We start from the raw sequence: 57,671 nt of genomic DNA on the forward strand, positions 1-57,671 counted from the left end.
AAGGATGGCCACAGCACCTGCAGCATCATCGAGGGGCATCCCACTATCAGCTTGAATGGCAAGCCGGTAGCGTTTCATGGCTGCCATACGGCATGTGGGGCGGCGCTGATTTCTGCCGTGAGTGGCAAGCACGGCTTGGGGTGAGGGCGTGAGCTTGCCCATGTGGTATCTGTATTCGATGATCCCGTAGCCTTGGCTGCGGGATTTTTCGTTCTGGCTTTGTGTGACTTTCTGTTCTCTACCCATCCGTCGTAGAGAGCTGACTGAGGAGACTGTCATGGTTACCAGGCTGGAGTCCTTGTCTATATAAGGGCTGCATGTCTTGTTGGTGCCGCTGTCTCTTGATCACCATGATGCTCTGTCGGAGGCCACCAGTCATGAGCAATTGCATCGTCTTTTGTATACCAGTATCCCAAACGATACGGGGATGGCAGCGGAGCTATTACGTAGGCTGGCATTTGAGACGATGCAGACGTTCTCGATTTAAATGTGACGACGGGCAGGATGGTCGCATGGCGACCCGCATGCATATCAGTCAAAGTGTATCATCGTCTAAAGATCGAATTAACTTGAGACTCCAAGCCGATACAGTACTCGTTAAGGAAGATCAGGTTTGATTCGCTCAGCACGATATTCTTATTTGGTTATAGATATACATCTGAATGTGTGTTCTGCTAGAGGTAGACTCTTTGTGTTGCCGTCTGCAGCTACAAATTCCCCATTTGCTTTAGAGCTCCTACGATTAAAAGTGAACATAGCTGTAGGGCCTTCACCAAAACCTCCACCTCGCTCGACTTTTTCACTACCACTATTAGGGCCTTGGGGGTTAAGCTGAGGTGAGTTTTTATAGTAACCTTCACTGTACCAGTCATTTGTCCATTCGAATCCGTTGAGCCCCATTTGATAAATTCCTAAAGGGTTCGGTGGGATCGCTTTTATTTTGCTGGGAGATAATGAAGAATTAGCTGGAGTGCTATTTTTAATTTCTTCATGTGTAGATATATTAACACCCCTCTCAAAAGAGCCATCATTTGTTGCAAAAATATAAAATTGACCCCTTGAGCGCGCAGCAAACTCCCACTGTGCTTCCGTAGGTAATTTATAGGTGCTGTCAGTATTAGCAGAAAGCCAAGAGCAATAGTCATTGGCTTGGTGCCACGTGATTCCCGCTGGAACATTAGGAGCTCTATATTTTTTCTCAATGCCACTGTTGTTTATAGTTTGTTTTCCAGTGGCTAACGTATAGGTATCAAAATCATCATAAGATACTTGAGTCGCAGAAATAGAATAACTATCAAGAGTCACTGTATGTAATGACTTGTTGTCTTTGTGAACGGAGTAAGGCAAGCCATTGGTCCCCTCATCAATAGGCCCAAAATCGCCCATTTGGAAAGTACCACCTTTGACAAAAATCATATTGTCTTCAGTTTTTTTGATAAGAGTCGCGATTTTTTCCTGATCGGAGGTAGTAAGTTTCTGACTGTTGGAGTCGGATTCTTTACACCCTGAGAGCATTAAAAGAAATATTACTGAAATAACAAGGGAAGATGAAATGCTCACTTTATCTACCCAGATGGTTTTGGTATTATAACACATTGTCATTTTTCTGCTTATAAGTAAATGTGGAGCTGTAAATTGTAGCTATATTGGATAGCAAACACATCGTTGATACCAGCATCTCAGATCTTTGAAAAATAAGAATTTGATCGCAATTTAGTTGTGCAACAGCGTACCTGATCGGTTTGCTATTGCTCTCTGTATCTGCCGTCATAGCTAAATCAGTACGCTTAGTCTATTTCATCACTTACGACGCAACGAAAAGAAAACTCCGTGTGAAGAAATTTGTCGCCTATTTTAGGATGGGCATGATAACGTTTTACCGTCAATGTACCTCCCCAGCCTTGGCCATTCGATATACCTCTTACTACTTTTTCATCACCCTTGTCTGGGCCTCTTGGATTCTTTTGAATGGTGCTATCATAATAATCTTCCTGATACCAATCTAGTACCCATTCATAACCATTGTCTCCCATTTGGTACAGCCCTAGGGGGTTAGGTGGGTACATATCAACAGGGTAGGGTGCAAGACCACTCGAATCGCCAGCCTCAGTTGCGCCTCTTACTTCTTCATTTGTAGGGATGCTCTTACCTTTTTCTAAAGTGCCTGTACTAGTACCATAAGGGATAAATTGCCCACCGGATCGTGCTGCATACTCCCACTGTGCTTCTGTTGGTAATGTAAAGGGCAATGAAGTTTTCTCAGCTAGCCAACCGCAATACTTTTTGGCTTGTTGCCAATTTACACCAGCAGGCACATTATCCTGACGGAATCGCATTTCATATTTGTTAGAGTTATTGATCTTCTCTTTACCCGTAGCCTGTGTATAAATATCGTATTCTGAATATGTTACTTTGGTGGGTGACATGTAGAAGGTATCTAGTGTGACCTGGTGCAACGGCTTATTATCCTGTTCTGCACTATAAGGTAACCCTTTGTTGCGACCTTTCAGGTTGGGGTCTATAGGGCCGAAATCCCCCATTTGGAAGCTACCCCCTTCAACGCGAACAAGAGCATCTTTTGTCTGTTGAATCAATGCATCGACACCTTTCTGATTGCTTATATCAGCATTAATATTATTGCAAGCGCTAACACCTATGGCAGAGAGTGTCGTCAGAACAACTGTATATTTCATGAATGTCCCTATAAAACTGTCGCATCCGTATTCTGCGGCTGGCCGCTTGGCGATGCAGCTTCGTTACAAATATGTCTTCAAAACAACCCTGAGTTTGACACATACAGTATCATCTTGGGTAATCCCACCATCAGCTTGAATGGCAAGCCGGTGGCGTTTCACGGCTGCCATACGGCATGTGGGGCGGCGCTGATCTCTGCGGCAAGTGGCAAGCACGGCCTGGGATGAGAGTGTGAGCTCGTCTAGGAGATATCTGTATTCGATGATCCCGTAGCCTTGGCTGCGGGATTTTTCGTTCTGGATCTGCGTTAGCGCCGCAGTCTCATGTTTCAAGCGCCGCATTGCTGTGGAGGGGGCTGCATTCACGTTCAAGGTTTCATTGAAAGTCTTTCTCCGCGCCGCGGGTTTTTCAGCTAGGCAGCGAAAGATAGTGTCAGTCACTTCCCGAGACAGAGCTGCTGCCACGTGACGCAGCAGATCTTGCCGTTGGGCCGATGACAACCACTGACTAAAAGGGGCATCTCCATGCTCACCTTGATCGTGAAATTTGACGTCAAGCCCGAACAACTCGATACCTTCAAGCAGGCCTTGGCTGACAACAAGCTGGGCTCAGCGGCTGAACCGGGGATGCTGGAAATGCGTTTCTTCGCGGCCAAGGATTCTCCCACCACCATCTTCGCCTACGAGCGCTGGGCAAGCACCGAAGCGCATCAGGCACATGTGAACCAGCCCTACGCGCAAGCCTTGCTGAAACTGGCTGACACGGCGTTGGCATCGCCATTCGAGGTGATGCCCTTGAACGATACTGACCCGGCGCCATTGCAGGAGGCGAACCCCAGGCACGTGCAGCCGGAAGATGAGGTATTCAGTATCTTCTTCATCTTCAAGATCAAGGAAGAATATCGCGCTCGGTTACTGCAGCAATTCACCACGCATGTGGCGAAGACGCGCAGTGAGGAGCCGGGCAATCTCGTGTTTGATCTGTATACCATCGACGGGCAGGACGACACGCTGGTGATATACGAGCATTGGCGCACGGAATCAGACCTGTGGGACATTCACTTCCAGCAGCCCTATGCCATCGAGACAGGCAAGCTGTTGGAGCAGGCCATGGTCGGGGACATGAAGCAGTACCTGAATATCGTCAGCGAGTTCTGAGTTATCCCGCCGGTCATTCGTTTCCTGCTTGCCCATTCGATGCGCAGCCCTTAGAGGCTGCGCATTGTGCGTTCACCTCCCTTTGAATATCAGCGTGTCATCCCACCGCCATCCACGCCTGTGAGCTCAACCAGGCGGCTGTCATGAAATCCTGCAGCGCCACCGGCACATAAGCTGGCAGGTCAGTGCGAGTCACGCAGATGTGATAGTTTCTGGAGCGTCCAGCCGTTTGGCGGCGCAGAGCCCCGGGCATTTTCTTCGCCGGCGGGGCAAGCGGCGCCGTGTTATTACCCGGTAGTGGCAACCCTCTTCATCTTTTGTCAGGACTCCCCGTCATGAGTGATGCGTATTACCTCCACCTTACCGATCGCCTGCGCGAACAGCTGAAGGACCCTGATGCCTTTGAAGAAGGGCGATTGCCTTCTGAACGAGTGCTGGCCGAGCGCTTCGATACCACGCGCGTGACGTTGCGTCAGGCGTTGGGGCAGCTGGAGGGGGAAGGGCGCATTCATCGCAGCAATCGGCGTGGGTGGTTCGTGTCGCCGCCGCGGCTGGATTACGACCCCACGCGTGACTCGGGCTTCAATGACTATGTGACGGCGCAGGGGCGGCGCCCACGGACGGAAGTGCTGCTGACCGATGTTCAGGCCCACCCACCGGCTGCGCAAGCGCTTGGCCTGGCGGCCCAGACACCGCTCTATCATATTCGCCGCCGGCGTTTCGTGGATGAGCGCGCCGTGCTCAGCGAGTCGATGTGGGTGGTGCCAGAGCGCGCGCCGGGACTGCTCGAGGAGGGCCAGTTCGGGGTGTCACTGTGGGCGGAGCTGCGCGGGCGCTACGGCTTGACGCTGGCCCATCGTGAGCTGCGCTTCTACTCCGAGTCGCTGGGGGAGCAGGCCGCCCGGGAGCTGGGGGTCGCCATGGGCAGCCCCGGTCTGACCGTACGTCGCGCTACCTTCGATGAGCAGCATCGTCCCATCGGCTATGACGAAGAGCGCTGGCTGCACAATGCGCTGTGCATCACCGTCACGCTCAAGAACAAGCCCTGAAACCGCGCTGCAGGGACACTATATGAGGTAACGCTGTTTCACTGGGCCTTCAACTGACTGTCACGAGGGTGTCATTCGGCCCGCTCATACTCTTGGTATATACCAGATGGCGAGAGCCATTCATTCCAAGCGTTGGAGAGTCCCGATGTCCTTCTTGACCCGTTCCTTCCTCACCCGTTCCTTGCTGGCCAGTGCCGTTGGTCTGGTTGTTTCCCTCAATGCCCAGGCGGCCACCGAGCTCACCGTCTATACCGCGGTGGAGTCCGATGATCTGCAGAAATATGCCGAACGCTTCCAGCAGGCGCACCCGGATATCGACATCAAATGGGTGCGCGACTCCACGGGCGTGATCACCGCACGATTGCTTGCCGAGAAGGACAACCCGCAGGCGGATGTGGTGTGGGGCCTGGCCGCGACCAGCCTGCTGGTGCTCGAGAAGGAGGGCATGCTGTCGCGTTATGCCCCCAAGGGAGTCGAGGCGCTGGATACCAAGTTCGTCGACCCCGCCTACCGTGATGGCCAGGACCCGTCCTGGGTCGGGATGGACGCCTGGGTCGCCTCGCTCTGCTACAACACCGTCGAAGGTGAGCGACTGGGAGTGCCCAAGCCGACGTCCTGGGAAGACCTCACGCGTCCCGAGTTCAAGGGCCACGTGTTCATGCCCAACCCGAGTTCTTCCGGTACCGGCTATCTGGATGTCGCCAGCTGGTTGCAGCTGTGGGGTGACGACGGCGGCTGGGATTACATGGACCGCCTGCACGACAACATTGCCCGCTACACCCACTCAGGCTCAGCGCCCTGCAACCTGGCCGGTTCCGGCGAGGCCGTGGTTGGTGTGTCCTTCGCCTTCCGAGGCGCGCGCCTCAAGGCACAGGGCGCACCGGTGGATCTGGTCTTCCCCGAGGAAGGGCTGGGCTGGGACATGGAAGCCGCGGCGATCATGAAGGGCACCGACAAGCGTGAAGCGGCGCAGACACTGATGGATTGGGCAGTGTCCAAGCCGGCCAATGAACTCTACAACGAAGGCTATGCGGTCGTGGCCTATCCGGGGGTGGCCAAGCCGATCGAGCATTATCCGGCCAATATCACCGAGATGATGATCGAGGCTGACTTTGCCAAGGCGGCCAACCAGCGGGATGCAGTGCTCGCCGAATGGCAGCGCCGTTACGACGGCAAGTCCGACAGTCAGTAAGTCACGCCCAGCCACCTTCGTCATTGCCCCGGCGCCTTGCGCCGGGGTCGGGAGTTTCTCGCATGTCTCTTGTGACCGCACCCCCGCGTCATCACGCCTCGCGTCAAGCGCCGCCATCGACTGCCGGCGCCTCGCCTCGCGCGGTATCCGCCCCTGCAGCCCGGGCGCCTGCGCGTGACGCAGCGCCTCAGGCACTCACCACGCGTTCTGCGTCGTCAGACAGCATTCACCTCAAGATCAGCGGCCTCACCAAGCGCTATGGCCAGTTCACGGCCCTGAGCGAGATCGACCTCGCGATCCGCGAAGGCGAATTCGTGTGCTTCCTCGGCCCCTCCGGCTGTGGCAAGACCACCTTGCTGCGCGCCATCGCCGGGCTTGCGCCGCAGAGCGAAGGCACCATCCACCAGCGCGGCCAGGACATCTCACGGCTGCCGCCGCAGGCGCGCGACTTCGGCATCGTCTTCCAGTCCTATGCGCTGTTCCCCAATCTCACCGTGTTCGACAACGTGGCCTATGGGCTGCGCAATCGGCGCGATGCGCGTGACGCGATGCGCCGCCGCGTGACGGAGCTGCTCACCCTGGTGGACCTGGCCGGCAGTGAAGGCAAGTATCCGGCGGCCCTGTCCGGGGGCCAGCAGCAACGCGTGGCACTGGCGCGGGCGCTTGCGACCGAGCCGGGGCTGCTGTTGCTCGATGAGCCGCTTTCAGCACTGGATGCGCGCGTACGCCTGCATCTGCGCAGTCAGATCAAGGCACTGCAGGCACGGCTGGGCGTCACCACCATCATGGTGACCCACGACCAGGAAGAGGCCCTGGCCATGGCGGACCGCATCGTGGTGATGAACCATGGTGTGATCGAGCAGATCGGCACCCCCGCCGAGATCTATCGTCAGCCGGCGAGCGCCTTCGTGGCCGAATTCATCGGCAGCATGAACTTCCTGCAATGCTGTCCCGAGAACGCCAGTACTCTGCGTCTGGGTCAGCAGCGTCTGGAATGCGCGGCGCATGATCTTGAGGGGCTGGATCAGGCGCGTCTGGCCATTCGCCCGGAAGCCGTCTCGCTGTGCGCAGTGGGTGAGGGGCTGCCGGCGCAGGTGGAGCACGTCGAGTTTCTCGGCGCCTTCCTGCGTATCACTCTGACGCTTGAGGGCTGTGGGCAGACACTGTCGGCGGATGTGGCGCTCAAGGACAGCGAGTCACTGGGCGTGCGGGTCGGCGCCCGGGTGGGTGTGCGTCTGCCGTCCGAGGCGATCCGCCTGTATCCGCTGGTGGAGGCGCAGGCATGATGGCGCGCGCATTGCCCTTGTCGGGTCGGCTGTCAGGCGAGTCCGGCTTGCGTCTGTTGATGTTGCTGCTGGCCCTGGCATTGCTGGTCATCGGCCTGCTGTTGCCGCTGGCCACCATGCTGATCAAGAGCGTGCAGGACCGCAGCGGCGACTTCGTCGGCCTGGCCAACTTCGCGCGCTATGTGCAGACGCCGGCGCTGGTCGGCTCGATCATCAATTCCGTCAGCATCGCGTTGATCAGTACCCTGACGGTGGTGAGTCTGGCGTTCCTGTGCGCGTACGGCATCACCCGCACCTGCATGCCGGGCAAGCGCGTCTTCCGCATGCTGTCCATCCTGCCGCTACTGGCACCGTCACTGCTGCCAGCCATCAGTCTGGTGTATCTGTTCGGCAATCAGGGCTGGTTCAAGGATGTGCTGCTGGGGGAGAGCATCTACGGCCCCATCGGCATCGTGATGGGCATGACCTTCTGGATCTTCCCGCATGCGCTGATGATCATGATGACAGCGCTCAGCAACAGCGATGCCCGTCTCTATGAAGCCGCGGATGCGCTGGGAACGCCCAAATGGCGCAGCTTTCTGACCATCACCTTGCCGGGGGCGCGCTACGGCATCATCTCCTGTGCCTTCGTGGCCTTCACGCTGGCGATCACCGATTTCGGCGTGCCGAAGATCATCGGCGGGCAGTTCAGTGTGCTGGCCACCGATGTCTATCGTCAGGTGGTGGGGCAGCAGAACTTCCAGATGGGCGCGGTGGTCAGCGTCATCCTGCTGTTGCCGGCCTTGCTGTCCTTCGCGGTGGACCGCTGGATCCAGCGCCGTCAGGTCGCGCAGCTCTCGGCGCGCGCCGTGCCCTGGCAGCCGACGCCAAGCCCGCTGCGCGACTGGGTCTTCGCGCTGCTCTGCTACGGCGTGGCCGCCGCGATTCTGGCCGTGATCGGCACCGCCATCTATGCCTCGCTCGTGCAGTTCTGGCCCTACAACCTGAGCCTGACCCTGGATCACTACGCCTTCAAGGCGCTGGCGGGCGGTGGCTGGGACGCGTGGCTCAACTCGCTGACGCTGGCCTTCTGGGTCACCTTGATCGGCACGCTGGTCATCTTCTTCAACGCCTGGCTGACCGAGAAGAGTCAGGGCTATCGCCCGCTGCGCCAAGGGCTGCACTTCATGGCGATGATGCCGATGGCCGTGCCGGGTATGGTGCTGGGTCTGTCCTACATCTTCTACTTCAACCAGGCCGACAACCCGCTGAACTGGATCTACGGCACCTTCGCGATTCTGGTGCTCAACACCCTGGTGCATTTCTATACCGTCTGCCACCTGACCTCGGTGACCGCGCTCAAGCAGCTCGATGGAGAATTCGAGGCGGTCGGTGCCTCACTCAAGGTGCCGTTCTGGAAGACCTTCTGCCGCATCACCTTGCCGGTGTCCCTGCCGTCAGTGCTGGATATCTCGGCCTATCTGTTTATGAACGCGATGACGACCGTCTCGGCGGTGGTATTTCTCTACAACAGCGATACCCGACTGGCCTCCATCGCGGTGATGCATCTCGACGAAGCCGGCCACTTCGCCAGCGCGGCCGCCATGGCAGTGCTGATCTTCTTCACCTGTCTGGGCGTCAAGCTGCTGCATGCGGTGGTCAGTCATCTGCTGTTGACCCGTGCTCAACGCTGGCGACAGGCGACCTGATTACGCTGTTGGCCGTCTTTTTTTTGTGCAAATTAACTGGTATATACCAATGAGTATTCAACATCCGTACCTGCTGACTCCCGGTCCCTTGACCACCAGTGAGAGCGTCAAGGCCGCCATGATGAAGGACTGGGGCTCCTGGGATCAGGACTTCAACACCAAGACCGCCGAGATCTGCCAGCAGTTGCTCCGTTGTGCCAATGCCAGTGAGCACCATGAGTGCGTGCCGATGCAGGGCAGCGGTACCTTCGCGGTCGAGGCGGCGCTGGGCAGTCTGATCGAGCCGACGAGTACGACGCTGGTGCTGGTCAATGGCGCCTATGGCAAGCGGCTGGTCAGTCTGCTGACTCGCATGGGACGCGACTGCGACGTGCTGGCGTGGGGCGATGCCGAGGCGCCGTGTGCCAAGGCCGTGGCCGACAGACTCGCGGCAAGGCCCGAGATCGGTCATGTCGCCATGATTCACTGCGAGACAAGCTCCGGGATGCTCAATCCGGTGGCGGACATCGCCGCGGTGGTGGCAGCACACGGTCGTGAGCTGATCCTCGATTCGATGAGTGGCTTCGGGGCGCTGGAGATCGATGCGCAACGTACTCCGTTTCTGGCGCTGATCTCCTCGGCCAACAAATGCTTCGAGGGGGTGCCGGGGTTCGGCTTCGTGATCGCCCGGCGCGATGCGCTGCAGGCGGCACAGGGGCGTAGCCACTCATTGTCGCTGGACCTGCACGATCAATGGCAGTACCTCAAGCGCACTGGGCAATGGCGTTATACCCCGCCGACTCACGTGGTGGCGGCGTTTCACCAGGCGCTGAAGGAACACGCCGAGGAGGGCGGCGTCGCGGGTCGCCACGCCCGGTATCACGCCAACATGCAGCGACTGGTGGCAGGCATGCGTCAGCGCGGCTTCACGACCCTGCTCGACGATGCCTGGCTGTCGCCGATCATCACCACCTTCCTGAGCCCGGCACACCCGGACTTCGACTTTTCACGTTTCTACGCCGAGCTCAAGGCACGTGGCTTCATCATCTACCCGGGCAAGCTCACCGACGTGGAGAGCTTCCGCATCGGCAGCATCGGGCAGCTGGATGTCCGCGTGATGGATCAACTTCTGGCCGCCGTGGATGACGCGCTGGCCACCCTGGGTGTCGACGATGCCCGCCCGTGCGCTGACGCTGTCGCACTCAACTGACTGGAGAACTGTCATGCAATATCACACCCCGGATCGTCTGCAGGCTGCCATCTTCGATTGGGCCGGCACCCTGGTGGATTTCGGCTCCTTCGCGCCGACCCAGATCTTCGTCGAGGCCTTCGCGGAAATCGGCGTGGCCATCAGTCTGGAAGAGGCGCGCGGCCCGATGGGCATGGGCAAATGGGAACACATCCGCACCCTGTGTGATGACCCTGCGATCGCGGCCCGTTTCGAGGCGGCCTGTGGCCACGCCCCCAGTGATGCCGATGTCACGGCGCTTTATGAGCGCTTCATGCCGCTGCAGATCGACAAGATCGGGGCGCACTCCGCACTGATTACCGGCGCGCTCGAGGTCATCAACGGGTTGCGCGACAAGGGCATCAAGATCGGCTCCTGCTCCGGCTACCCCCGCGAGGTGCTCGAGCAGGTCGTCGCACGGGGCAAGGGCAATGGGCTGGTGGTGGACCATGTCGTGGCCACCGATGAGGTGCCCAAGGGGCGGCCCTCTCCGGCGCAGTCTCTGGCCAATGTCATCGCGCTGGGCATCACTGACGTGGCGGCCTGCGTGAAGGTGGATGACACGGCGCCGGGGCTGCTGGAAGGTCGCAGTGCCGGCATGTGGACGGTCGCGTTGACCTGCTCCGGCAACGCCATGGGGCTGGATCACGCGGCGTTCATGGCCCTGTCAGAGGCAGAGCTCAATGAAAGGCGCAGCAGAATCGAAGCCCAGTTCGCGCCGTCCGGGCCGCACTTCATGATCGACACCATCGCGCAGCTGCCCGAGGTGATCCGCGAGATCGAGGCGCGTCTGGCGCGCGGTGAGCGCCCCTGACAGCCTGGTGACGGGGTGGCGACGCCAGGCCTGATGCTGCACTGCCTGTCACCTCGCTCGCCCACCTTGATCTACCATTTCACCCCACCACTTCACTCCACCCCTTCAGGCGCCAGCCTCGGGTCCTTGCACAAGGCCTTGAGGCTGGCGTCTTCTCGCAAAAGGTAAGGACATATGCTCATTGGCGATTGCCGCCTGGTTGCCCTGAAAGCTCGTAATTTCCGCATGCCCGTCCGCATGCCTGTCCCCATGCACGGGCAAGCTCACTCTCAAGCCCAATTTCATGTTCAGGCCCAATCTCATGTTCAAGCTCAAGCTCAAGTTCAAGCCCACACGATTGTCGTGAGTGCCTCTTGAGCCCACTGGCGCTGGGACTCATCCTGATCTCGGTCTGTCTGCATGCCGGCTGGAATCTGCTCGGCAAGGGGCGGGCGCCGTCGCTGGCCTTCTTCATGCTGGCCATGGCCAGTGGTGCGCTGATCTTTGCGCCGCTGCTGGGGCTGGGGCCGTCGTTTGCCGTGCTGCCCGCTGAATTCTGGGGCTGGCTGGTGGCCTCCGGACTCTGTCAGGTGCTCTACATGGGCGGACTTGCCTGGGCCTATGCGCGCGGCGAGGTCAGTGTGCTGTATCCCATCGCGCGGGCCTTGCCGGTGGTGCTGGTGCCGCTGGTGTCGCTGAGCCTGCTGGGCAGTCAGGCACTTACGGCGTTGGATCTGGTCGGCATGGGGCTGATCGTGCTCGGCGCGTTGGTGCTGCCCTTGAGCAGTCCGCAGGGCCTGCGCCCCTCGACCTACCTGACGCCCGCGTTGGGGTTCGCGCTGCTGGCAGCAGTCGGTACCACCGGCTATTCGCTGATCGACAAGCAGGCGCTGGATATCATGGTGAGTGTCGGTTACTCGCCCACCTCGGCGGGGGCTGTCTTTCTGGTGTTGCAGGCCATCATGACTGTCGCCTGGGGCGCGCTGCTGGTGATATTGCTGCCGGCAGAGCGTCGCCGTCTGCCCGCGCTATGGCGGGGGGAGCGGAGCAGCATGGTGCTGACCGGCGTGATGGTGATGGCGACCTACGGGCTGGTGCTGGTTGCCATGACGCTGACGGCGGAGGTCAGCCTCGTCGTGGCGATGCGTCAACTGTCGATCCCGCTGGGCGTGATGCTCGGGGTGCTCTGGTTGCGCGAGCGAGCGGCCATCGCCAAGTGGATCGGCATCGTCATCATGCTGGCGGGACTGTGGACCGTTGCGCTGGTATGAGGAGAGGCGTGGCGTGAGGCACAAAAAAAGCGAGACAGGCGGCTGCCTGTCTCGCTTTTGTCTTTCTGCGGGCGCTGGCGGGGCATCACGTTGTCGTGAACCCCTTCACCGCCATGCTTACTTGGCGTCTGCCACCAGCATTTCCAGCGTGGCGCGCGCGCCGTTGTCGTGCAGGCTCTTCAGCGCTGCCAGGTAGGCGTCGCGGAAGCGCGGCTGATCGACCAGATCACCGAACAGTTCACGGTTGTCCAGGAAGGCAGTCGGCTCTTCGCGCTGACGGCTGGCACGCTCCATCAGCTCGTCCTTCAGCGGATCGACCACGTCGATGGTCTCGCCTTGCTCATCCACGCCTTCTGCATAACGTGCCCAGCTGGCCACGACGGCTGCGGTACGACGCAGTTCGCCGTCGGTCTTGAGCTGTGCGTGTGCCACCGGGATCAGGAACTTCGGAATGCGGTCGGAGGTCTCGGCGCACAGACGCGCGAGGGTGTCCTTGACTTCCGGGTTGGCGAAACGCTCGATCAGCGTGCGGCAATGGGCGTCGAGATCGATACCCGGCAGCTGGGCCAGCGTCGGGCGAGCTTCCTCGTTCATGTAGCCGAGCAGGAAGTCGACGATCAGCGGGTCGTTGCAGGCTTCATGCGCGTAGCGATAGCCGGCCAGGTAGCCGAAGTAGCACAGTGCCTGGTGACCGGCGTTGAGCAGACGCAGCTTCATCAGCTCATAGGGCTCGACATCTTCCACCGGCTGCACGCCGGCATCTTCAAAGGCCGGGCGGCCATTGGCGAAGTGGTCTTCCAGCACCCACTGGGTGAAGGGCTCGCAGACCACCGGCCAGGCGTCTTCCACGCCGAAACGTGAGGACAGCTCTTCGATGTCAGCCGGCGTGGTCACCGGCGTGATGCGGTCGACCATGGAGTTGGGGAAGGGCACTTCGGCTTCGATCCATGCCGCCAGTTCTGCATCACGTGCACGCGCGTAGGCAGTGAACATCTTGTGAGCGACGTTGCCGTTGCCTTCGATGTTGTCACAGGACATCACGGTGAACGGGGCGACGCCACGCTCGCGACGACGTGCCAGGGCTTCGGTGATCAGGCCGAAGCTGGTCTTGGCTTCCCCCGGGTTGGCCAGGTCGTGCTGGACGTCGGCGTTCTCGAGGTTGAATTCGCCGGTGACCGGGTGGAAGTTGTAGCCACCTTCGGTGACGGTCAGCGAGACGATGCGGATCGCCGGGTCGGCCATCAGCTCGATGACGGCATCCGGGGAGTCCGGGGCAAAGCGGTAATCGATGATGGAACCCACCACGCGCGGCTCATAGTTGCCGTCCGGGTGCTTGAGTACCACGGTGTAGAGGTGGTCCTGCGAGGCCAGGGCTTCCTGCATGCGGCGGTCGCCCGGCATCACGCCGACGCCGACGATGCCCCAGTCCAGCGCCTTGCCCTGATTCATCAGCTCGTCGAGGTACATGGCCTGGTGCGCACGATGGAAACCGCCCACGCCGAAGTGGACGATACCGGCGCTGACCGCAGTGCGGTCATAGTTCGGAGTGGCTACCTTGGCGTCCAGCTGAGTCAGACTGGCATTGGAGAGACGGGTCATGGGGAGGTCTCCTGCCGCGTGTCGCGGTCGAGTCGAGATGGGTAAAGAAAGGGTAGGTCGTAACGGCCAGCGGCGAAGGTTACCCGTGTGATTCAGGCTTCCTTCGCCGCTGGCGTGGCAGAGGGCGAGCCCCTGCCGACTCAGCTAGCGGTGGCCGCTTGCTTGGGGGACTGCTTGTTGAACAGCGCCTTGCTGCGCTGCAGCTCCCAGTACGCGAAGATGAAGTAGATGATCGTCGACCAGATGGTCACGTCATAGAACAACTCACGATTCGCTTCGTAGCTGGCCAGGTCCGGGCTGCCGAACAGCACGCGCAGCGCGAGGACCATCGGCACCGCCAGGCCCAGCACCATCCAGACGGCCTTGATGACCTTGGTCAGACCCGAAGTGTCCTTGACCGGTGCGTGGTTGGTGGTCTCGGCCTGCTTGGCGTGCAGGGCTTCGACACGCTCCTGGAATTCCCGCTCGGCCGCTTCGGCTTTCGGGTAGGAGGCGGCAGCACCGGCAGATCTGGCCATCAGGGTGTAGAGGATGATGGAGACGAACCAGGTCGGCAGGAACAGGTAGTAGAACGGGATCACGTCGACCATCTCGAGGCCAAAGCCGAAGATCAGTGACAGCGCCCAGGTCGCCAGTGCCGGCGTGTTGTGCTTCACGCCCTTGTAGCGCGCCCAGTAACGGCTGAAGCCGAGTTTCGGGAACAGGTGATGCTCAGCGAAGATGATCCCGCCGACCGGCACCAGCACCAGACCCGCATAGGTCAGCAGCGGCAGCATGCTGCGATAGACGAAGGGGAAGCAGCTGAGCACGGCAACGCAGATACCCACGGCCAGCGTCGCCTTGTTGCGCGACAGGTTCGGCATCGCCGACTGGGCGGCAAGGCCCGCGCGGTACAGGTTGGCGTTGGCCGTGGTCCAGCCTGCGACGACCACGATCACGAAGCCAGCGGCGCCAAGGGCGTGCAACGCCACTTCGCCCGGTTCCAGTACATCGATGCTGATACCGGCGACGGCAGCGGTGGCCGCGCCCATCAGGCCGGCGGAGATCCAGGCGACATAGTGGCCGAACATCATGCCGGTGCTGGTCGCAAGGCCGGAGCGCATGCGCTTGGCATAGCGCAGCAGCGCCATGTCGATCAGACCGAAGTGGGAGAAGGTATTGGCCGCCCAGGAGAAGCCGATGACTTCCCAGATGCCGATGCCCGCTTCGCCCTGGGAGTTGATCCCGGTGAAGACGGTACTGCCGGCGACATCAATGAAACTCGAGAAACTGTTCAGGCTGGTTTCACCGGTGACGGACTCCGCCAGTTCCGGCAGCAGTACCATGCCGCCGACGGTGAACATCAGCATCAGCCACGGGGCACAGATGCTGGCGAATTCGGTCAGGGCATTGAAGCCATAGACCGCGACCAGTACCACGATGGCCGCCACGGCCAGTGCCAGCAGGATGAACTCGAAGCTGGTGGGGTAGGCCTGGGTCTGGGCCGGAATGTCGAACAGCAGCCTGACCGCCGTGGCGGAAACGGTGATCATGGCCGCCGATATGGCGGTGAATATGACCACGTTGGCCCAGTTGTAGAGCCGTGACATCGAATCACCGGCAATACGGTGAAGATAGGTGAAGAGGCTCAGACGGGTCTCGATCGCGATTGGCGTCGTGATCAACCAGAAGCTGAGCACTGCGAGGCCATTACCGATCAGCAGGCCCAGCAGGATATCCCAGATACCGGCACCGAGCGCCACGAAGGTGGCACCGATGACGAACTCGGTCGCGGCAACGTGCTCGGCGGCATAGAGACCGGCAAAGTGCGGCCACCGGTGCAGTTTATGACGTGGTACCGGCAGTAGCTCATCGTCCATCTGGGCGATCTGCCGATCCAAATCTGGCGCAGTACTGGCCATGATTGGCTCCTGTTTTTTTACGGCTTGTCTTGCTGCTCCTACCCGAGATGTCACGCAGTCGCCTTGGCGATCCTGTCGGCGATGACGAGGGTAGATCGTCTATTATCGATCAAATGACTCATGTGTGGTGCAAATGATCGGTGAATGGTCATCAAAACGCAAAGCCCGCGTGCTTGAACTTTGGGCTATGTCCTTTAGTGGTTATGGCTATTGAGGTCATGAATGTGCTGAAGGCCGCATGAAAGCTGGGCTTGCGTAGAGGTGTCTCGATTCAATGACACGATTCAGCAAAATGGATTTTTCCGTTCTCACACCCCGTTCGGCGCCTGAAGCATTGTGTCCTGGCTAAAACGGCCAACGATCCAGGGCCAGATATCTCACATCTCTGAGGGTGAGCTTGCACCGATATGGTGCGAGTGGCGTACCAGGCATCGTCGCCTTTTTGCCATGCCTCAGCAGTCTCCTGATCGAGGCTCGAGAGTCGAAAGGGGAAAAGGGATAACGGGAAGGGAAGCGGAAAGGGCAGCAAAAGTCGAGTCGCTGCGAGAGAGCACTATAGAGAGCGCTATAGAGGTGGCGACATATGAAGGTGGGTGTTGGTCAGTGGCGACATCGGTTTCGGCATAATGCGACGGAAAGTGCATGAAATAACGACAAAGAACGAGAAAAATGAGACATCTTGCGGCGTTCCTCAGTTCTCGCTAAGGTTGCGCAACACTGTTTCCTAACCAGGAAGCCCTCAACACGACTCCCGGCGCCTGATTGGCGACGGGGCAAGGCGAGGAGGCCAGCCATGCGAACGCGCACACTGACCATTCTGATGATGATATTCACGCTGCTGGGAGCCCCGCTGGCTCAGGCAGGACCGCACGATAGAGGCCACGGGCATCATGACCGTGGGCATGGCCACCACGACCGCGGCCATCACGGTAAACAGCACAAGAAGCACCACAAGCACCACAAGCAGCAGCGCCACCATGAACGCCGCCGTCATGAGGCGCGACGCCATCACCAGTGGCGCCGTGGCGACCACCTGCCGCGTCATTACTACTCCGATAGCCGCTACTGGGTGAAGGACTGGCACCATCGTCACCTCTCCAAGCCGCCGCGCGGGCATCGTTGGCTGAACATCGATGGGCGCTATGTGCTGGCCGCGGTGGCGGGTGGCGCGATCACGGCCATCATTCTCAATCGCTGATTCCAGCCGCGTGTTCATACGTCAGTAAGTCAGCAAGACCAAAGACAAGGGCCTCCAGTGAGGCCCTTTCTCGTGCTTGTCGTTCACGTTTTGACATGGCGAGGCTGCCAACGCACGTCAGGCCCGGGCAGCATTCTCAGGCGTAGGCGCTGCATACCCAGGTCATGGTTGCCGGGGTGTCACCGTTGTAGGTGATGGCGTGTCCGAGGGTACTGTCGAAGGCCAGGCTGTCACCGACCTTGAGCTGGATGGGGTCGTAGAGTTCGGTCCAGACCGTCACCTCGCCGCTGGTCACGATGATCTGTTCCTGGCCGGAATGTTTTTGCAGGCCGCCGAACTCCTCGAGACTGCGATTGAGCACGGTGGTTTCCAATACCATGTATTCCTTGGATGCCACGTTGTTGCAAAGCGGTCGATAGCGGTAGTTGGGCGTCTCGATGACTTCTCCCTCCTGCGCTCGCGTCAAGGCGAGCCAACCCCGAAATGACGTGTCCTCCGTGTGATAGAACAGCTCGCTGACATCCACGTTCAGGCCCTTGGCGAGATTCACGATCGCCTCGAAGGTCGGTGAGATGCGTCCATTCTCGATTCTCGACACGCTGGCCGCCGAGATTCCCGACGCGCTGGCCACGGCCGCGATGGTCAGCCCTTTCTCCTTGCGTAGTGCCTTGAGATTGTCACCAATGGCGCCTGCCTTGCGTTCTCGGTGCTTCAGGGCGATCGGCGTTTCCTGGTGGGGTGTCATGTCAGCGTGCTCCATCGTGTTCGTCTGCTGGGGTGGCGTCTGTTGCTGCCTATGCCGGTGTAGCGCAAGGGCACGAGCTTTCAGGTCATGCTGCGGCAGGGAGAGGCATGAACGCCATGATGGGGTCCATTTAGGGCTTCCATGAGCAAAATGTCGAGCCTGATATCCATATTTGACCCAATATTGCGTATATGCAATTGTGGGGGCGAATGCGCAATCGACAGTGGCCGCCCACTGGGCGTGTGCTAGGCCTCAGCCTGTATCAGGCATTCGCCTGCAGGTACGCATGGCATTGCACTCTAATTAAAATAATCTTGGGAAAACAATAATGTACAACTTCAAGAAACAGCTCCTCGGTATGGGTATCGCTGCCAGTCTGTTGGCGACTGCCACGACTCAGGCGGCGGACATCGAGTGGAAGATGGCGACTCCGTGGGGCGGTGGGCCCTGGCTTGAACGGGATGCCAAGACCTTCGCGGACTATGCAAACGAATTGACCAATGGTGACGTGAGCATCCAGGTGTTCCCCGGCGGCACCTTGGGTGGTGCGCTGCGTGTCACCAATACCGTGAAGTCCGGTGTTGCACAGATCAGCCATAACTACATCAACTACGACTACGGAACTGACCCGACGGCAGCACTGCTGGCCGGGCACTCCAGCGGCCTGACGCCGGAAGAATTCATGCTGTGGATGTACGAGGGCGGCGGTGTCGAGCTCTATGAAGCCTTCCGTCGCGAGGTGTTCGGCGTCGTGGCCTTCCCGTGCTCGACCCTGGGCACCGAGATATTCCTGCACTCGAGCAAGAAGGTGCAGACTCTTGAAGACTTCCAGGGACTGCGCCTGAGGACATCGGGTGCCTGGGCTGAAATCGCCTCACGCCTTGGGGCCTCTACCGTGGTGATGGCCGGCAGTGACATCTATACGGCGTTGGATCGCGGTGTGATTGATGCGGCGGAGTGGGGGAGTCCTGAGCTCAACAAGCCGACGGGTTTCCAGAATGTGGCGCAGTACGTCATCTTGCCCGGCATCCATCAGTCGGGCGGCATTCTTGAGTGTGAAGTGAATGTCGATGCCTGGGACGGCCTGAGCGAAGCCCAGAAGAGCCAGTTGCGTCTCGCGGGCAAGCTGAGCGTGTTCGAGTCCTGGCTGGATAGCTCCTTTGCCGATCTCAAGGCCTTCAAGGAGTTGGAGGAAGGCCCCAACGAAATCGTGCAGCTGGATCAATCCTTCATCGATGCCATCTACGAAGAGACCCGTGCCTGGGAAGATGAGAAGGCGGGCGAGAATGAGTGGTTCGCACGTGTGCTTGAGTCACAACGTACCTTCAAACAGAGCATGACGACCTGGCAGGATTACCGTTTGCCGATCGGGGAAATGGGGCGCTGAGTCCTCTTGAATGATGTCCCTGGCCCGGGCGATACCTGTATCGCCCGGGCTCTTTCCTTGTCGTCATCCTGGTGAGTTGCCATGAAAATCGTCGCTGTCATTGAGCGCCAGACCCGCTGGGCCGGGTATCTGGGGGCAGTCTTGATACTGCCGCTGGTGCTTGCGTTGGTCTATGAAGTCTTCAGTCGTTATGTGCTGGGAAAGCCCACCTTATGGGCGTTTGAAGTCAGCTACATGGTGATGGGCGCCATCTTCATGCTTGGCATGGCAAATGCCCTGCGTGTCGGCCAGCACGTCAGTGTGGATGTGTTGAGCCAGAATTTTGCACCGCGTCTCAGAGCTGGAGTTCATCTGGCCTGTTATGCGGTGTTGCTGCCGGTATTGATGTGGCTTGTCTGGGAGCTGTCGCTCTATGCGCTCGAGGCGTTCTCCAGCAATGAGCGCTCCGGGCGTTCTGCCTGGAATCCGGTGATCTGGCCGGTCTTTGGCGTGTGGTGGCTGGGCTTTGTCTATCTGACGCTGCAGGTGATCGCGGAGATGTTGAAGCTCTGGAGCACACTGCTGGGCCATGATCATGGCGCGGAGGTGTCCTCATGAGCGACTTCATTGCCCTCATCATGTTCCCTGCGCTCATCGCTCTGATCGTGCTCGGTTTCCCGATCGCGTTCTCGATGATCGTCGTCGCTACCGTCTTTGGTGTTGCCCAGTTCGGGGATGCCGCGGCCTATCAACTGCTGACCAAGATCGAGGATACGGCGTCCAACTCCATTCTGGCTGCCGTGCCCTTGTTCATCTTCATGGGCGCGATGCTCGAGAATTCCGGCATTGCCGAGCGACTGTTCGGTGCCATCCATCTGTGGACACGCCGGATGCCCGGCGGACTGGGCGTCGGCGCGGTCATCATGGGCACCATCTTCGCCGCCGCCAGTGGTGTCGTCGGGGCCACCGAAGCGGTGATCGGCATGCTGGCCGTGCCGGTCATGCTCAAGCATCACTACGACAAGTCGCTGATCTCCGGCACCATCTGTGCCAGTGGCTCATTGGGCACGGCGATTCCGCCTTCCATTACCGTGGTCATTCTCGGGCCTGTGGCCGGCGTTTCTGTCGGATCACTGTTCAGTGGTCTGCTGATCCCGGGCCTGTTGATGGCGCTGTTGTTCCTCCTCTATATCGTCGTGGTCTGTGCGCTGAAGCCAGCCCTTGCGCCGCGACTCAAGGAAGATGAGCAGCATCCGGGGTGGGGCAAGCTGCTCACCATTACCCTGAGTGCGCTGCTGCCGACCATGAGTCTGATTCTGGTGGTGCTGGGCACGATTCTGATGGGCATCGCCACGCCGACGGAAGCGGCGGCCTGTGGGGCGCTCGGCTCCGTATTGCTGGCCTTGGGGTATCGCAATCTCACGCTGTCCATCCTGTGGAACGCGGCGATACGCACACTCAACATCACCGCGATGATTCTGCTGATCGTGCTGGGCGGCAACATGTTCGCGGGCGTCTTCTTCGCCTCCGGCGGGATGGCCACCGTACAGTCACTGCTGCTGGATACCGGCTTGAGCCCGTGGCTGATTCTCGGTGCCATCCTGCTGATCGCCTTCCTGGCCGGTTTCGTGCTCGACATGATCTCGGTGGTCCTGATCGTCATCCCCGTGGCGATGCCGGTCATCGGCCTGCTCGGGTTCGATGAGATCTGGTTCTGCGTGGCCTTCCTGATCGTGATGCAGACGAGTTATCTGACACCGCCGTTGGCGCCCTCCATCTTCTATCTGCGTGCCATCACGCCTCCTGAAGTGACGCTGAAGCACATGTACAAGGGGGTGATGCCCTTCATCTTCCTGCAGCTGGTGGTGTTGGCGCTGATCCTGGCCTTCCCGGGACTGGCGCTGTGGTTGCCTGATGCCATCAGCGGACCGTCATGGAAATGATGGACACCTTATTGGAAAGGAATGAGTTCGTATGAGTGATGCAACACAGGAAGAGACAGGAATGGACGTCAATCTCGATCGGGCAGCGCTCAAGACGCTATGTCACGAGGTGCTGAGCCACCATGGGTTCAGTGAGCCACATGTCGATGCCATGAGTGACGCGCTGGTAGCGGCGGAAATGGACGGCTGTCGTTCCCATGGGCTCTATCGCCTGATGGGGTTCGTCGCGACACTGAACAATGGCGGTGTGGTGCCGGACGCCGTGCCGGTCGTCGAGGATACGGCACCCTCCATCGTCAAGGTGGATGCCAAGGGGGGCTTCTCGTCGCTGGCCTTCCAGCAGGGCGTGCCTGAGCTGCTCGACAAGGCGTGTGCCAATGGCATTGCCATTCTGGCCATCAATCATTGCGTGCATGGCACGGCATTGTGGGTAGAGATCGAGCGGCTGACGCGTGAAGGACTGGTCGCTATCGCCTGCAATCCGACTCAGTCGTACATGGCGCCGTATGGTGGCAGTCAGCCTCTGCTGGGGACCAATCCCCTCGCCTTTGGCTGGCCGCGTGAGGACGGAAACCCGTACGTATTCGACTTCGCCACCAGTGCCATCGCGCGCGGCGATATCGAGCTGCATCGTCGCCAGGGGGACAAGATTCCGCTCGGCTGGGGTGTCGATCGAGAGGGCGAGCCGTCACAGGACCCGACGGAAGTGCTGGACCATGGCGCGATGCTGCCCTTCGGTGATCACAAGGGCTCTGCGCTGGCGATCATGATCGAGTTGATCGCAGGGCCGCTGATCGGCGACATGCTGAGTATCGAATCCAGCGAACACGATCAGGGCAAGGGGAGCCTGCCGTATCATGGGGAGTTGATCATCGCGATAGATCCCGCGCGCCTCACGGGCGGCAGCACCCAGCAGCACATGCTGCGCTCTGAAAGGCTGTTCGAACTCGTGAAGCAGCAGGGCGCAAGGCTATCCTCCGAGCGTCGCTTCAAGGCTCGCCAGAAGCATCAAGAAGAGGGCGTCACGCTTTCGAGAGCCTTGTATGACGATATCCTCAAGCTGGCCTCATGAATCTCCGTGTAGACCGAGCAGCAGAGTGATCGCTGAGAGCACACCGCGGAAAGTCACAATTGCATGAAGAAGAACGGCCGCCTCTTGGGCGGCCGTTCTTGTATGAAGGTCTCTATCGTCGGGCTTGTCATCGGCGTTGTCTTCGGTGCTGCCAACCTCACGCCTGCCGATACTGAGCGCCCATCCAGTTCTGCCTGATTATGCGCACCACTGGTTGAGCCTGCTTTTCAGCAAATGAGCAGATGCTGATAGCGTAAGACGTATTGAGGGTGGCTGACGTCACCTGAAGGGCACGCAGGGGAGAGGCACATGACGCTTGAGATGACATCGCGGTTTCGTGGTTGCCTGTTGGGCGGTGCGGTGGGTGACGCCCTGGGGGCGGCGGTGGAGTTCCTGTCGCACGAGGAGATCCAGGCGCGTTTCGGCAGTGATGGAATAGCCGACTATGCACCGGCCTATGGTGGGCTGGGGCGGATTACCGATGATACGCAGATGACGCTGTTTACTGCCGAGGGCCTGCTGCGCAGTCATGTGCGTGGCTGCTTGAGAGGCATCACGACGCAAAGTGGTCTGGTCAGCAGCGCCTACGAGCGCTGGCTTTACACCCAGGGCGAACGCTCGCGGCAGGAGACCGAGCAGGAATGGTTGGACAGTGGCTGGCTGATCAAGCAACGCGAGCTCCATTCGCGGCGCGCCCCGGGCATGACATGCCTGTCAGCGCTCAAGCAGATGCGTGCCTACGGTGACAAGGCGCAGAACGACAGCAAGGGCTGTGGTGGGGTGATGCGTGTGGTACCTGTCGGCTTGTTCGCGCATGCGATGGGAGCCTCCCATGAGATGTGCTTCGAACTCGGAGAAGAGGTCTGTGCGCTGACCCATGGGCACGTCACCGGCCAGCTGACCGGCGGCGTGCTGGCGGTGATGATCCAGTGTCTGGTGGCGGGGGATTCGATGGCACAGGCACTCGCGCATGCCCTGCGTATTCTCGAGCGCAAGCCGGGCTGTGATGACACCCTGCAGGCCCTGGAGCAAGCCGGCGCCCTGGCCGAGTCCGAGACGCCGGCACCGGCCGCAGTAGTATTGCTGGGGCTGGGGTGGATCGCGGAAGAAGCCTTGGCAATCGCTGTCTACTGCGCGCTCACTGCCCGGGATTTCCGCTCTGCGATTCAGCTCGCGGTCAATCACGACGGAGATTCGGATTCCACCGGGGCCATCACGGGCAATCTGCTCGGGGCGCAATGGGGCGAGGAGGCGATACCGAGTGACTGGCTGGCGCCCCTTGAACTGCGTGATGTGATCGGCGAGATCGCCAAAGACCTGCACGACTGCCCCCGCTGGGAGCTCTACACCGATGGTGGGGGCAAGGATGAAAAGTGGGCCTGGGAGAAATACCCGGGCTATTGAGGCGCGGTGCAGCAGCATGAAAAAACGCGGAGCCATCTTCCAATGGCTCCGCGTTTTCGTGTCTGGACAACAATTTTCATCGCCCGTCGCGATGCAAGGGGAGCGTAGAGGAGCAGGGAGCGCTTGAAACAGGTGACTTGAGAGGGCATCCACGGGCTTCGTAAGCGGTTGATAATACTATGCTTATTACCAAAGTCGTAGATGAGTGTCTGTCCAGCTGGTCAGGTGAGTGACACATTGGTTCGTGATTGGAATCAATGCTGTTCCAGTGGAGGGATATCTCGCGTGGCGGGTTTCGTCCACAATGCGCTCATTCCACATTGCACGAAACGGCAGTCTGGATTCGGTCAATGGCTGGCGCCTGTCAAGACGCCTTCCACTTTTTTGAAGATGGCATGCATCCAACCCGTTGGCGCAAGCGTAAGACTCTACAAGCACAACGGTGAGGGTTTCAGCAGGGTAGAAAGACATACTGCTGACGAATGCCTTCCTCATGATCGCGACCAAAGTTGAAGCGTCTGGCAGCGGTACCGGAGCAGACCTGAGTGACTGATCGACATTCGATCACTGGCGACATGCACTTTCATGGTTGTACAGAAGTGATGCAAAAAGCTTGCAAGGGTTTTGCGTGGTGAGGGACTTCACCACTTACGGGTACCGAGGCAATGACAAGGCATCGCAATCTGGTTCTTTGATGGAAACAGTGAGCTGCCAGCGACACGGCTAGTGTGATAGCGAAATAATCATTAGTCTGTTAACAAGTTAGACGGGTGCAGCCGAGACTGCACACGACATCACAAGGGCAACATCGCCCAGGACAAGCAAAGGAAAATCATCATGAAAACTCTGAACCTCAAGACTCTGATCGCCGCCGCCGCGCTCGCTACCGTGAGCACTGCCTCCTTCGCAGCGGATGACAGCCCGGCCGCACAGCGTGTTCAGCAGTCCGTCAGCCAGGACGTCGTCGTCGGCACTGCCCAGCAGGCACCGACTGCCCAGGCCACCTTCGCCGATACCGGCATGAGCGTTGCCGCAGGTCGTGTCGAGACTGCCCTCAATCAGTCCGCCATCGAAGGCAAGGGTGTTGCCACCGTCAGCCGCGAGCAGGCCTTCGACAATGACGCCGGCAAGAGTGTCGCTGCTACCCGCGTTCAGCACGCCCTGAGCGACAGCAACGTCTGAGCCATTCAGTCGTCTTGCCCGGGCACTCACGCCCACTGACCACTTTGTTCATCGAGGAGAATCATCATGAAAACCATCAAGACTCTGATCGCCGCCGCCGCTCTCGCTGCCGTCAGCACCGCCACCTTCGCCGCGGATGACAGCCCGGCCGCCCAGCGTGTCCAGCAGTCCATCAGCCAGGACGTCGTCGTCGGCACCGCTCAGTCAGCCGCTACCCAGCAAGCCAGCTTCGCGGAAACCGGCATGAGCGTCGCGGCAGGTCGCATTCAGCAGTCCATCAGTGCCGATCGCATCCATGGTCAGTCGCACACTGTGGCCACTGCCAGCCAGGCATTCGATAACGATGCCGGCAAGAGTGTCGCAGCGACTCGCGTCCAGCATGCCCTGAACGACAGCAACGTCTGAACCATCGTCAAGCCTGACCTGGATTGCCGGGTCTGATCATCGCTTTGCTTTTTATCGAGGAGATACACCATGAACACTCTCAAGACTCTGATCGCCGCTGCCGCACTTGCCACCGTCAGCACTGCGTCCTTCGCCGCCGACGATAGCCCGGCCGCCAAGCGCGTCCAGCACAACGTCAGTGACAGCGTCATCCATGGCTCTGCCCAGCAAGCTCCGACCGCCCAGGCGACCTTCGCGGAAACCGGCATGAGCACCGCTGCTGGCCGTTTCCAGATGGCATCCGGAGACGACGAGATCCGTGGCCATGATCGCTCCATCCATCTGCAGGAATTCGATGTCGCCAATGATTCCGGCGATAGCGTTGCCGGCACCCGTGTTCGTCACGCCGTGAGCGACGTCAACGTCTGAGACGCCCGACGTCTGCGTCAGGCGCTTGCAGGCCAGGTGTCTGCACTGACATGACCTTTTTCGACAGGAGAACCCCCATGCAATCCCTCAAGTCTCTATTTGCCATTGCCGCATTGTCCGTTGCCGCCACTGGCGTGGCCTCTGCCAATGACAGCGAAGCCGATGCCCGTATCCGTGCCACCCTCAGTGATAGTGTGATCATGGGGCAGGCACAGCCGGTGACTCAGCAAGCCGCGCTGCATCACGATGACGCCGTGGAAACCGGCATGAGTGTTGCTGCCAGCCGCGTCCAGAAGTCCATCAGCAACGCCGGCATTCAGGGCACCACCCGTGCACTGGCGAGCGATTCGGCTGATTACGTCAACGATGCTGGCAAGAGTGTCTCTGCCACACGCGTCGAGCATGCCTTGAACGAAAGCGCATGATCTCTCGTCGGCGGATGAACATCCTCCGACTCTGCAAGACAGCCAAGGATGCCGATATGCCATCGACTTGCCCCTGTCAGTTGCTGAATGGACCCACTGACCATCGTGTCGCGTCATGATGGTCAGTGTCCCAGAGAAGAATACGTGAGAGAGAAGAACGCTTGAGCAAGTGTTTTGGCTGAGTGGAAGCCAGTGTGGAAGTGCGCACTCGTCGTCAACTGCAGAGCCCTTGCTCAAACGCTTTCCTGTCCTGAATGTCCTGTCCCGACATTCCCTGCCCGCCATTGGTGGGCTTTTTTTCGTTGCATGAAGGTAATCAGCAGCGGAGATCGGCAGCAGGGAGAGGCAGCCGGGACAGGCAGGTGGGACAGAAAGCCGGGTCATGCCGCGACCAGCTTGGCCTCCATCAGGGTTTGCACATATGGCGGCAGGTCCCCTGTGGCGAGGCTTGCGACATCTCCCAGATGCTCGGTGCGGCCATTGCGCAGCACCAGTACGCGGTCCGCGAAATGACTGACCAGCCCCAGGTCATGGGTGACGAAGACCAGGCTCAGGCCGCGCTCACGCTTGAGGCGTTGCAGCAGGCGAATGATGGCCGCCTGTACCGAGACATCCAGCGCCGAGGTGATCTCGTCACACAGCAGGATGTCGGGCTCGGCGGCCAGCGCGCGGGCGATGGCGACGCGCTGCTGCTCGCCCCCTGACAGCTGACTGGGCAGACGGTCGAGATAAAGCGCGGGCAGGCGCACCTCTTCCAGCAGCGACTGGGCACGCTGGCGGGCGCCATCGCCCTTGAGATCGAACCAGCGAGACAGCACCGGCGCGAGGGATTCGAACACGGTCAGACGAGGATTCAGCGCCGTGCTGGCATGCTGGAAGATGTACTGGATCTTCTGACGCTGCACCGGACGCCGCTCGGCGACCAATCCCGCCAAGGACTCCTGACGCAGACTGAGCTGTCCGGAGACGGGGGAGAGCAGGCCGGCCAGCGCCTTGAGGATCGAGGTCTTGCCGCTGCCGGATTCGCCGATCAAGGCCAGCGTCTCGCCTTGCTGGAGCGAGAATGCCACATCGCTGACAGTGAGCGCCGGCGTTTCACCGCGCAGGCGCGCCAGCCAGCCGGGCATGCGATAGCACAGGTTCAGCGACTCCACGGCCAGCAGCGGCGCGATGTCCAGTGACGTGGCTGACTGCGAGTCGTTCTTTACGCGATCGGCCCGCTCATCGGTTGCTGCGTTACTTTCCGCACTTTTCGCACTTTCTCCGCTCTCGGCATGCGCTCTGCCCACTGATTCATGACCCTCCAGCGCATGATGGCAGGCGTAGCGCCCTTGCCAGCTCGGCACGCTGTCACGGCACGTCTCACTGGCGCGCGGACAGCGCGGTGCGAAGGCACAGCCCTTGATGGTGCTTCCCACCAGGGGCGGCGTGCCTTCCAGCGCGGCGTCAGGTCGATAGCACTGACTGCCCGGAGTCGCGGCCAGCAGCGCGTGTCCATAGGGGTGGCGCGGGCCGTTGAGGAAGTCGCGAGTCGCGGCGACCTCCACCAGCTGACCGGCGTACATCACCGCGACGCGGTCACACAGGTGAGATACCGCGCCCAGATCATGACTGACGAAGACGATGCTCATGCCCAGCTCAGCGCGCAGCGAGGCCAACAGCGCCAGAATCTCATTCTGGGTGCTGGCATCCAGGCCGGTGGTCGGCTCATCCATCACCAGCACTCGTGGGCGTTGCGCCAGGGCCAGCGCCAGACTGGCGCGTTGCTGCTGTCCGCCGGAGAGCTGGTGCGGATAGCGCTGCATCAGTACTTCGGGGTGAGGGAGGTGGACGCGTCGCAGCCATGCCACGGCCTGCTGTTCGCGTGCCGCCTTGCCTTTCACGCCCTGTGACAGCAGCGTCTCGCACAGCAGGCTGCCGAGCGTGAGATGGGGTGTCATGGCCTTTTCGGCATGCTGGGACACCAGCCCGAGCCTGAGTTCGCCCAGCCAGCGCCCCGGTTGATGATGAAAGCTCAGCTGGCGGTGCTCGTCGTGAAGAGGGTCATGACTTGTAGAGGCAGTGGCAGAGGTGGAGGCAGTGGCAGAAGTGGAGCCAGAGGCGGGCGCAGGTAAGGCGACACTCACCTCGCCAGTGCGCACCAGGCTGCCCCGACGCAACAGACCCAGCATGGCCGTGGCCAAGGTGCTCTTGCCGCTGCCGGACTCGCCCACCAGACCCAGAATCTCGCCCTGGCCCAGGCTCAGGTCGATACCGCGCAGCACGGGTCGCCAGGTCTGCTGGCGATCATGAAAGCCGATGTTGAGATCGCGAACGCGGATCACGGCGTTGTCCGTCATGGCGTCACCTTTGGAGTTCGGAATCATTCGGGGCGCCCCGCACGGTCGATGCCCAGTGTCTTGGCCAGGGTGTCGGCGACCAGATTGATTGCGATGATCAGGCTGGATAGCGCCACGATCGGCGGCAGCACGGCCCAGGGCGCAAACGACATGAAGCCGCGGCCATCGGCGACCATCAGCCCCCAGTCCGGGGTCGGCGGGGAGACGCCGAAGCCGAGAAACGACAGCGAGCTGAAGGCCAGCAATGCCCAGGACCAGCGCATCGCCAACTCGACGAGGATAGTGTCGAGCACGTTGGGTTTGATCTCGCGCCACAGCAGGCGCATCAGACTGTCGCCGCGCAGTCGTGCGGCCTGTATATAGTCAAGGCACAGCACTTCGCGGCACGCCGTGACCATCACGCGCACCACCGCCACGCCATAGAAGATGCCCAGAGTCAGGATGAAGACCAGTGGGCCGGGGCCCATCACGCCGATGACCAGCAACAGAAACAGTAGCCAGGGAATCGACAGCAGGGCGTCCACCAGGCGCATGGCGATGTTCTCGACCCGCCCGCCGATGATGGCCAACAGCATGCCGCAGGCACTGCCCCATACCACGGCCAGCACGGCGGCCGGCAGCGAGGTGTAGATGGCCTCGCGGCCCCCGGCCAGGGTGCGGCTGAGGACATCGCGGCCGAGCTGGTCGGTGCCCAGCCAATGTTCGGCACTGGGGGGCAGCAGCGAGGCGAGACTGTCACCCGCGGAGATGTCATGGGGCGCCAGCCAGCGGCCAGCGACGGCCAGCAGAAGATGCAGGCCGATCAGCACCAGGCCCAGGCGGCCCTGGCGGTTGGCCCACAGCAGCGCCAGGGTGTGTTGACCCGGCAGGCTGGCCAGGGCCAGTCGCGGGCCGCGTGCGGTCGTCGAGGAAGAAGCGTTCATGAGTGACTCAGGCTGTCTTGAGTTTGGGGTTGAGCACGATGACCAGCATGTCGGCGACCAGATTACACAGCACATAGGTGACGGAGAGCACCAGCGCGCAGGCCTGCACCACCGGCATGTCGCGGTCATTGATGGCCGAGATCATCAGGCGCCCCAGCCCCGGATAGTTGAAGACCTGTTCGACGATCACCACGCCGCCCAGCAGCCAGGCGATGGTCATGGCGGCCAGACTGATGGTCGGCAGCAGGGCGGCCGGCGCCAGATGACGGATCACCAGTCGCCAGCGCGGCAGCTGGCGGATACGCGCCATGTTCATGAAGTCGCTGTCCATCACGCTGATGGTGTTGGAGCGGGTCATGCGCATCATGTGTGCCATGGCCACCAGCGCCAGCGTGATGGCGGGCAGCCAGACACCGGGCAGCAGGTTCCACAGGCTCTCGTTGGCACCGGCCACGGTGATGGCAGGGAACCACGGCAGCCAGATGGCGAAGGCCAGGGTCAGCAGGGTGGCGCTGATGAATTCCGGCACCGTCATGGCGATCAGCACCAGGCTGGAGAGGCTGGAGTCGATCCAGCTGTCGCGCTTGAGCGCCGCGATCAGCCCCAGCAGGATGGCCAGCGGAATGGCCATCACGGTCGCGATGCCGCCCAGCATCAAGGTGTTGGCCAGACGCGGCATCAAGGTATCGCTAACCGGTGCGCGACTGGTCAGCGAGGTGCCGAAATCACCACTCAGCAACTGCCCCCACCAACTGACGAAGCGTGTCGTCACCGGTGTGTCCAAGCCAAGCTCGGCGCGACACTGGGCGAGATTGATCGGTGTCATGCTGCGTCCCAGATAGTTGACGCAGAAGTCGCCGGGCAGCATCTCGATCACCCAGAACACCACGCAGGCCACGAAGACCAGCGTGAAGCCGCCATACAGGCAGCGCTGCAACAGCATTGCCCACATCTCAGTTCACCTCTTGAAGGTCGCGTGCCCGCTGTGGCGTCGAAGCCTCACCGAGGGGCGGCAGGCCCAGCACCTGACGCAGGCGCGGGTGGAGGGCCAGTGACTCGAGCTCAAGGCGCTCGCCCGCAGTGATTGACGGGCCATGCAGAATGGCGAAGCGCTGATCCGACGTGGCGCCGGGGCCGAAACCGTGCGTGGAGACATAACCGGGCGCCGCCACCAGCTCTGCGTGATGGGCATGCTTGCAGGCGGGTTCGAAGCTCATGCCCGGCGGCGCCTGATAGAGCTGGATATGCTTCACATCCGGGGGCAGGAAGTCGGCCGCCGCGAGCGGCGTGACGCCGAACTCGGCCAGGCGCGCGGCCTGCTCGCGTTGGCGTTCGTCATCATCACAGGCCACCAGCAACAGGCCACCATCACATTGCAGCGCGACATCCGGTAGAAGGCGGTCTGCCACCAGCGCCCGCTGGACCGGGGCATGGCCATGATCACTGAAGACACACAGGTGATAGGCCTCGCGCTTGTTGATGGCCTCAAGGCCGGCCAGCAGGCTGCCAAGCTGGGCATCGACCATCATCAGGGCCCCATCGACCAGGGCGTCATCATTGCCATGCACATGCAGGCAGTAATCGGGGGTGTTGAGTTCGAGCAGCACCAGCTCTGGCGTTTCGCGCTCGATCAGCGACAGTGCCTCGTTGAGCAGTTGCTGGTCATTGCTCATCGCGCGCATCAGGGCGTCATTGCGGGCATCCCAGTGATTCAGACGCGGCGCGGTCATGCCCTTGGCGCGCAGGTCGCCTTCCTTCCACCAGGGCGACAGATACCAGTCGCAGCTCTCGGGGCGGGCCAGCCCAAAGCCGAGGCTGGCCACCCGCAGTCCTGCCGCGCGCGCGGCCTCGAGCAGGGTCTCGCCACGCAGGTCCTCGACCCTTGCTGGACGAAAATGCCCTGCAGTGGCGCTGGCGCCTGAGGCGTGACTGTCGCGATCCGTCTCAGCGCCGGGGCAATGGATACCATTGGAATAGATGCCGTGCACCTGGGCCGGTTGCCCGGTCAGGACACCCGCTCGCGCGGGCATCGAATTGGCATTGGTATCGGCACCCAGGCGCTCGATCAGCAGGCCGTCTCTGGCCAGGGCATCGAGATGCGGCAGGCGCGCTCGCGTCTCGGCGAAGCGCTGACTGCTGATGCCGTCCATCAGAATCAGGATCAGGCCAGGGCGGGACATCAGCTCTCTCCCTGCTTGTCGACCTGGTGCCAGCGAATCGCGAAGTGTTCGACTGCCGGGATATGCACCTCACGCTTCATGACGCGGTTGTTGTTGAGGTGGAAGGGGATCAGCGTCGCGCCGGTCTCGGTCAGCAGCGCCTGGGCCTGGTGATAGAGCTCGGTGCGAGCTTCGTCATCCAGGGTGGCGCGCGCCTTGGCGAGCAGGGCATCGAATTCGGGGTTCTTGTAGGCCGACTCGTTCCAGTTGGCTTCGCTCTGGAAGATCTCGTTGAGCACCTGATCTGTCGGGCGCTGGCCCCAGGCCGCGGTGAAGGCCGGCTTCTTCATCCAGGCGGTGTTCCAGTAATCCGCCGCGGGCACGTTATGCACGTTGACGGTGATGCCGGCCTCGGCTGCCTGACGCTGGTAGAGCTCCGTCATCGGGCGGAAGTAGTTGTCGACGCCGCTGGTGTAGACGTCGATCTCCAGCCCATCGGCATACCCCGCGTCGCTCAGCAGGCTGCGAGCGGTGTCGAGGTCCTGCGGGCATTGCTGCGCCAGCTTGTACTGATCGCCATTCCAGACCGGGTTGTCACAGGTAATGGTGGCACCGCCCTTGCCGAACAGCAGGTTGACCATCTCTTCACGGTCGGCCACCAGACGCAGCGCACGGCGCACGCGCACATCCTGGAAGACCTCGTCGTCGGCGCGGAACACCATGCCACGCCAGTCGCCGGTGGCGATGGAGTCGTAGTGGTAGGCCGGGTTGCTGGAGAACAGGCGCAGCTGCTGGGCGTTGACGCCATTCCAGCCCGACCAGTCAATCTGGCCGGCCAGCAATGCCTGGGTGCGGGCGTTGTCATCGGGAATGCCGATCAGGTCCATGCCATCCAGCTTCGGTGCGCCTTCCCAGTAGTCAGCGAAGGCTTCGAAGGTGGTGGTGCCCTGCGGATCGAATTCGACCAGCTTGAAGGGGCCGGTGCCGATGCCCTGCAGTGAGGTGTCGTCATCAAAGCCGACCGGCACGATCTTGGCGCGGTAATCCATCAGCAGAATCGGCAGGTCAGCATGGGACTGGCTGAGACGGAACACGATCTGGCCGGCCTCATTGACGCTGACATCCTCGATGACTGACAGCGCGGCACGTGCCGGGGCATCGCGCTCGGGGTCGAGCAGACGCGTGAAGCTGTAGATGACGTCATCCGCACTCAGCGCCTTGCCATTGTGGAAGCTGACCCCGTCACGCAGCGTGAAGGTCCACTCATCGGCAGCGGGGTTGGCCTGCCACTCGGAGGCCAGGTCCGACACCGGCTCGCCCTTGCTGCCCTGACGGACCAGGCGGCTGTAGATCAGCTGGTTGGCCGAGTAGAAGCGCGTCGGGGAGATGGGGTCCAGTGACTCCTTGCCACTGAACTCGACCCAATGCGGAGTGCGCAGTGTCTCGGCATGGGCCAGCTGGGGGACGGCCAGTTGGGCGAAGGCGGCAAGGCCGATGGCGGCGATCAAGGGCTTCTTCATGTCAGGCTCCAGGCAAGGGCAGCGGTCAGGGACGGTAGTCAGGGACAGTGGTCAGGGGCGGTCGTCAGGTACGGTCATCAGTGACAGCAAGCAGGTTCCGCAAAACCGGGTCAGGCCGACAGGCAGGCCGTTGGTTGGCTCGTGGCGCAGCCCGCCGGGACGGTCGAACTGCGTCAACGCTGTCGTCTTGAGGCGTCATCTTTGGCGCAGATGATGACGTTTCCGTGACAGATGCCAGCCGTTGGCCGCAACAAAAACTGCGACTGTGCCTTAGAAATTCTGAGGCTCGCGTCTTCCTGCCCGTGCTAGCGGGGCTGGGAGGGCATCTCGCTGGTGACAGGATTGGCCTGAGAGGTGTGCATGGTGCTGCGCAACCAGGCACAGAAATCGTTGACCGCCGGGGCATGGCGGCGTTCTGGAGACACCAGCAGGTACTGGCTGCTGGTACTGGGCATGCGCAAGGTGTGCGCCAGTTGCAGGCGTCCGTTCTTGATCAGGTCCATCACGAAGGACTGGCGGACGAGCAGGAAGCCATGCCCCTCGAGTGCCGCGGCAATCGCCAGACTGGCATTGCCGAACTTGAGGCCGGCCGGCGGGATGTGGCCGCGAAACTTCTGCAGCCGGAACCAGTCCAGCCAGCTTTCGCGGTAGCCGATGCACTCGATTCGGGGCGCGCGGGCCAGCTCGTCGAGTGGGCTCGCGGGCGAGGCATTGGGGGCGAGGGAGTGGTGCAGGAAGGTGGGGCTGGCCACGACGACCCACTGCTCATCGGCCAGTTTCTCGTACTCGCGCCCACACCAGCCGCCGTAGCCATTGATGATCTCGATATCGACGTCGGGCTGCTCGTCCGGGAGTACCTGGTTGTGCGGCAGCACCGTGACCTGGATGTTCGGATGCAGGCGCTGGAAGTCCTTGAGTCTGGGGATCAGCCAGTATTCGACGAAGCTGTGATTGGAGCGCAGTGTCAGGCTCTGCTGCTCATCGTGCTGGAAGAGGGTGGCGGTACCGCGCTTGAGGGTCTCGAACACGCCACTGACCAGCGGCAGATAGGCATGCGCCTCATCGGTCAGCTCGATGCGATTGCCGCGGCGCACGAACAGGCTGACCGCGAGGAAGTCTTCCAGCTGCTTGACGCGCTGACTGACGGCACCCTGGGTAATGCACAGTTCGGCGGCGGCGCGGGTCAGGCTGCCGAGGCGTGCGGTGGCCTCGAAGGCGGTCAGGGCATTGAAGGGGGGAAGGCGCTGAGCGAGGCGCTGGGAAGGGTGATAGGCAGGACGCGACATGCAGAACTCCAGCTTGACTGAGCCAGTCGCCGCATCGGCGGCTGGTGCTGAAGCCATGACTGCAGATCCTGCCGCGGCACGCGGCCGGGCGCTCATTCTTGCAGCCGTGCATGACGATGACGTGACAGTCTGCGCGCATAAAAACTAAGACTCGCCGCCAGAAAGTCTCGCTATGGTCACGGGTCTGCGTTCACTAGCATGGCGGGCATCCACTGGCGGATCGCTCGTTTGACATGAGCGTTTGCCACACCCGTTCGTCATGCCGTGCCTTGCGGCTTGTGATCGCACTCGACAGACAGGAAGACTCTGCATGCCTCGCCTCGCGTTTGACGCCGAACAGCTTCACCTGACTCTGGATGATGGACAGACCCTTGCCCAGCATGTGCTGTGGCTGCAAGACCATGACCCCGCCCGTCGCCATGCCAATGGCCAGCGTCTGGACAGTGTGCTCGACCTCGACTGGGACGCCGCCATCAGCGAAGCGGCGCTTGAGGAGGGCGACGTCCTGCGAGTGACACTGAGCAATGCACGCGAGATTCGCTACGGCGTCGATGAGCTGGCCGCCTTGAGCACCGGCTTCCCCGATGAGCGCAGCAGCGCGCACAAGACACTGTGGCAGGGCAGCGAGTTCTCGGTCGCCCGGGTCGAGTGGGCCGATGTCATCGCCGGGGGAGAGGCACGTCGCAAGGCGCTGGCCTCGGTCCGTGACACCGGGGTGGTGTGCCTGCGCGGCGTGCCTATCGAGCCGGGCAAGGTGCTCGAGGTGATCGAGCAGTTCGGGTATGTGCGCGAAACCAATTACGGCAAGCTGTTCGATGTCCGCACCGAGGTCTCGCCGAGCAATCTCGCCTTCAGCAATCTCGGACTCGGGGCGCATACCGACAATCCCTATCGTGATCCGGCGCCAAGCATCCAGCTGCTGCATTGCCTGAGCAACGAGGTGGAAGGCGGCCAGACCCTGCTGGTGGATGGCTTCGCCGCCGCCGAGCGCCTGCGCGAACTGGCGCCCGAGAGTTTCGCGCTGCTGACGCGCACGCGGGTGCCGTTCCGCTTCCATGACGCGGACCATGCCGATCTCAGAAGCTGGGTGCCGTTCATCGAGACCGACCACAAGGGCAACATCCGCCAGGTGCGTTACAACAACCGCTCCATCGCCTCGCTGCCGCTGCCGCTTGAGGCGCAACGCGCCTTCTATCGTGCCTATCACGACTGGGCGCGCGTGATCGGTCAGCCGGAGCAGGCCACGCGCCTGCGCCTTGCTCCGGGGGACTGCCTGCTGTTCGACAACAGTCGCGTGATGCATGCCCGTACCGCCTTCGTGGCCGGAGGCAATCGTCATCTGCAGGGCGCCTACGCCGATCTCGACAGCCTGTATTCCACTCTCAACCTGCTGGAGAACGCCCGATGATCACTCAGCCTGCCAACGCCGAGGGCATCGTCGGCCTGATCGAAGACATCTTCGCCCTGCACGGTGCGGACTCCTATCTGGGCGAGGAGGTGACCATGGCCGAGCACATGCTGCAGGCGGCGCATCTGGCCGAGCAGCAGGGGGAATCCGAGTCGGTGATTCTGGCCGCCTTGCTGCATGATGTGGGGCATTACGCCAATGCGCTGCCGCCGGAGGTCTTGATGAACGGCCAGGACAACCGTCATCAGGTCAGCGGTGCCGACTGGCTGGCGCGCTTCTTCCCGGCCGAGATCGTCGAGCCGGTACGCCAGCACGTGGCGGCCAAGCGCTATCTGGTCGCAGTGGAGCCGAGCTATCGCGCCTGTCTGTCACAGGCCTCGCTGGATAGCCTGGCCCTGCAGGGCGGGGCGATGGAGCCGCACGAGGCCGCGGCCTTTGCCCAGCTGTCCCAGCTTGCGGCCATTCTCAAGGTGCGGCGCCTGGATGATGCCGCCAAGGTGGCCGGCATGCAGACGCCGGACTTCGCTCACTACAAGCCGATGCTTCAGCGCTGGGTGCTGGCGGCGGGATGACGGGCTTTCCGGTGCCTCAGCCCTGTTGGACATCCCAATAGGGCGGGCTGCCGAAGTATTCGGAGAAGTAGTCCAGGAAGGCGCGCACCTTGGGGGCCAGCTGGCGGTTGCTGGGATAGACCGCCCAGATGCCGGTCTCGCTGATCAAGGGCGTCTCGGGCAGTACCTCTACCAGGCTGCCTTCGGCCAGGTGGCGGTAAATGCTCCATGTCGAGGACAGGGTGATGCCCAGGCCAGCAGCGCAGGCGTCACGAACGGCTTCGCCATTGTCGGTGCGGATACGCCCCTTGACGCGAATCGGCTCGACGCCGTTCTCGCACTGAAAGCACCACTGGTCCATGCCGATCAGGGTCAGGCATTCGTGTTCGTGCAGCATCGAGGGATGCGTCGGCGTGCCATGGCGCGCGAGATAGTCCGGCGAGGCGCACAGAATGCGCTTGTCCGGTGCCAGGCGCCGCGCGATCAGGCTGGAATCCTTGAGGGCGGAGTTGCGGATGGCGATATCAAAGCCGCCCTCGACCAGATCGACGATGGTGTCGGTCAGGCGCAGGTCCAGTTCCAGATCAGGGCAGCGCTCGAGAAAGCCAGCCAGGCCCGGCACCAGGTGCATGCGCCCGAAGGAGGCGGAAGCGGTGATGCGCAAGGTGCCGCTGGGGGAGGTCGTGCCGATGCCGACGGCAGCCCGCGCGGCCTCGGCGCTGATCAGCACCTCCTCTGCATGGGGGAGAAAGGCGCGACCTTCTTCGCTCAGCGCCACATGACGCGTGGTGCGATGCAACAGGCGCACCCCCAGACTGTCCTCGAGCTTGCGCAGGTGAGAGCTGGCGACGGCGGGCGACAGCCCCAGGTCCTCGCCGGCCTGACTGATGCTGTTCACGGCGGCCAGACGGACGAACAGCTTCAGGTGCTCAAGATTCATGCGGGTGTCCTCATTTGCGTCGATGTGCGTGGCTCCCGATGGCGAGAGGCACGCCAGCAACGGCTTGGCGCAATGTTCGTGACGTTCAATACGCCCAATACGTCCAACACATCCATTACTTTCAATAAAATCAATAAACTGATTGTAGTTTATCGCCGTTTATCATTCAGGCCCATGACAATTATGCTGGCTCCACATCCACGCAGGAGACAGACTCATGAAAGCGATGCTCGTCAAATCATTCGGTGGTCCCGAGGTGTTCGAAGCGGCGGAAATCGCCAAGCCCCAAGCGGCGGCAGGTCAGGTACTGGTGCGCATCGCCGCCACCAGCATCAACACCGTCGACACCATGATTCGCGAGATGGGCCCTGAGCTGCCGCTGTCTCCGGCACTGCCGGCGCTGCTGGGCATGGACTTCGCCGGTACCGTCGAAGCCGTGGGCGAGGGCGTCGAAGGCTACGCCATCGGGGATGAAGTCTATGGTTGTGCTGGTGGCCTGGCCGACCTTCCGGGCACGCTGGCCGAGTATATCGCCGCCGATGTCCGCCTGATCGCCCACAAGCCGAAGTCCCTGAGCATGGTGGAAGCCGCGGCGCTGCCGCTGGTCGGCATCACGGCCTATGAAGGTCTCAAGCGCGCCAACATCGAGGCCGGTCAGAAGGTGCTGGTTCACGGTGGTGCGGGTGGTGTGGGTCACATCGCCATCCAGCTGGCCCGTCACTTCGGTGCCAATGTCGCCTCTACCGTCGGTCGTGATGAGCACGAGACGCTGGTCGAAGGCCTGGGTGCCAGTGCCATCAATTACCGCAATGAGCAGGTCGCCGACTATGTGGCCAAGCACACCGACGGCAAGGGCTTCGACATCGTGTTCGACTCCGTCGGCGGCGCCAACCTGCCGACCTCCTTCGAGGCTGCCGCGCTCAATGGCCATGTCTCGACGACCGTGTCCTTCATGGAAATCGATCTGACCACCGCGCACTTCAAGGGCCTGTCACTGCACGTCGTCTTCATGCTGATCCCGATGCTGCATGACTTCCGTCGTCAGCAGCACCACGAGATTCTGGCCGACATGGCGCGTATCGCCGATGCCGGCGCGCTCAAGCCGATCATCGATGATCAGGTCTTCCCGCTTGAGGAAGTGGGCCAGGCCCACGCCCGTCTGGGCAGCGGCAAGGCAACCGGCAAGGTCATTGTTGAGGTCTGATAGCGAGACCTGATAGCGAGGCTCGCCAGCCATCCAGGCGGTAGTATTTTGACACTACGCTGGCACAGATGAACGACAGGGTGTGGCCATACGGCACACCCTGTCGTTCGCGTCTCAAGCGTCGTGTGACATTTCAAGGAGAGAGCGCATGAAAACCATCCTTATCACCGGTTCTACCGATGGCATCGGCCTGGTCACGGCCAAGGCCCTGCTGGGGCGCGGCCATCGCGTGCTGATCCACGGGCGTAGCGAGCAGAAGGTCAATGGCGTCGTCGCCGAACTTGCAACGCTGGCAGGGGCTGAGCGTGTCGCCGGTTTCGTGGCCGACCTGTCCGACCAGGCCGCCATCGATTCACTGGCAAGCGAAGTGCTGGCGGCCAACGCCAGTCTGGATGTCCTGATCAACAATGCCGGTGTCTTCCAGGCGCCCAGCGTCGTGACGGCTGACGGTCTCGACCTGCGCTTTGTGGTCAATACCCTTGCCCCGTATCTGCTCACCCAGAAACTGGCTTCGGCACTGCGTCCGGCCGGGCGGGTCGTCAATCTGTCCTCGGCGGCTCAATCCTCCGTGGACCTGAAGGCGCTGACCGGAGAGGTCGCGTTCAACGACCACTACGCGGCCTATGCCCAGAGCAAGCTCGCGATCACCATGTGGACCCACACGCTCGCCCAGGACTGGGAAGGCCAGGGGCCGATCCTGATCGCGGTCAACCCGGGCTCTCTGCTGGCCAGCAAGATGGTCAAGGAAGGCTTCGGCGTGCCGGGCAAGGACCTGGGCATCGGTGCCGATATCCTGGTGCGTGCGGCACTGGATGAGGAATTCGCCGGCGCCAATGGTCAGTACTTCGACAACGACGCCCAGCGATTCGCACCGCCGCACGCCGACGCACTCGATGATGCGCTGTGCCGTGAAGTGGTCGCGACGATGGAGAAGACGCTCGGCTCTCTGGCTGGCTGAAGCGCCGGGAACCGCTGTCACGCTGCAATATGACGCCCCGCTCATGCTGATCTCTCAGCGTGGGCGGGGTGTCGTCGTATTCAAGGGCATGCTTTGAATGCCTATAGGCGATCGAGTCGCAGCAAGCGATATTACCCGCCGCTGCCTTTTACTCATTTGCTAAAAGCGCTTCCGGTCACTTATGCGATCACGGCGATATGGGGTGAGTGGGGGTGTATGTGACATTCTCACCAAGCTTTGTATGATGTTGCGCATGCATCATGCTGTCGCTCGCTTTTTGCAGCGTGGTTTACTTTGAATGATCACAGGCGTCGCTGGCGGGCACTTGGTTTACTGAAAGGTATGGGACATTGGCAAACAACACGTCATCTGGCGCAGACGACCAGACGGTCAGGACGGCGGATAACATTCATACCATGGAAGACTTCGCGGCTTTCGTGGGCTTGTCACGCCCTACAGTGTCCAAATTCTTCAAGGACCCAGAGTCGGTCCGGGCTACCAGTCGGCTGCGCATCGAAGCCGCTATCGAGGCGTCGGGCTTCACCCCCAGCCTTTTGGCCTCGAATCTCAAGCGGGACAGAACTCGCATCCTCGGGATCATCGTGCCAACCACCATCGATCCTTTCTACATGGAGCTGGTGCGTTGCCTGGAGGAAATCGCCAATCGACTCGGGTACTTCGCCTTTGCGTTGTCGTCCAACGGTGAGACGCAGCTGGAGTCCGAGGCGATCAGTCGGCTTGAATCTTTGAATATTGCAGGTGCCATCGTGATTCCGGTAGGCGCAAGTCATCGCGGTGGCAATGCGAGACTTAATGCACTGGAGAAGCGTTGTCCGGTGGTCTATGTCGATAATCTACCTTATCAGGGGGCGTCGCTGGTCGGTACGGACAACACTCAGAGCATCGGCGTGATGGTGGAGTATCTCTGTCAGACGGGACATCCACCATGTTTTCTGCCCATGCCGTATATCAACCAGAATGCCTTTGATCGCCTTGCAGCCTATGAAGACGCTATGGCCAAGGTGAGAGAGCCTGCACGTATTCTCGAGGCCAGTGATGCGAACAGCTGGGATTTCGAGAAGTACGGTCATGAGTCCGCCATGCAGTTGTCACGCCAAGGGATGGTGGGTAACACCATCCTGTGTGCCAATGATCGAATCGCGCTGGGCGTATTGCTGGCGGCCTGGGAAACCGGCTTGAGTGTCGGACGTGGAGAAGAGGCTGACTTGCGTGTGGCTGGCCACGATGACCACCCATTCTCCCGCTACGCCTGCCCACCGCTCACGACTGTCTCCCAGGATGTCTCTCAGATTGCTCGCCAAGCCATGAATCGTTTGATGGCTACCCTCGAGTCCAGTGTCGAGGGCGGGGGTTGCCCGTTGACTGGTGTCAGCCTGTTGCCGGGCAAGTTGGTGGTAAGAGACTCTGCTTGACGGCGTCACCGAGCGCCCCAGGCATTCATCTCAGATCTTGTTGGGCGCATGGTGGTACGCAAACTCCCTGCCTCATTGCCTGTCTTCATTCTCCTGCAGCTATCGAAAAAGCCTCGCCGATTCCGGCGGGGCTTTTTCGATGGCGAAGAGCCCAACAGAGGGCGCCAGGCCGCTCTGGATAGTGGCATCGACCAATGTCGTGAACTCTCAAATTTTACACGAGTAAAGTTTATTGCTATATCTAGAGGTGCCAACCCTTGAAACTTGGCATTGAGGAGTCGTTGATCTCGCCGATCACACGCTGTCCTGCACTGCCAGAGGCAGTCTGAATGGCTGCCATAGCGCCAATAACAATCATAAGTTGTCATGTGAGGGATACATCATGAAGACCCATCTCAGCCTGCCCCTCGCGACTCTCGTCGCGACTTCAGCACTGACCAGTCAGGCACAGGCACAGACCGAACTGACGGTTGCCACTGTCAACAACAACGACATGGTGATCATGCAGAGCCTGTCGGCAGAGTTTGAAAAGCTCCATCCCGATATCTCTCTCGACTGGGTCGTATTGGAAGAGAACGTGCTTCGCCAGCGACTGACGACAGATATCGCGACGGGCGGCGGGCAATTCGATGTCATGACAATTGGCACCTACGAAGTGCCTATCTGGGCGGACAAGGGCTGGCTGGTCGCGCTGGATGATCTGCCGGAAAGTTATCAGCTGGAAGACATCCTCAAGCCGGTACGCGATGGCTTGAGCCTGAATGACAGTCTCTTCGCGTTACCGTTCTATGCCGAAAGTTCGATGATGTTCTATCGCAAGGACCTCTTCGAGAAGGCCGGTATCAGCATGACGGAGCAGCCGACCTGGGATGAGGTCAAGGGCTGGGCGGAGAAGCTCAATGATCCCGAGAATGGCGTGGCAGGTATTTGCCTGCGTGGCAAGCCGGGCTGGGGCGAGAACATGGCCTTCGTCTCCACACTGGTGAATACCTACGGTGGACGCTGGTTCGATATGGACTGGAAGCCGGAGGTCAACAGTGAAGAATGGCGCCAGGCCGTCAGCTTCTATGTTGATCTGCTGCAGAAGTATGGCCCGCCGGGATCCAGCTCCAATGGGTTCAATGAGAATCAGGCACTCTTCTCGCAAGGAAAATGCGGTATCTGGGTCGATGCGACATCCGCGGCTGGGCGTATCTATGACAAGAGTGAGTCCAAGGTCGCCGATAGCCTGGGCTTCGCTCCCGCACCTGTCGCGGTGACGCCGAAGGGGTCCCATTGGCTGTGGGCATGGTCGTTGGCAATCCCCGCGTCATCCGAGGCTTCTGATGCTGCGAAGACCTTCATTACCTGGGCAACCTCCCAGGACTATGTCGACCTGGTTGGTGAAACCAAGGGCTGGACCAGCGTCCCGCCGGGCACGCGTCTTTCCACTTATAAGAACCCGGCCTATCAGCAAGCAGCGCCTTTCGCTGACTTCGTGGTAGATGCCATCCGTGATGCAGATCCTACTGACGCGACCTTGAAGGAAGCACCGTATATCGGGGTTCAGTTCGCGGGGATTCCAGAATTCCAATCCATCGGCACCGTAGTTGGTCAGATGGTGGCATCGGCTCTCGCCGGTGACAGTAGTGTCGAAGAGGCACTGAATTCTGCTCAGCGCTCGGCTGAGCGCACCATGCAGCGCTCTGGTTATTGAGTGTTGCACTTACGTCAGCCATGAAACCGGCTTGACCGAAATGTATTGAAGCATGACTCGGGGCCGGCGCGGTATTGCCGGCCTCGCTTTCGAATCACGCCATGAAATTCCGTGGTCGTCTCCCTGATGGATGGGCTTCGACTTGGATGCAGTGAATGGCATGGCATCACTACCAATGGGAAATTGCATGTTCGATATCGTGACCTGTGGGGAATTGTTGGCTGAGTTTGTCGCGGAGTCGACAGGTCAGCCCTTCGATCGTACTGGTACCTACCAAGGGCCATTTCCCAGTGGTGCACCTGCCATCTTTGCCAGCCAAGCCGCATTGATGGGCACCAAGGTGGCCTATGCCGGACGGGTAGGACGTGATGGTTTCGGCGACATCATCATCAACCGCCTGCGCACCAACGGTATCGATATCGAGGCCGTTGAACGAGATGAGGAATATCCCACCGGTACTGCCTTTGTCAGCTATCAGGCCGATGGCGATCGCAACTTCGTCTTCAATATCACACACAGTGCTGCGGGCAGGTTCGAACTTGATTTTCTGCAGGCAGAACGCTTGTCCGACTGCCGATACTTTCACGTCATGGGGTCTTCACTGACCTCTGACAAGGCGATCGAGATCATGCTTGGCATGGCGAAGCGCGTGAAGGAGAAGGGCGGCAAGATCAGCTTTGATCCCAATATCCGTTCGGAGCTGATGGCGCTGGACGCCACGCGTGAGGCCATCCTCACACTGGTCAATCTCTGCGATATCTTCCTGCCTAGCGAGGCTGATATTGCCTGGCTAGCTCAAGGTACGGCAGAAACCGAACGCGACACCATTGCGCGTCTGATGCAGCACAACGCGATGGAGCTACTGGTGATGAAGCGTGCCGCCAAGGGGTGCCAGGCCTATTCCGGCGAGACCGATCTTCTCGTTATGAGTCGTGAAGTCGCTGAAGTGGACCCGACCGGCGCTGGTGATTGCTTCGGTGGTGCTCTCATCGCGGCATTGGCTTGCGGCGAAACGCTCGAAGACGCATTGACGCTTGCCAATGCCGCAGGTGCTCATGCAGTGACGCATCTAGGGCCCATGGAAGGATGTGCGCCCCGAAAGATTCTGGAAGCAATGATTGAAACGAACAAAGGTGCCCTATGAGCAGTCAGGTTCTCGACAAGCTATGTGAAATGAACCGCCAGCAATCCATTGGCGGGATCTATTCCGTGTGTTCTGCGCATCCTTTGGTGCTGGAAGCCTCGTTCCTCAAGGCCATTGAGCATGGTACGCCGTTGTTAGTGGAAGCGACCTGCAATCAGGTCAACCAGGACGGCGGCTATACTGGCAAGACACCGCAGCGTTTCCGCGATGATGTGCTCGCGATTGCGAAAACGATGAACTTCCCGACCGAACGCCTGATTCTTGGTGGCGACCATCTTGGCCCGACGCCTTGGTTGAAACTACAGGCCGAAGAAGCGATGCAGAAAGCTGAAGCCATGGTGGCAGCCTACGCCGCGGCAGGTTTCGAGAAGCTGCACTTGGATGCCAGCATGCCATGCGCAGATGACCCTGAAGTGCTCAACGACGCTATCGTCGCAGAGCGCGCGGTACGTCTATGTCGCGCAGCGGAAGTCGCAGCCGCTGAGGCCGGTGGTGCCGAGACCCTGCGCTATATCATCGGCACGGAAGTGCCGGTGCCTGGTGGTGCCCATGAAGAAATTGATGAGCTTGCGGTGACGGGTGTCGAAGACCTCAACACAACGATTGAGATGCACCGTCAGTGCTTCATGGATGCTGACCTGAATGCCGCCTGGAAGCGCGTGATTGCGGTTGTCGTACAGCCAGGCGTCGAGTTCGGCAACACGGAAGTCATCGACTTCATACCGGAGAAAGCGGTCGATCTCAGCCAAGCCGTGCTGGACCACCCACGTCTGGTGTTCGAAGCCCACTCCACGGATTACCAGACTCCGATTGCCTACCAGCAGTTGGTCAAGGATCACTTCGCGATCTTGAAAGTCGGTCCTGCGCTGACCTTTGCGATGCGTGAAGCGCTGTATGCGCTGGAAAATATCGTCAGGGAAGCCCCTGAGCTCAAGACCGTCGAGCTGCGTGCAACGTTGGAAAAAGTCATGCAAGACGATCCCAAGTACTGGAAAAGCTATTACTCGGGGTCTGACGCACAACAGCTGCTGGAGCGTCACTACAGCCTGAGCGACCGTATCCGTTATTACTGGTCGCAGCCTGAAGTGATCGAGCAACTCGAGTCGTTGCTTACCAGTTTCAAGGAAGCCACACCGCCCTTGACGCTGGTAAGCCAGTATATGCCCAAGCAGTATGCTGCTATTCGTGAAGGTGAACTGAGCCTCGAACCGAGAGCCATGGTTCAGCATTACGTTGGTGGTGTCATCGAAGATTATTCCAAGGCCTGTTTCTAGGACTTGAGGTAATGAGCAAGCCGTAGTTTTTATTCTCAGGAGTTGTCATGACCACGATGCGTTTCGATTATCAAGACAAGGTAGTGCTGATCACTGGCGCCGCCAATGGTATTGGCAAGCAGATGGCCGAGCATTTCGCTGAAAGCGGTGCAAGCCTGGTGTTGGTGGACAAGAGTGACGCGGTCGAAGCACTCGCCGCCTCCCTAGGTAGCCAGCACATGGCTGCCGTCCAGGACGTCACTGATGAAGCCGCGACCGATGCCTTGATTGAAGCCGTTGTCGCACGCATGGGCCGTATCGATATTCTGGTTAACAATGCCGGTATCGGTCCGCTCGCCAAAGCAGAAGAAATGACCACTGAACTGTGGGATGTCACCCAGGCCGTCAACGTCCGTGGCGTGTTCCTGTTCTGTCGTGCCGTAGGTCGTCAGATGTTGGCACAAGGTAAAGGTCGCATCATCAATCTGGCCTCCCAGGCGGCCAGTGTAGGCCTCGATGGTCACCTGGCCTATTGCTCCAGCAAGGCTGCCATCCTGGGGCTAACCCGTACTCTGGCACTGGAATGGGGCCCGAAAGGCATCACTACCAATAGCGTCTCTCCGACCGTCGTCGACACCGAACTGGGTCGTTACGGCTGGGCCGGTGAGAAGGGCGAGCGCATGAAGGCGCTGATCCCGACGCGTCGCTTCGCACAGCCGAGCGAAATCTCTGCCTCCATCATGTTCCTGGCCTCCGAAGAAGCCGCCATGATCAATGGCGCAGACCTGCTGGTTGATGGTGGCTATACCGCGGTCTGATGATCCGGCAGTACCCAGCAAGATTGCAGTAGATGTGAAAAAGGCACTGTCGATGACAGTGCCTTTTTTTGCTTCGTATCTCTTCAGATGGTTTTATTTCTAGGGCCTGGGATAGACATGTCCAGGAAGCATCTCTTCAAGCAACATGGCAGCATGCATCACTTTCATGTCCTGGAATTTTCCTCCCACCAGATGCAGTCCGACAGGCAGCCCATTGTCATCCAATCCGCAGGGGAGTGATGCCGCGGGTTGTTGGGTCAGGTTGAAGGGGTAGCTGAACGGCGTCCAGTCCATCCAGTCAGCGTATTTCTCGCCGGGTGGGACGTTGTGCCCAGCGGCAAAGGGTGAAATGGGCAGGGTGGGGGTAACAAGCAAATCCCATTGCTCGTGGAAGGATTGCATGTGTGCGCAAAGTGCAGTCCGCTCTCGTCTTGCCGCCAGATATTGCGACAAGGAAATGTTGCTGCCTCGCTCTGCAATATCCAGCAAGCCCGGGTCCATTTGATCTCGCTGGCTGTCGGTCATCTTTTCGACCACCTGGGTGGCACCCGCGAACCACAAGGTATTGAAGATATCGAGGGGACAGGCAAACCCGGGGTCTATCTCGATGACGTCAGCGCCCAGTCTCGAGAGTAGAGCGACCGCTTCGTCCACTCGCAGGCGTATGTCCTGTGCAACGTCGACATACCCAAGCGTCGGGCTGTAAGCGATTTTCCATCCTTCAAGAGACAATGGGAGTGGCGCATTCCAACGAATGCCATGTGGATTGCCGAGCAATCCGTCTCGGGCATCCGGTCTTGCCATGCTGGCAAGCATCAGGGCGCTATCGGACGCCGTCCGCGTCATCGGTCCCAGGTGTGAGAGTGTCGACATGGCACTGGTCGGCCATTGAGGTATCCAGCCAAACGTGGGTTTCAGGCCGAAGGTGCCGGTAAAGCTGCAGGGAATGCGGATCGAACCGCCCGCGTCACTTCCTTGATGGAGCATGCCCAGGTTGAGTGCGGCCGCTGCTCCAGCCCCGCCTGAGGATCCACCCGACGTCAGCGCAGTATTCCAGGGATTGCGGGTCACGCCGTGCAGCGGGTTGTCCGTCACTCCCTTCCAGCCGTACTCCGGTGAGGTTGTCTTGCCGAGGAAGACGGCGCCTGCCTTGCGCAGGCTCGCGGCGACGGGGGCATCGACGTCACTCCCCCCGTCGGATGATGTGGTGGCGGAGCCGTACCGGGTCGGCATGTCCCGGGACAGCGTCAGGTCCTTGAGTGTTGTCGGCACACCGTCCAGCGGGCCGCAGGGCGAGCCGTTCATCCAGCGGACTTCGGCGTCTCTCGCCGCCTTCATTGCCCCATCATGGGCGATGTGCACGAAGGCATTGACCTTGGGGTTGAGCGTGTCGATACGCTCCAGGCAGTCCCGGGTCAGCTCGACAGGGGATAGCTCGCCCTGGCGAAATAGCGTCAGGGCGTCAGTGGCGGTCAATTCAGATAATTGCGTGGGAAGAGAGGCTGGGGTCATGTCAGATCCTGTCCATTGGCTATCAAGTGCCGGCTATCAGGTACTGTGATTAGGTAATCGCACGTGGGACGTTCTCGGCACGTGAGACGTGCTCGGCAATGAAAAGGGCCTGCGCAATGCAGGCCCTTGTCGCTGGTCAGCGGGCTTCGATCACCTGAGGTGAGGGAGCCACATCATCTTCCAGCTGCTCTGGGTGATATTCCGCGGTGTAATCCCGACGCGCCTGCGCGAAGCGTTCCACCACATCGGCATCCTTGCGCTGCAAGGCGAGGCTGATGATGACGAAGGCTGACGCATTGAGGATCAGGCCCCAGATGCCGGCATGCAGGCCAAGCGGGTTGCTGACACTGGCGCCGTAGGACAGCCAGAGAACGGTCACGATACCCAGGATCAGGCCCCAGAAGGCCGCTTGCGGGTGCGCCTTGCGCCAGGTGATGGCGCCCAGTGTCGGCACGATCAGCTGAGCGGTGCCCGCCAGTGCCGCTATCCCGATGGTGACGAGCAGTCCCGGAACGGTCAGTGCCAGGATGTAGGCCGCCAGAGAGAAGCCGACCAGAGACAGTCGCCCGATGTGGACGATGCGCTTCTGATCCGCTTGCGGGTTCACGTAGCGCTTGTAGATATCCATGGTGACGACGGTCGATACCGCATGGATCTGGGAGTTGGCGGTGGACATCGCCGCTGCTGCGCCAGCCGCCATGATCAGTGATGCCAGCAAGTAGGGTGCATAGTTCATCAGCATGACAGGCAGGATCTGGTCAGCATTCTCCAAGCCAGGCTCCAGCAGTACACCGGTATACCCCGTGAGTACCGAGCCGAAATAGGCGAAGGCGGCGAGCCCCAGCAGGAAGGGCATCAAGCCGAACAGCTTGCCGCTCTTCACCGAATACATGCGCAGCCAGATCTGGGGACCCATGAAGGCACCGATGGCCACGATCACGAACAGCGAGAACCACATGGAGTAGCCCATGTTGCCATTCGGCCCCGGCAGCGTCAGATGCGCGGGCGAGTCGCTGGCGAGCTGAGCGAACATGCTGGTCGGGCCACCTGCCTGGCCGGCGATGTAGTAGCCCGCATACATCATGCCGAAGAACAGCAGCGCCCCGTAGATCACATCTGTCCAGGCGATGGCGCGAATTCCGCCGACCCACACATAGACGATGATGATGAAGTAGAACAGTAGTGCGGCCAACCAGAAGGGCACGACGCCACCGGAGGCGACCTCGATCAGGTAGGCGCCGCCTGTCAGCTGGATCTGCAGGTATGGCACGGTAAAGATCAGCGTGATGACGGCGACGAGGACTCTGAGTGCTTCACTGTTGTAGAAATCGCCCATCAGGTCTGATGGCGTCAGGTAGTCAAAGCGCTTGCCGAGATACCAGACGCGCTTGCCCACCCAGTAGTACATGAAGCCGAAGAGCAGGTTCCACGCAAGCGCGGTGAGATAGATCGGGCCACTGGTGTAGAAGGTGGCATTCGATCCCAGGAAGGCAAAGGCGCTCCACCAGGTGGCCGCCACCGTGAAGAACACGGCAATGCTGCCCATGGCCCGCCCCTGAACGAAGAAGTCTTCGCTCGTCGTCTGGGACTTGCGGGCTGAGACGAGCCCGACGATCAAGGGAATGATCATGAAGGCCGCGATGATCAAGATGCTTCCAGTCATGGTGAGCTCCTCAGCGCTTGCCGCCGGTGGAAGGGGCTCTGGCGCTACCCCAGTTGGTCAGGTAGGCATACAGGAACACGGCGGTGAGGAAGCCCCACCACACCAGGTTCCAGACGAGGAAGAACGGAACTCCCATCACCATGGGCTCGATCTTGTTGGCCATCAGCATCAATGGACTCTCGAGCATCAAGAATCCCAGCAGCATGCTGCCGTAGATGGCGACCTTGCGGGTCGTGAAGCGCTTTCTCATTGCATTCCCCTTTATTGTGGTTGGTGGGGCGGGTTGTGACCTGTCGTGTCGATGGCAGGGAACCAAGCATGGCAAAGCATCAATTATTGTATTTATGCGTATAAATTAACCAATAGGTGACAATCCCCCTACCGTCAAGGAAGTCACGGCGTTTTCGCTTTTCGCCTCACCCGCGACGCAGGCCCCCAAAATCTGGATAATGGCGGCCATCGCGTAGCCGTCTGACTGGCGTGCTGGCGCCCACACTCTTCACAGCGGTGCATCGTTCATGGAAATAAAGGTCAACTTTCTCGACAACCTGAGGCTCGAGGCGAAATTCGACGACTTCACGGTCATCACCGATCAGCCCATCCGCTACAAGGGTGATGGGTCGGCGCCGAGCCCGTTCGACTACTTCCTGGCGTCCTCGGCGCTGTGCGCGGCGTACTTCGTGAAGGTGTACTGCGTGGCGCGGGACATCCCGACCGAGAACATCCGCCTGTCGCAGAACAACATCGTCGACCCGGAGAATCGCTACAACCAGATCTTCAAGATCCAGGTGGAGCTGCCGGAAGACCTCTCCGACAAGGACCGCCAGGGCATCCTGCGTTCCATCGAGCGTTGCACGGTGAAGAAGGTCGTCCAGACCGGCCCGGGCTTCGAGATCGAGACGGTCGACAACCTCGACGAGGACGCCCAGGCATTGCTGATGGCGGAGCCGCCAGAAGGGCAGAGCACCTGGATCGAAGGCAAGGACCTGCCGCTGGAGCAGACCATTGCCAACATGACGGGCCTTCTGAATGATCTCGGCATGAAGATCGAGATCGCCTCTTGGCGCAACATCGTGCCGCACGTCTGGTCGCTGCACATTCGTGATGCCGCCTCACCGATGTGCTTCACCAACGGCAAGGGCTCGACCAAGGAGAGCGCGCTGTGCTCGGCACTGGGCGAGTTCATCGAGCGCCTGAGCTGCAACTTCTTCTACAACGACCAGTTCTTCGGCGAAGCCATCGCTGACAGCGAGTTCGTGCACTACCCGAACGAGAAGTGGTTCCAGCCGGGCCCGAATGATGAGATCCCGGAAGGCGTGCTGGATGACTACTGCCTGGAGATCTTCAATCCGGACGGCGAGCTGGGTGGCTCCAATCTGATCGACACCAATTCCGGGCGTGCGGATCGTGGCATCGTGTCCCTGCCGTTCACTCGCCGTTCGGATGGTGAGACGATCTACTTCCCGTCCAACCTGATCGAGAACCTGTATCTCAGCAACGGCATGAGCGCCGGCAACACACTGCCGGAAGCTCAGGTGCAGTGTCTGTCCGAGATCTTCGAGCGTGCGGTGAAGCGCGAGATTCTCGAGCAGGAACTGACCCTGCCGGACGTGCCGCAGGAGGTGCTGGCCAAGTACCCGGAAATCGTCGAAGGCATCGAGGCACTGGAGGCCCAGGGCTTCCCGATTCTGGTCAAGGACGCCTCGCTGGGCGGCCAGTTCCCGGTGGCCTGCGTCACGCTGATGAACCCGAAGACCGGCGGTGTCTTCGCCTCCTTCGGTGCGCACCCGAGCTTTGAAGTCGCCATCGAGCGCAGCCTGACCGAGCTGATGCAGGGCCGCAGCTTCGAAGGGCTCAACGACTTCATGCCGCCGACCTTCAACTCGCTGGCCGTGTCCGAGCCGAACAACTTCGTCGAGCACTTCATCGACTCCTCGGGTCTGGTCTCCTGGCGCTTCTTCAGCTCCAAGACCGACATCGAGTTCGTCGAGTGGGACTTCTCCGGCAGCAATGAAGAAGAAGTCGCCAACCTGTTCGGCATCCTCGATGAGATCGGCAAGGAGTCCTACATGGCGGTGCATGAGGATCTCGGTGCGCCGGTGTGCCGTATCCTGGTGCCGGGCTATTCCGAGGTCTATCCGGTCGAGGACCTGGTGTGGGACAACACCAACATGGCGCTGGATTACCGCGAGGACATCCTCAATCTGCATCGTCTCGATGATGAGCAGCTGGCGGACCTGGGCGAGCGTCTCGAAGAGAGCCAGCTTGATGAGCACATGGACATCAAGACGCTGATCGGTATCGAGTTCGACGAGAACACCATCTGGGGCCAGCTGACGATTCTTGAGCTGAAACTGATGATCAATCTCGCGCTGGGCCAGCACGAGGACGCGCTGGATCGCGTCGAGATGTTCCTGCAGTACAACGACAACACCGTCGTGCGCGGTCTCTATTATCAGGCCATGAAGGCGGTGCTGGAGATCACGCTGGATGACGAGCTGGAACTCGAGGACTACCTCTACAACTTCCGCCGCATGTTCGGTGAAGACACCATGGCTGCCGTGGTGGGCTCCGTGCAGGGCGAGGTGCGCTTCCATGGTCTGGAGCCGACCAACATGCAGCTGGAAGGGCTCGATCGCCACCTGCGTCTGATCGAAAGCTACCAGAAACTGCACGCCCATCGTGCTGCCCTGGCGGCCAAGCAGGGCTGATGCTCGCCTGCTGAATCCCGTGGCATGACAAGAACGGCCCCTCACTGGATGGTGAGGGGCCGTTTTCGTAGCCGGGCTCTTATTTTCTGTGCTCATGGCACATGGCTCAGGACTTAGCGCAGCACCTGCTGCCCCTCCGCCAGACGCTGACAGCATTCAATGATCTGCTCGCGGATCCAGCGATGCGCGGGGTCCTTCTGATAGCGGCGATGCCAGCTCAAGTGGAAGGGGAAGGAGGCGAAGGCGACCGGCGGTGCCACACGGGTGACAGCAAACTGGCGGCAGAAGTGCTGGCATAGCCCGGTGGGCAGGCTCGCGATCAGTGGCGAGCGCTCCAGCAGGGAGGGCACGGCCATGAAGTAGGTGACCGCCAGGGCCACCTCACGCTTGAGCCCCTGACCCTCGAGCTGCTTGAAGATGCCGCTTTTCAGGCGGGTATGTGGCTGTACCAGCACATGGGCGTGGTGCTCGAAATCCGCCTTTGTCATGCGGCCTTCATCATCCAGACGCTCCAATAGCGGATGCCCGTTGCCGACCAGGCAGTCGATGCCTTCCGTGATCACTTCCCTGACCACCAGATTCTCGGGCGGATCGACCTGACGCCCGAAGGCGAGGTCCGTCGTGCCGCTCATCACGCCGGCTTCGCTCATGTCCTGCGAGAGACGGCGCACCTGGAGGGTGATGCCCGGCGCCTGTTCACGCAGGATCGTCGCCAGTTGCGGCAGTATCAGCACCTCGAAGTAATCGTTGGCGGCGATCTCGAAATGACGGCTTTCGGTGGTGTGGTCGAAGTGCCGCTCGCTGTTGATCAGACCATCGAGGTCGGTCAGCGCCGCCTCGATGGTCGGGAACAGGTGGTCGGCCTTCTCGGTAGGGCGCATGCGCTGGCGGTCGCGGATGAACAGCGGATCATTGAACAGCTCGCGCAGCCTGGAGAGCGCCGCGCTCACCGAGGGCTGACTCAGGTGCAGACGCTCGCCGGCGCGCGTGACGTTCTGCTCGAGATACAGCGCATGGAAGGTGCGCAGGAGGTTGAGGTCGTAGTTGAGCTTCATGATGACTACCAGAGCAGGCGGAGTGTCGCGGCTGCACTCGGGCGAGTGAGCACTATTTGTCTGGATGATAGCAGCTATCTGTACTATCGATTATCACGATGGCAAGTTCAGGCGGTAGGGTAGTGATCAGAACACGACGAGTGATCCAAGCGACCCACAGGAGTGAGCCATGAGTGATGTTAAGCGGACGCAAGCCGAAGAGGAAAAGATCGTGCTAATCACCGGCGCCTCCAGCGGTATCGGTGAGGCCACCGCCCGCACACTGGTGAAGGCCGGGCACAAGGTCGTCGCGACCGCCCGTCGCAAGGAACGTCTCGATGCGCTGGTCGATGAACTGGGCAGCGACAAGGTGCTGGCGATTGCCGCCGATGCGACGGACTACGATCAGCTTGCCAAGGTCGTCGAGCAGGCCGTCGCCCAGCATGGCCGTCTGGATGTGGCGTTCGCCAATGCCGGTACCGGCGTCAGCCAGGCAGGCACCGAGAACGGTGATCCCGAGGAGTGGAAGCGAGTCATCGACATCAACATCAATGCGCTGCTGTGGACCGCCCACGCGACCCTGCCGCACCTGAGAGAGAGCAAGGGCCACTTCATCCTCACCAGTTCCGTGGCCGGCCGCGCCAATCATGCGGGCTCCATCTACAGCTCCAGCAAGTGGTTCGCCTACGGCTTCGGCCAGAACCTGGCGATGGAAATGGCCGAGTGGCAAGGCCGCTGCACCACCATTACCCCGGGCATGGTCAATACCGCCTTCTTCGATGAGCCCAAGCCGGACAAGCTGGACCCGCAGGATGTGGCGGATGCCGTGCTCTACGCCATCAGTGCTTCGCCGCGTGCCAATATCCGCGAAGTGCATCTGATGCCGACCTATTGAGCCGATTTCCGGCATGCGAGTTGGCGAGTGAATGGGTCGATGAGCACGCTGGCCCAAGGCAACTATTTGTGTGTGCGATAGTGGCTATCCGGACTATCGATTATGACGATGGTGGCGTGAGCAGTAAGCTTCATTCAACACAGGGCGAGCATCACGTGGTGAGCATCACGTGGTGACCATCACGTCGCCGACATCTTTCGTGAAGTGACCGTTGCGGGCTATCCCGCACGTTGAGGAGAGCATCATGAGCAAGGTTCTGGTAGTAGTGACATCCCACGATACGCTGGGTGACACGGGCAAGAAGACAGGCTTCTGGCTGGAAGAGCTGGCGGCTCCCTACTACGTCATGAAGGACGCCGGCATCGAGGTGACGCTGGCCTCTCCCAAGGGCGGTCAGCCGCCGCTGGATCCGGCAAGCCAAGGCGATGATTTCCAGACGGATGCCACGCGCCGCTTCGACAAGGACGCCGCTGCTCAGCAGGACCTCGCCACCACCGCCGTGTTGGCAGACATGAAGGTCGAAGACTTCGACGCCATCTTCTACCCGGGTGGCCACGGCCCGCTGTGGGATCTGACCAACGACGCGGATTCCATCCGTCTGATCGAGCAGTTCCATGCGGCTGGCAAGCTGGTCAGCTCCGTCTGCCACGCCCCGGCAGTGCTGTTGAACGCTCGCAAGCCTGACGGCACTCCCTTCGTGGATGGCGTGCGTGTCACCGGCTTCACCAATGGCGAAGAAGAAGGCGTTGGCCTTACCAATGTCGTGCCGTTCCTGGTCGAAGATGCCCTGCAGCAGAAAGGCGGCATCTATGAGAAGAAGGCCGATTTCACCTCCTTCGCGATTCAGGATGGCTTGATCATCACCGGTCAGAATCCGATGTCTTCCGAAGGTGTCGCTGAGCTGCTGATCGACAGCCTCAAGAAGTAGATCGGGCGAGTCAAGGCAGCATGAAAAACCCCGCGACCGGGTCACCGGTCGCGGGGTTTTCGTCTTTCAGGTGGCGGGTCTCAGCTGCGCCCGGCTGGTTCAGTTGTTCTGAGTCAGTCGCCTGTTTCAGTAGAACAAGCCAGTCGCCATCAGCTATTCGAGGCTTTCGCTGCCCGCGCAAGCTGGGTCACGTAGGCATCGAGCACTTCCGGCATCGAGAGCGGTGTCGGGTTGGCCGCCGTGCCCATCGGGTCATTCTCCAGCAGGATGACCCTGTCGTTGCTGAAGGTGGGCAGGTCATTGTCCGCAAGATGCTGGTTGAGGCGCTCAATCAGCGCCTGGCCGCCATAGGTCAGGATGATATCGACGTCGGCCAGCTCCGCCAGTTGTTGCGGGGGCACTCGCCCGCCAATCTTGCCGTCGCTGGCACTCGCCGTCACGAAGGACGGGGAGGTCAGCCCCAGCTCGGCAAGGAAGCGCCCCCGGGCATCGTTGTCGTTGTAGAAGGCGATTCGGGTCGGGTCTTTGGGGTCGATATAGCGCAGGGTGATGGCCGACTTGCCCTTGATCTCCGGGTGGGTGGCGATGTTCTCGGCGACCTGGGCCTCGAGACGCTCGATCAGTGCTTCCCCTTCGGCGGCCATGCCCATGCCGGCACTGTCGAGGCGAATCATGTCGCGCCAGCTGGAAGACCAGCGCGGGCCGGGGCGCGCCACGACCGGCGCGATCTTGCTGAGCTTCGCGTAATCGTTTTCGCTCAATCCTGAATAGGCGGCGAGGATGACGTCCGGCTGACTGGCGGCCACGGCATCGAAATCGAGGGTCTTGCGCTGATCGAACAGGTTGGCCGAGTCGGCCCCCAGCGCTTCCAGGCGCGCCTTGACCCACGGCATCATGCCGTCGCCGTCATCATCCCCGAAGTCCTGACGGGGGAAGCCCACCGGTACCACGCCCAGTGCCAACGGCACTTCATGATTGGCCCAGGCGACGGTGGCGATACGTTGCGGCTTGTTCTCGATGACGGTAGTACCGAAGGCATGTTCGATCGTGAGCGGATACTGCGCCGTTGCCTCGGCGGAGGCGGCAGATGTTCTGGCAGACGATGTGTGTGCAGTCGCTGACTCGTGTGCCTGTACGGCAGGCGTGAGGCAGGCAGCCATGACGGTGGTCAGGCCGATGGCGCAGGAAAGTCGCGTGAGTCGCAAGGGAGACTCCTTGTGTGATCGGCTGGCGGCAGACGCCGCTGGCCAGAGACGAGATGACAGCCCCTGGCGGGGAGGGGCTGTCGGTGGGTAGGCAAGCGTTACGTGTGGAGACGAGTGTCCTGTCGGCAGGGCGGGCCCGTGCTCAGAAGTCGTAGGTCATGCTCAGCAGCGCACTGCGCGGCGCGCCGTAAAGGTACTGGCTGTAGAAGCCCTGCTGCGTGTAGTACTCCTCATCGAAGAGGTTGGACACGTTGAGCTGGGTGCTGAAGTTGTCATTGAAGCGATAGCGCGCCATGGCGTTGGCGAGGAAGACATCGCCCTGGCCGACCTTCTCGGTGCCGGTGGGCGTGTCGGTATCCTTGTAGGTATCACCCTGCCAGTTGCCACCAGCGCCCAGCGTCAGACGCGACCAGTCGCCGGGCAGCTGCCAGGTGGCGTAGACCTTGGCCTGCTGGCGCGGATAGCTGGTATTGAGCTGGGTGCCATCGGAGTCCTCGGCGTCCACCAGTGCGTAGCTGGCGGAGAGATTGATGCCCGGTGCGACTTCACCGGCCACTTCCAGTTCGAAGCCTTCGACCACGGCGCCGTCGGACTCGGTGTAGGCCTGATCGGTGGTGCCGGCGACATAGACGCCGGGGATCTCGACGGCCAGATTGTCCTGCTCGCTGCGGAAGACGGCGAAGGACACGTCAGCGCGGTCTTCGAACAACGCCGCCTTCAGGCCCGCTTCATAGCTGGTGCCCTCGAGCGGGTCGAGCAGGGCGCCATCGGGGGCACGTTCGCTCTGGGTGTTGAAGATCTGCGTGTAGCTGGTATAGGCGGTGAGGTTGTCGGTAATGTCGACGATCAGGCCGGCATAGGGCGTGAACTCGTCGTTGTATTCATAGCTGCGCTCGCCACGGTAGTCCTGGTCGATCTCCCAGTCGGTCAGGCGGGCGCCGATGATCAGGTGCACGGGGTCGGCCAGCGAGAAGCGCGTCACGGCGTAGAAACCGCTCTGCTCGGTTTCGGTGTCGTCGGTCAGGCCCCATTCGCCCCATTCAGGCTCGGCCAGCGCCGGGTCATCGCGATCGGTGAAGCTGCCCAGCGCCGGCACGGCGCTCGCCGGGGTGCGGCTCCAGATCTCGTACTCTTCCTTGAGCTGCATGTAGCCAAAGCCCAGCTGGTGCTCACGACCGAGCAGCTCGAAGGGGCCCTCAGCGCTCAAGTTCAGGTTCTTCTGGGTGCGATCACCGCGATAGTCGACCAGATAGGAGGTCGTCGGATACTCGCGATTGCTGTCGTAGTAGAGGATGCCGTTCTCGCGATCCACATAGCCGCCACGGTAGTTGTAGGTCAGCCCGTAGTTGGCATCGCCATGACTGTAGGCGGCGGTCGCCTTCCAGCCGTTGGCGAAGTAGTGGGTCAGGTCGGCGAAACCGCGCGTGTTCTCGGTGAAGAAGTGCGCCCATTCGGTATTGTTGGCGACCGACTGATCGAAGTCGGTGCGCGTGCCGTCGGTGTAGTAGAGCGGCACGCCCAGATAGGCGCCATCCTGGTCGTAGCGCTGATACTCGACCCCGACGTTCAGCTCGGTGTCAGGCGTCAATTCGGCGGCGATCACCCCGTAGAGGGTCTCGCGGTCATTCTCGACATCATCCATGAAGCTGTCGGAGCGGTCCTTGGCGGCCACGAAGCGCACGCCGACCTTGCCGGCATCATCCAGCGGCGTGCTGACATCCACCACGCCACGTCGTCGGTCCCAGCTGCCGACAGCGCCTGTCACGCTGGCCGCGGCTTCGTCCAGCGGCTTCTTGCGCACGAAGTTGACGGTGGCGGACGGGTCGCCGACGCCTGTCATCAGGCCGGTGGCCCCGCGGACCACCTCGACGCGATCATAGATGGCGGTGTCCCACTCGGCGTCGCCGAACGGCCAGAAGCTGCTGGTGTTGCTCTGTTGGCCATCGAACTGGAAATTGCGGATGGTATAGCCGCGCGACTGGAAGCTGGCGCGGGTACCGTCCAGGCGATTGGAGGACACGCCCGGCAGGCGGTTGATCGCCTCCGTGGTGCTGGTCAGCACCTCATCATCCATCTGCTGGCGGGTCAGAAAGCTGACAGACTGCG

At 60.7% G+C, this 57,671-nt stretch carries 50 protein-coding genes (1 of these 50 running past the window's edge); 32 read left to right on the forward strand and 18 right to left on the reverse strand.

What is annotated here, in order from left to right:
- The first annotated feature begins 24 nt into the window (after positions 1-24).
- Entirely contained in the window at positions 25-144 is a 120-nt protein-coding gene (locus tag R2R70_RS11750; RefSeq protein WP_410978201.1) for a PAAR domain-containing protein, read from the forward strand.
- Positions 145-636: 492 nt separating this feature from the next.
- On the opposite strand, the gene R2R70_RS11755 is transcribed toward R2R70_RS11750, so the two are convergent.
- The gene (locus R2R70_RS11755) at positions 637-1,596 is read right to left on the reverse strand and encodes a formylglycine-generating enzyme family protein (protein WP_410978068.1); all 960 of its coding nucleotides are present in this window, start codon (positions 1,594-1,596) and stop codon (positions 637-639) included.
- Between the two features lie 191 nt (positions 1,597-1,787).
- A complete protein-coding gene (locus tag R2R70_RS11760) occupies positions 1,788-2,693 on the reverse strand; it encodes a formylglycine-generating enzyme family protein (RefSeq protein ID WP_410978069.1) in 906 nt (301 codons plus the stop codon).
- On the opposite strand from R2R70_RS11760, the gene R2R70_RS11765 reads away from it, so the two are divergent.
- From R2R70_RS11765 to R2R70_RS11805, 9 genes are all read left to right on the forward strand, one after another.
- The gene (locus R2R70_RS11765) at positions 2,586-2,921 is read left to right on the forward strand and encodes a PAAR domain-containing protein (RefSeq protein ID WP_410978070.1); all 336 of its coding nucleotides are present in this window, start codon (positions 2,586-2,588) and stop codon (positions 2,919-2,921) included. The genes R2R70_RS11760 and R2R70_RS11765 overlap by 108 nt on opposite strands.
- A 297-nt stretch (positions 2,922-3,218) precedes the next feature.
- Positions 3,219-3,851 carry a putative quinol monooxygenase gene (locus R2R70_RS11770; protein WP_410978071.1) on the forward strand — a complete coding sequence of 211 codons (633 nt, stop codon included), beginning with the start codon at positions 3,219-3,221 and terminating at the stop codon, positions 3,849-3,851.
- A gap of 335 nt (positions 3,852-4,186) precedes the next feature.
- Positions 4,187-4,900 (forward strand): UTRA domain-containing protein, encoded by a 714-nt coding sequence (locus R2R70_RS11775; RefSeq protein WP_410978072.1) that lies wholly within the window; start codon positions 4,187-4,189, stop codon positions 4,898-4,900.
- 145 nt (positions 4,901-5,045) lie between these two features.
- Positions 5,046-6,092: a putative 2-aminoethylphosphonate ABC transporter substrate-binding protein gene (locus R2R70_RS11780; RefSeq protein ID WP_410978073.1), complete on the forward strand. Its 1,047-nt coding sequence runs from the start codon at positions 5,046-5,048 to the stop codon at positions 6,090-6,092.
- Positions 6,093-6,154: 62 nt separating this feature from the next.
- Positions 6,155-7,378, forward strand: a complete 1,224-nt coding sequence (locus R2R70_RS11785) for a putative 2-aminoethylphosphonate ABC transporter ATP-binding protein (protein WP_410978074.1) — start codon at positions 6,155-6,157, stop codon at positions 7,376-7,378.
- Positions 7,378-9,066, forward strand: coding sequence for a putative 2-aminoethylphosphonate ABC transporter permease subunit (locus tag R2R70_RS11790; protein WP_404326922.1), 1,689 nt, complete (start codon positions 7,378-7,380; stop codon positions 9,064-9,066). The genes R2R70_RS11785 and R2R70_RS11790 overlap by 1 nt, the downstream gene beginning before the upstream one ends.
- 49 nt (positions 9,067-9,115) lie before the next feature.
- The gene (locus R2R70_RS11795; protein WP_410978075.1) at positions 9,116-10,255 is read left to right on the forward strand and encodes a 2-aminoethylphosphonate--pyruvate transaminase; all 1,140 of its coding nucleotides are present in this window, start codon (positions 9,116-9,118) and stop codon (positions 10,253-10,255) included.
- Positions 10,256-10,268: 13 nt separating this feature from the next.
- Positions 10,269-11,087 carry a phosphonoacetaldehyde hydrolase gene (gene phnX / locus R2R70_RS11800; protein ID WP_410978076.1) on the forward strand — a complete coding sequence of 273 codons (819 nt, stop codon included), beginning with the start codon at positions 10,269-10,271 and terminating at the stop codon, positions 11,085-11,087.
- 353 nt (positions 11,088-11,440) lie between these two features.
- The gene (locus R2R70_RS11805) at positions 11,441-12,337 is read left to right on the forward strand and encodes a drug/metabolite transporter (protein WP_410978077.1); all 897 of its coding nucleotides are present in this window, start codon (positions 11,441-11,443) and stop codon (positions 12,335-12,337) included.
- Between the two features lie 117 nt (positions 12,338-12,454).
- On the opposite strand, the gene R2R70_RS11810 is transcribed toward R2R70_RS11805, so the two are convergent.
- A complete protein-coding gene (locus tag R2R70_RS11810) occupies positions 12,455-13,936 on the reverse strand; it encodes a mannitol dehydrogenase family protein (RefSeq protein WP_131431813.1) in 1,482 nt (493 codons plus the stop codon).
- A 140-nt stretch (positions 13,937-14,076) separates the two neighbouring features.
- A complete protein-coding gene (locus R2R70_RS11815; RefSeq protein ID WP_410978078.1) occupies positions 14,077-15,837 on the reverse strand; it encodes a purine-cytosine permease family protein in 1,761 nt (586 codons plus the stop codon).
- A 793-nt stretch (positions 15,838-16,630) separates the two neighbouring features.
- Between R2R70_RS11815 and R2R70_RS11820 the strand changes: the two genes are divergently transcribed.
- The gene (locus R2R70_RS11820) at positions 16,631-17,035 is read left to right on the forward strand and encodes an RcnB family protein (protein WP_410978079.1); all 405 of its coding nucleotides are present in this window, start codon (positions 16,631-16,633) and stop codon (positions 17,033-17,035) included.
- A 136-nt stretch (positions 17,036-17,171) separates the two neighbouring features.
- Here the strand turns inward: R2R70_RS11820 and R2R70_RS11825 are convergent, their stop codons facing one another.
- Entirely contained in the window at positions 17,172-17,780 is a 609-nt protein-coding gene (locus R2R70_RS11825; RefSeq protein WP_165873916.1) for a helix-turn-helix domain-containing protein, read from the reverse strand.
- A gap of 328 nt (positions 17,781-18,108) precedes the next feature.
- Between R2R70_RS11825 and R2R70_RS11830 the strand changes: the two genes are divergently transcribed.
- The 9 genes from R2R70_RS11830 (at position 18,109) to R2R70_RS11870 (ending at position 25,985) form a co-directional block, all read left to right on the forward strand.
- Positions 18,109-19,167, forward strand: a complete 1,059-nt coding sequence (locus R2R70_RS11830) for a C4-dicarboxylate ABC transporter substrate-binding protein (RefSeq protein WP_410978080.1) — start codon at positions 18,109-18,111, stop codon at positions 19,165-19,167.
- 81 nt (positions 19,168-19,248) lie between these two features.
- Complete coding sequence (locus tag R2R70_RS11835) at positions 19,249-19,764, forward strand: TRAP transporter small permease subunit (RefSeq protein WP_043334025.1); 516 nt, start codon at positions 19,249-19,251, stop codon at positions 19,762-19,764.
- Positions 19,761-21,089 (forward strand): TRAP transporter large permease subunit, encoded by a 1,329-nt coding sequence (locus tag R2R70_RS11840; protein ID WP_107335043.1) that lies wholly within the window; start codon positions 19,761-19,763, stop codon positions 21,087-21,089. Before R2R70_RS11835 ends, R2R70_RS11840 begins: the two co-directional genes overlap by 4 nt.
- Positions 21,090-21,120: 31 nt before the next feature.
- Positions 21,121-22,161: an Ldh family oxidoreductase gene (locus R2R70_RS11845; RefSeq protein WP_410978081.1), complete on the forward strand. Its 1,041-nt coding sequence runs from the start codon at positions 21,121-21,123 to the stop codon at positions 22,159-22,161.
- Between the two features lie 309 nt (positions 22,162-22,470).
- Positions 22,471-23,565: an ADP-ribosylglycohydrolase family protein gene (locus R2R70_RS11850; RefSeq protein WP_199852360.1), complete on the forward strand. Its 1,095-nt coding sequence runs from the start codon at positions 22,471-22,473 to the stop codon at positions 23,563-23,565.
- Positions 23,566-24,402: 837 nt separating this feature from the next.
- Positions 24,403-24,747 (forward strand): hypothetical protein, encoded by a 345-nt coding sequence (locus R2R70_RS11855; RefSeq protein WP_043334022.1) that lies wholly within the window; start codon positions 24,403-24,405, stop codon positions 24,745-24,747.
- A 66-nt stretch (positions 24,748-24,813) separates the two neighbouring features.
- Positions 24,814-25,152 carry a hypothetical protein gene (locus R2R70_RS11860; RefSeq protein WP_410978082.1) on the forward strand — a complete coding sequence of 113 codons (339 nt, stop codon included), beginning with the start codon at positions 24,814-24,816 and terminating at the stop codon, positions 25,150-25,152.
- A gap of 69 nt (positions 25,153-25,221) precedes the next feature.
- Positions 25,222-25,560: a hypothetical protein gene (locus tag R2R70_RS11865; RefSeq protein WP_410978083.1), complete on the forward strand. Its 339-nt coding sequence runs from the start codon at positions 25,222-25,224 to the stop codon at positions 25,558-25,560.
- Positions 25,561-25,637: 77 nt separating this feature from the next.
- Entirely contained in the window at positions 25,638-25,985 is a 348-nt protein-coding gene (locus R2R70_RS11870) for a hypothetical protein (protein WP_410978084.1), read from the forward strand.
- 380 nt (positions 25,986-26,365) lie between these two features.
- Here R2R70_RS11870 and R2R70_RS11875 read toward each other — a convergent pair whose 3' ends face one another.
- The 6 genes from R2R70_RS11875 to R2R70_RS11900 form a co-directional block, all read right to left on the reverse strand.
- Positions 26,366-28,324, reverse strand: a complete 1,959-nt coding sequence (locus R2R70_RS11875) for an ABC transporter ATP-binding protein (RefSeq protein WP_410978085.1) — start codon at positions 28,322-28,324, stop codon at positions 26,366-26,368.
- Between the two features lie 23 nt (positions 28,325-28,347).
- Positions 28,348-29,247, reverse strand: a complete 900-nt coding sequence (locus R2R70_RS11880; protein WP_043332303.1) for an ABC transporter permease — start codon at positions 29,245-29,247, stop codon at positions 28,348-28,350.
- A gap of 7 nt (positions 29,248-29,254) precedes the next feature.
- Positions 29,255-30,199, reverse strand: coding sequence for an ABC transporter permease (locus R2R70_RS11885; RefSeq protein ID WP_131431833.1), 945 nt, complete (start codon positions 30,197-30,199; stop codon positions 29,255-29,257).
- Position 30,200: 1 nt separating this feature from the next.
- Entirely contained in the window at positions 30,201-31,427 is a 1,227-nt protein-coding gene (locus R2R70_RS11890) for an alkaline phosphatase family protein (protein WP_410978086.1), read from the reverse strand.
- Positions 31,427-32,926, reverse strand: a complete 1,500-nt coding sequence (locus R2R70_RS11895) for an ABC transporter substrate-binding protein (RefSeq protein ID WP_410978087.1) — start codon at positions 32,924-32,926, stop codon at positions 31,427-31,429. Before R2R70_RS11895 ends, R2R70_RS11890 begins: the two co-directional genes overlap by 1 nt.
- A gap of 305 nt (positions 32,927-33,231) precedes the next feature.
- Positions 33,232-34,269: a LysR substrate-binding domain-containing protein gene (locus R2R70_RS11900; protein ID WP_159055750.1), complete on the reverse strand. Its 1,038-nt coding sequence runs from the start codon at positions 34,267-34,269 to the stop codon at positions 33,232-33,234.
- 253 nt (positions 34,270-34,522) lie between these two features.
- On the opposite strand from R2R70_RS11900, the gene R2R70_RS11905 reads away from it, so the two are divergent.
- Both R2R70_RS11905 and R2R70_RS11910 read left to right on the forward strand, forming a co-directional pair.
- Positions 34,523-35,620, forward strand: coding sequence for a TauD/TfdA family dioxygenase (locus R2R70_RS11905; protein WP_410978088.1), 1,098 nt, complete (start codon positions 34,523-34,525; stop codon positions 35,618-35,620).
- Positions 35,617-36,192: an HD domain-containing protein gene (locus tag R2R70_RS11910; protein ID WP_410978089.1), complete on the forward strand. Its 576-nt coding sequence runs from the start codon at positions 35,617-35,619 to the stop codon at positions 36,190-36,192. Before R2R70_RS11905 ends, R2R70_RS11910 begins: the two co-directional genes overlap by 4 nt.
- Before the next feature lie 16 nt (positions 36,193-36,208).
- Here R2R70_RS11910 and R2R70_RS11915 read toward each other — a convergent pair whose 3' ends face one another.
- Positions 36,209-37,111: a LysR family transcriptional regulator gene (locus R2R70_RS11915; protein ID WP_043332286.1), complete on the reverse strand. Its 903-nt coding sequence runs from the start codon at positions 37,109-37,111 to the stop codon at positions 36,209-36,211.
- 217 nt (positions 37,112-37,328) lie between these two features.
- Here R2R70_RS11915 and R2R70_RS11920 point away from each other — a divergent pair, with 217 nt between their 5' ends.
- From R2R70_RS11920 to R2R70_RS11950, 7 genes are all read left to right on the forward strand, one after another.
- Positions 37,329-38,315 carry a zinc-dependent alcohol dehydrogenase family protein gene (locus R2R70_RS11920; RefSeq protein ID WP_410978090.1) on the forward strand — a complete coding sequence of 329 codons (987 nt, stop codon included), beginning with the start codon at positions 37,329-37,331 and terminating at the stop codon, positions 38,313-38,315.
- A 148-nt stretch (positions 38,316-38,463) separates the two neighbouring features.
- Positions 38,464-39,273, forward strand: a complete 810-nt coding sequence (locus R2R70_RS11925) for an SDR family NAD(P)-dependent oxidoreductase (protein ID WP_410978091.1) — start codon at positions 38,464-38,466, stop codon at positions 39,271-39,273.
- Positions 39,274-39,623: 350 nt separating this feature from the next.
- Positions 39,624-40,706 (forward strand): LacI family DNA-binding transcriptional regulator, encoded by a 1,083-nt coding sequence (locus R2R70_RS11930; RefSeq protein ID WP_410978092.1) that lies wholly within the window; start codon positions 39,624-39,626, stop codon positions 40,704-40,706.
- Between the two features lie 382 nt (positions 40,707-41,088).
- Positions 41,089-42,402 (forward strand): ABC transporter substrate-binding protein, encoded by a 1,314-nt coding sequence (locus R2R70_RS11935; protein ID WP_410978093.1) that lies wholly within the window; start codon positions 41,089-41,091, stop codon positions 42,400-42,402.
- Between the two features lie 187 nt (positions 42,403-42,589).
- Complete coding sequence (locus tag R2R70_RS11940; protein ID WP_410978094.1) at positions 42,590-43,546, forward strand: sugar kinase; 957 nt, start codon at positions 42,590-42,592, stop codon at positions 43,544-43,546.
- Positions 43,543-44,820, forward strand: a complete 1,278-nt coding sequence (locus R2R70_RS11945) for a D-tagatose-bisphosphate aldolase, class II, non-catalytic subunit (protein ID WP_410978095.1) — start codon at positions 43,543-43,545, stop codon at positions 44,818-44,820. Before R2R70_RS11940 ends, R2R70_RS11945 begins: the two co-directional genes overlap by 4 nt.
- A gap of 47 nt (positions 44,821-44,867) precedes the next feature.
- Positions 44,868-45,617 (forward strand): GolD/DthD family dehydrogenase, encoded by a 750-nt coding sequence (locus R2R70_RS11950; protein ID WP_410978096.1) that lies wholly within the window; start codon positions 44,868-44,870, stop codon positions 45,615-45,617.
- Positions 45,618-45,716: 99 nt separating this feature from the next.
- On the opposite strand, the gene R2R70_RS11955 is transcribed toward R2R70_RS11950, so the two are convergent.
- The 3 genes from R2R70_RS11955 to R2R70_RS11965 form a co-directional block, all read right to left on the reverse strand.
- Positions 45,717-47,129: an amidase gene (locus tag R2R70_RS11955; protein WP_410978097.1), complete on the reverse strand. Its 1,413-nt coding sequence runs from the start codon at positions 47,127-47,129 to the stop codon at positions 45,717-45,719.
- Between the two features lie 136 nt (positions 47,130-47,265).
- Positions 47,266-48,792, reverse strand: coding sequence for a sodium:solute symporter family protein (locus R2R70_RS11960; protein WP_248378983.1), 1,527 nt, complete (start codon positions 48,790-48,792; stop codon positions 47,266-47,268).
- Positions 48,793-48,802: 10 nt separating this feature from the next.
- Entirely contained in the window at positions 48,803-49,042 is a 240-nt protein-coding gene (locus tag R2R70_RS11965; RefSeq protein WP_107335026.1) for a hypothetical protein, read from the reverse strand.
- 268 nt (positions 49,043-49,310) lie between these two features.
- Here R2R70_RS11965 and R2R70_RS11970 point away from each other — a divergent pair, with 268 nt between their 5' ends.
- The gene (locus R2R70_RS11970; RefSeq protein ID WP_410978098.1) at positions 49,311-51,503 is read left to right on the forward strand and encodes an OsmC domain/YcaO domain-containing protein; all 2,193 of its coding nucleotides are present in this window, start codon (positions 49,311-49,313) and stop codon (positions 51,501-51,503) included.
- Positions 51,504-51,616: 113 nt separating this feature from the next.
- On the opposite strand, the gene R2R70_RS11975 is transcribed toward R2R70_RS11970, so the two are convergent.
- Positions 51,617-52,558 carry a LysR substrate-binding domain-containing protein gene (locus R2R70_RS11975; protein WP_107335025.1) on the reverse strand — a complete coding sequence of 314 codons (942 nt, stop codon included), beginning with the start codon at positions 52,556-52,558 and terminating at the stop codon, positions 51,617-51,619.
- A 169-nt stretch (positions 52,559-52,727) separates the two neighbouring features.
- On the opposite strand from R2R70_RS11975, the gene R2R70_RS11980 reads away from it, so the two are divergent.
- The gene (locus tag R2R70_RS11980; RefSeq protein ID WP_410978099.1) at positions 52,728-53,432 is read left to right on the forward strand and encodes an SDR family oxidoreductase; all 705 of its coding nucleotides are present in this window, start codon (positions 52,728-52,730) and stop codon (positions 53,430-53,432) included.
- Between the two features lie 244 nt (positions 53,433-53,676).
- A complete protein-coding gene (locus tag R2R70_RS11985) occupies positions 53,677-54,360 on the forward strand; it encodes a type 1 glutamine amidotransferase domain-containing protein (protein WP_410978100.1) in 684 nt (227 codons plus the stop codon).
- A 149-nt stretch (positions 54,361-54,509) separates the two neighbouring features.
- Here the strand turns inward: R2R70_RS11985 and R2R70_RS11990 are convergent, their stop codons facing one another.
- Positions 54,510-55,565 carry an ABC transporter substrate-binding protein gene (locus R2R70_RS11990; protein ID WP_410978101.1) on the reverse strand — a complete coding sequence of 352 codons (1,056 nt, stop codon included), beginning with the start codon at positions 55,563-55,565 and terminating at the stop codon, positions 54,510-54,512.
- A 142-nt stretch (positions 55,566-55,707) separates the two neighbouring features.
- On the reverse strand, positions 55,708-57,671 hold the 3' portion of the coding sequence (locus R2R70_RS11995) for a TonB-dependent siderophore receptor (protein ID WP_410978102.1). The gene runs 232 nt beyond the window's last position; 1,964 of the gene's 2,196 nt are visible here — the last part of the coding sequence; the start codon falls outside the window, past its right edge — the gene reads right to left on this strand; the stop codon is at positions 55,708-55,710.

The sequence above is a fragment of the Cobetia sp. SIMBA_158 genome, from assembly GCF_046566945.1.
Lineage (GTDB): Bacteria > Pseudomonadota > Gammaproteobacteria > Pseudomonadales > Halomonadaceae > Cobetia > Cobetia amphilecti.

Excerpts from the sequence above, each read along its gene's own strand:
- R2R70_RS11755 (WP_410978068.1), bottom strand. The coding sequence starts at position 1,596 with ATGTGTTATAATACCAAAACCATCTGGGTAGATAAAGTGAGCATTTCA.
- R2R70_RS11760 (WP_410978069.1), bottom strand. The coding sequence starts at position 2,693 with ATGAAATATACAGTTGTTCTGACGACACTCTCTGCCATAGGTGTTAGC.
- R2R70_RS11770 (WP_410978071.1), top strand. The coding sequence starts at position 3,219 with ATGCTCACCTTGATCGTGAAATTTGACGTCAAGCCCGAACAACTCGAT.
- R2R70_RS11775 (WP_410978072.1), top strand. The coding sequence starts at position 4,187 with ATGAGTGATGCGTATTACCTCCACCTTACCGATCGCCTGCGCGAACAG.
- R2R70_RS11780 (WP_410978073.1), top strand. The coding sequence starts at position 5,046 with ATGTCCTTCTTGACCCGTTCCTTCCTCACCCGTTCCTTGCTGGCCAGT.
- R2R70_RS11785 (WP_410978074.1), top strand. The coding sequence starts at position 6,155 with ATGTCTCTTGTGACCGCACCCCCGCGTCATCACGCCTCGCGTCAAGCG.
- R2R70_RS11790 (WP_404326922.1), top strand. The coding sequence starts at position 7,378 with ATGGCGCGCGCATTGCCCTTGTCGGGTCGGCTGTCAGGCGAGTCCGGC.
- R2R70_RS11795 (WP_410978075.1), top strand. The coding sequence starts at position 9,116 with ATGAGTATTCAACATCCGTACCTGCTGACTCCCGGTCCCTTGACCACC.
- phnX (WP_410978076.1), top strand. The coding sequence starts at position 10,269 with ATGCAATATCACACCCCGGATCGTCTGCAGGCTGCCATCTTCGATTGG.
- R2R70_RS11810 (WP_131431813.1), bottom strand. The coding sequence starts at position 13,936 with ATGACCCGTCTCTCCAATGCCAGTCTGACTCAGCTGGACGCCAAGGTA.
- R2R70_RS11815 (WP_410978078.1), bottom strand. The coding sequence starts at position 15,837 with ATGGCCAGTACTGCGCCAGATTTGGATCGGCAGATCGCCCAGATGGAC.
- R2R70_RS11820 (WP_410978079.1), top strand. The coding sequence starts at position 16,631 with ATGCGAACGCGCACACTGACCATTCTGATGATGATATTCACGCTGCTG.
- R2R70_RS11825 (WP_165873916.1), bottom strand. The coding sequence starts at position 17,780 with ATGACACCCCACCAGGAAACGCCGATCGCCCTGAAGCACCGAGAACGC.
- R2R70_RS11830 (WP_410978080.1), top strand. The coding sequence starts at position 18,109 with ATGTACAACTTCAAGAAACAGCTCCTCGGTATGGGTATCGCTGCCAGT.
- R2R70_RS11835 (WP_043334025.1), top strand. The coding sequence starts at position 19,249 with ATGAAAATCGTCGCTGTCATTGAGCGCCAGACCCGCTGGGCCGGGTAT.
- R2R70_RS11840 (WP_107335043.1), top strand. The coding sequence starts at position 19,761 with ATGAGCGACTTCATTGCCCTCATCATGTTCCCTGCGCTCATCGCTCTG.
- R2R70_RS11845 (WP_410978081.1), top strand. The coding sequence starts at position 21,121 with ATGAGTGATGCAACACAGGAAGAGACAGGAATGGACGTCAATCTCGAT.
- R2R70_RS11850 (WP_199852360.1), top strand. The coding sequence starts at position 22,471 with ATGACGCTTGAGATGACATCGCGGTTTCGTGGTTGCCTGTTGGGCGGT.
- R2R70_RS11855 (WP_043334022.1), top strand. The coding sequence starts at position 24,403 with ATGAAAACTCTGAACCTCAAGACTCTGATCGCCGCCGCCGCGCTCGCT.
- R2R70_RS11860 (WP_410978082.1), top strand. The coding sequence starts at position 24,814 with ATGAAAACCATCAAGACTCTGATCGCCGCCGCCGCTCTCGCTGCCGTC.
- R2R70_RS11865 (WP_410978083.1), top strand. The coding sequence starts at position 25,222 with ATGAACACTCTCAAGACTCTGATCGCCGCTGCCGCACTTGCCACCGTC.
- R2R70_RS11870 (WP_410978084.1), top strand. The coding sequence starts at position 25,638 with ATGCAATCCCTCAAGTCTCTATTTGCCATTGCCGCATTGTCCGTTGCC.
- R2R70_RS11875 (WP_410978085.1), bottom strand. The coding sequence starts at position 28,324 with ATGACGGACAACGCCGTGATCCGCGTTCGCGATCTCAACATCGGCTTT.
- R2R70_RS11880 (WP_043332303.1), bottom strand. The coding sequence starts at position 29,247 with ATGAACGCTTCTTCCTCGACGACCGCACGCGGCCCGCGACTGGCCCTG.
- R2R70_RS11885 (WP_131431833.1), bottom strand. The coding sequence starts at position 30,199 with ATGTGGGCAATGCTGTTGCAGCGCTGCCTGTATGGCGGCTTCACGCTG.
- R2R70_RS11890 (WP_410978086.1), bottom strand. The coding sequence starts at position 31,427 with ATGTCCCGCCCTGGCCTGATCCTGATTCTGATGGACGGCATCAGCAGT.
- R2R70_RS11895 (WP_410978087.1), bottom strand. The coding sequence starts at position 32,926 with ATGAAGAAGCCCTTGATCGCCGCCATCGGCCTTGCCGCCTTCGCCCAA.
- R2R70_RS11900 (WP_159055750.1), bottom strand. The coding sequence starts at position 34,269 with ATGGCTTCAGCACCAGCCGCCGATGCGGCGACTGGCTCAGTCAAGCTG.
- R2R70_RS11905 (WP_410978088.1), top strand. The coding sequence starts at position 34,523 with ATGCCTCGCCTCGCGTTTGACGCCGAACAGCTTCACCTGACTCTGGAT.
- R2R70_RS11910 (WP_410978089.1), top strand. The coding sequence starts at position 35,617 with ATGATCACTCAGCCTGCCAACGCCGAGGGCATCGTCGGCCTGATCGAA.
- R2R70_RS11915 (WP_043332286.1), bottom strand. The coding sequence starts at position 37,111 with ATGAATCTTGAGCACCTGAAGCTGTTCGTCCGTCTGGCCGCCGTGAAC.
- R2R70_RS11920 (WP_410978090.1), top strand. The coding sequence starts at position 37,329 with ATGAAAGCGATGCTCGTCAAATCATTCGGTGGTCCCGAGGTGTTCGAA.
- R2R70_RS11925 (WP_410978091.1), top strand. The coding sequence starts at position 38,464 with ATGAAAACCATCCTTATCACCGGTTCTACCGATGGCATCGGCCTGGTC.
- R2R70_RS11935 (WP_410978093.1), top strand. The coding sequence starts at position 41,089 with ATGAAGACCCATCTCAGCCTGCCCCTCGCGACTCTCGTCGCGACTTCA.
- R2R70_RS11940 (WP_410978094.1), top strand. The coding sequence starts at position 42,590 with ATGTTCGATATCGTGACCTGTGGGGAATTGTTGGCTGAGTTTGTCGCG.
- R2R70_RS11945 (WP_410978095.1), top strand. The coding sequence starts at position 43,543 with ATGAGCAGTCAGGTTCTCGACAAGCTATGTGAAATGAACCGCCAGCAA.
- R2R70_RS11950 (WP_410978096.1), top strand. The coding sequence starts at position 44,868 with ATGACCACGATGCGTTTCGATTATCAAGACAAGGTAGTGCTGATCACT.
- R2R70_RS11955 (WP_410978097.1), bottom strand. The coding sequence starts at position 47,129 with ATGACCCCAGCCTCTCTTCCCACGCAATTATCTGAATTGACCGCCACT.
- R2R70_RS11960 (WP_248378983.1), bottom strand. The coding sequence starts at position 48,792 with ATGACTGGAAGCATCTTGATCATCGCGGCCTTCATGATCATTCCCTTG.
- R2R70_RS11965 (WP_107335026.1), bottom strand. The coding sequence starts at position 49,042 with ATGAGAAAGCGCTTCACGACCCGCAAGGTCGCCATCTACGGCAGCATG.
- R2R70_RS11970 (WP_410978098.1), top strand. The coding sequence starts at position 49,311 with ATGGAAATAAAGGTCAACTTTCTCGACAACCTGAGGCTCGAGGCGAAA.
- R2R70_RS11975 (WP_107335025.1), bottom strand. The coding sequence starts at position 52,558 with ATGAAGCTCAACTACGACCTCAACCTCCTGCGCACCTTCCATGCGCTG.
- R2R70_RS11980 (WP_410978099.1), top strand. The coding sequence starts at position 52,728 with ATGAGTGATGTTAAGCGGACGCAAGCCGAAGAGGAAAAGATCGTGCTA.
- R2R70_RS11985 (WP_410978100.1), top strand. The coding sequence starts at position 53,677 with ATGAGCAAGGTTCTGGTAGTAGTGACATCCCACGATACGCTGGGTGAC.